Origin of the sequence: Neobacillus niacini, assembly GCF_036961885.1 — a bacterium.
Taxonomy (GTDB): domain Bacteria; phylum Bacillota; class Bacilli; order Bacillales; family Cytobacillaceae; genus Neobacillus; species Neobacillus niacini_H.
Window position 1 is genome coordinate 66,053 of record NZ_JBALNQ010000014.1, and the last position, 43,801, is coordinate 109,853.

The 43,801-nt window shown below is 39.6% G+C and carries 41 protein-coding genes, 2 pseudogenes and 1 riboswitch (1 of these 44 only partly in view); all 43 genes and pseudogenes read right to left on the minus strand.

The annotated features are described in order from the left end of the window. On the minus strand, positions 1-640 hold the 5' portion of the coding sequence (locus tag V7124_RS08040; RefSeq protein WP_335412111.1) for a carbohydrate ABC transporter permease. Its footprint begins 281 nt before the window's first position; only the first 640 of its 921 coding nucleotides appear in the window; its start codon is at positions 638-640; its stop codon lies off the left edge, out of view. Between the two features lie 85 nt (positions 641-725). Then, positions 726-2,021 (minus strand): ABC transporter substrate-binding protein, encoded by a 1,296-nt coding sequence (locus tag V7124_RS08045; RefSeq protein WP_335487832.1) that lies wholly within the window; start codon positions 2,019-2,021, stop codon positions 726-728. A 41-nt stretch (positions 2,022-2,062) separates the two neighbouring features. Next, positions 2,063-3,637, minus strand: a complete 1,575-nt coding sequence (gene gcvPB / locus V7124_RS08050) for an aminomethyl-transferring glycine dehydrogenase subunit GcvPB (protein WP_335487837.1) — start codon at positions 3,635-3,637, stop codon at positions 2,063-2,065. 29 nt (positions 3,638-3,666) lie between these two features. Next, entirely contained in the window at positions 3,667-5,052 is a 1,386-nt protein-coding gene (gene gcvPA, locus V7124_RS08055; RefSeq protein ID WP_335487840.1) for an aminomethyl-transferring glycine dehydrogenase subunit GcvPA, read from the minus strand. 60 nt (positions 5,053-5,112) lie between these two features. After that, a complete protein-coding gene (locus V7124_RS08060) occupies positions 5,113-5,892 on the minus strand; it encodes an SDR family NAD(P)-dependent oxidoreductase (RefSeq protein WP_335487844.1) in 780 nt (259 codons plus the stop codon). Between the two features lie 60 nt (positions 5,893-5,952). After that, positions 5,953-7,218 (minus strand): sugar ABC transporter substrate-binding protein, encoded by a 1,266-nt coding sequence (locus V7124_RS08065; protein ID WP_335487922.1) that lies wholly within the window; start codon positions 7,216-7,218, stop codon positions 5,953-5,955. A 144-nt stretch (positions 7,219-7,362) separates the two neighbouring features. Further along, on the minus strand, positions 7,363-8,505 hold the full coding sequence (locus V7124_RS08070) for a response regulator transcription factor (protein ID WP_335487846.1): 1,143 nt from the start codon (positions 8,503-8,505) through the stop codon (positions 7,363-7,365). Between the two features lie 5 nt (positions 8,506-8,510). Beyond that, on the minus strand, positions 8,511-10,205 hold the full coding sequence (locus tag V7124_RS08075) for a sensor histidine kinase (protein WP_335487850.1): 1,695 nt from the start codon (positions 10,203-10,205) through the stop codon (positions 8,511-8,513). A gap of 71 nt (positions 10,206-10,276) precedes the next feature. Further along, positions 10,277-11,275 (minus strand): LacI family DNA-binding transcriptional regulator, encoded by a 999-nt coding sequence (locus V7124_RS08080; RefSeq protein WP_335487853.1) that lies wholly within the window; start codon positions 11,273-11,275, stop codon positions 10,277-10,279. A 9-nt stretch (positions 11,276-11,284) separates the two neighbouring features. Further along, entirely contained in the window at positions 11,285-12,172 is an 888-nt protein-coding gene (locus V7124_RS08085) for a DMT family transporter (RefSeq protein ID WP_335412137.1), read from the minus strand. After that, positions 12,173-13,858, minus strand: coding sequence for an amylo-alpha-1,6-glucosidase (locus tag V7124_RS08090; protein WP_335487856.1), 1,686 nt, complete (start codon positions 13,856-13,858; stop codon positions 12,173-12,175). It abuts the gene before it with no gap. Positions 13,859-13,936: 78 nt separating this feature from the next. Beyond that, entirely contained in the window at positions 13,937-16,999 is a 3,063-nt protein-coding gene (locus V7124_RS08095; RefSeq protein WP_335487859.1) for a glycoside hydrolase family 2 TIM barrel-domain containing protein, read from the minus strand. Between the two features lie 21 nt (positions 17,000-17,020). Further along, complete coding sequence (locus tag V7124_RS08100; RefSeq protein ID WP_335487861.1) at positions 17,021-17,842, minus strand: carbohydrate ABC transporter permease; 822 nt, start codon at positions 17,840-17,842, stop codon at positions 17,021-17,023. After that, the gene (locus V7124_RS08105; RefSeq protein ID WP_335412150.1) at positions 17,839-18,777 is read right to left on the minus strand and encodes a carbohydrate ABC transporter permease; all 939 of its coding nucleotides are present in this window, start codon (positions 18,775-18,777) and stop codon (positions 17,839-17,841) included. The genes V7124_RS08100 and V7124_RS08105 overlap by 4 nt, the downstream gene beginning before the upstream one ends. A 280-nt stretch (positions 18,778-19,057) precedes the next feature. Beyond that, the gene (locus tag V7124_RS08110; protein ID WP_335487864.1) at positions 19,058-20,299 is read right to left on the minus strand and encodes an ABC transporter substrate-binding protein; all 1,242 of its coding nucleotides are present in this window, start codon (positions 20,297-20,299) and stop codon (positions 19,058-19,060) included. Between the two features lie 528 nt (positions 20,300-20,827). Further along, positions 20,828-21,535, minus strand: a complete 708-nt coding sequence (locus tag V7124_RS08115; RefSeq protein ID WP_335487866.1) for a sigma-70 family RNA polymerase sigma factor — start codon at positions 21,533-21,535, stop codon at positions 20,828-20,830. 22 nt (positions 21,536-21,557) lie between these two features. Beyond that, positions 21,558-22,427, minus strand: coding sequence for a MinD/ParA family protein (locus V7124_RS08120; RefSeq protein ID WP_335487869.1), 870 nt, complete (start codon positions 22,425-22,427; stop codon positions 21,558-21,560). Then, positions 22,387-23,514, minus strand: coding sequence for a flagellar biosynthesis protein FlhF (gene flhF, locus V7124_RS08125; protein WP_335487872.1), 1,128 nt, complete (start codon positions 23,512-23,514; stop codon positions 22,387-22,389). Before flhF ends, V7124_RS08120 begins: the two co-directional genes overlap by 41 nt. Further along, the gene (flhA, locus tag V7124_RS08130; protein WP_335412165.1) at positions 23,511-25,541 is read right to left on the minus strand and encodes a flagellar biosynthesis protein FlhA; all 2,031 of its coding nucleotides are present in this window, start codon (positions 25,539-25,541) and stop codon (positions 23,511-23,513) included. The genes flhF and flhA overlap by 4 nt, the downstream gene beginning before the upstream one ends. Before the next feature lie 13 nt (positions 25,542-25,554). Continuing rightward, a complete protein-coding gene (flhB, locus tag V7124_RS08135) occupies positions 25,555-26,637 on the minus strand; it encodes a flagellar biosynthesis protein FlhB (protein ID WP_335487875.1) in 1,083 nt (360 codons plus the stop codon). Positions 26,638-26,640: 3 nt separating this feature from the next. Further along, positions 26,641-27,414 (minus strand): flagellar biosynthetic protein FliR, encoded by a 774-nt coding sequence (fliR, locus tag V7124_RS08140; RefSeq protein ID WP_335487878.1) that lies wholly within the window; start codon positions 27,412-27,414, stop codon positions 26,641-26,643. Positions 27,415-27,418: 4 nt separating this feature from the next. Then, entirely contained in the window at positions 27,419-27,688 is a 270-nt protein-coding gene (gene fliQ, locus V7124_RS08145) for a flagellar biosynthesis protein FliQ (RefSeq protein ID WP_335412172.1), read from the minus strand. A 200-nt stretch (positions 27,689-27,888) separates the two neighbouring features. After that, positions 27,889-28,641 (minus strand): flagellar type III secretion system pore protein FliP, encoded by a 753-nt coding sequence (fliP, locus tag V7124_RS08150; RefSeq protein ID WP_335487881.1) that lies wholly within the window; start codon positions 28,639-28,641, stop codon positions 27,889-27,891. Continuing rightward, on the minus strand, positions 28,638-29,222 hold the full coding sequence (locus V7124_RS08155) for a flagellar biosynthetic protein FliO (RefSeq protein ID WP_335487884.1): 585 nt from the start codon (positions 29,220-29,222) through the stop codon (positions 28,638-28,640). Before V7124_RS08155 ends, fliP begins: the two co-directional genes overlap by 4 nt. A 13-nt stretch (positions 29,223-29,235) precedes the next feature. After that, positions 29,236-29,583, minus strand: a complete 348-nt coding sequence (gene fliN, locus V7124_RS08160) for a flagellar motor switch protein FliN (RefSeq protein ID WP_090762196.1) — start codon at positions 29,581-29,583, stop codon at positions 29,236-29,238. A 28-nt stretch (positions 29,584-29,611) separates the two neighbouring features. Then, positions 29,612-30,058, minus strand: a complete 447-nt coding sequence (gene fliJ, locus V7124_RS08165; RefSeq protein WP_335487887.1) for a flagellar export protein FliJ — start codon at positions 30,056-30,058, stop codon at positions 29,612-29,614. Next, complete coding sequence (gene fliI / locus V7124_RS08170; protein ID WP_335487925.1) at positions 30,055-31,350, minus strand: flagellar protein export ATPase FliI; 1,296 nt, start codon at positions 31,348-31,350, stop codon at positions 30,055-30,057. The genes fliJ and fliI overlap by 4 nt, the downstream gene beginning before the upstream one ends. 25 nt (positions 31,351-31,375) lie before the next feature. Continuing rightward, positions 31,376-32,122, minus strand: a complete 747-nt coding sequence (locus V7124_RS08175; RefSeq protein ID WP_335412186.1) for a FliH/SctL family protein — start codon at positions 32,120-32,122, stop codon at positions 31,376-31,378. After that, a complete protein-coding gene (gene fliG / locus V7124_RS08180) occupies positions 32,112-33,113 on the minus strand; it encodes a flagellar motor switch protein FliG (protein WP_335412190.1) in 1,002 nt (333 codons plus the stop codon). The genes V7124_RS08175 and fliG overlap by 11 nt, the downstream gene beginning before the upstream one ends. Positions 33,114-33,131: 18 nt before the next feature. Continuing rightward, positions 33,132-34,718 (minus strand): flagellar basal-body MS-ring/collar protein FliF, encoded by a 1,587-nt coding sequence (gene fliF, locus V7124_RS08185; RefSeq protein WP_335487891.1) that lies wholly within the window; start codon positions 34,716-34,718, stop codon positions 33,132-33,134. Between the two features lie 31 nt (positions 34,719-34,749). Beyond that, positions 34,750-35,046, minus strand: a complete 297-nt coding sequence (fliE, locus tag V7124_RS08190) for a flagellar hook-basal body complex protein FliE (protein ID WP_335487894.1) — start codon at positions 35,044-35,046, stop codon at positions 34,750-34,752. A gap of 15 nt (positions 35,047-35,061) precedes the next feature. Next, complete coding sequence (flgC, locus tag V7124_RS08195; RefSeq protein ID WP_335412198.1) at positions 35,062-35,496, minus strand: flagellar basal body rod protein FlgC; 435 nt, start codon at positions 35,494-35,496, stop codon at positions 35,062-35,064. 7 nt (positions 35,497-35,503) lie between these two features. Further along, complete coding sequence (gene flgB, locus V7124_RS08200; protein ID WP_335487897.1) at positions 35,504-35,887, minus strand: flagellar basal body rod protein FlgB; 384 nt, start codon at positions 35,885-35,887, stop codon at positions 35,504-35,506. A 30-nt stretch (positions 35,888-35,917) separates the two neighbouring features. After that, positions 35,918-36,280 carry a flagellar export chaperone FliS gene (fliS, locus tag V7124_RS08205; protein WP_335412203.1) on the minus strand — a complete coding sequence of 121 codons (363 nt, stop codon included), beginning with the start codon at positions 36,278-36,280 and terminating at the stop codon, positions 35,918-35,920. A 15-nt stretch (positions 36,281-36,295) separates the two neighbouring features. Continuing rightward, positions 36,296-36,655, minus strand: a complete 360-nt coding sequence (locus V7124_RS08210; protein WP_335412206.1) for a hypothetical protein — start codon at positions 36,653-36,655, stop codon at positions 36,296-36,298. Between the two features lie 22 nt (positions 36,656-36,677). Next, positions 36,678-36,977, minus strand: a pseudogene (gene fliN / locus V7124_RS08215) (flagellar motor switch protein FliN); the annotation flags it as partial. A 67-nt stretch (positions 36,978-37,044) separates the two neighbouring features. Continuing rightward, positions 37,045-37,983, minus strand: a complete 939-nt coding sequence (fliM, locus tag V7124_RS08220; protein ID WP_335487901.1) for a flagellar motor switch protein FliM — start codon at positions 37,981-37,983, stop codon at positions 37,045-37,047. 120 nt (positions 37,984-38,103) lie between these two features. After that, a riboswitch (cyclic di-GMP riboswitch) is annotated at positions 38,104-38,190 on the minus strand. A gap of 183 nt (positions 38,191-38,373) precedes the next feature. Further along, on the minus strand, positions 38,374-39,204 hold the full coding sequence (locus tag V7124_RS08225) for a flagellar hook-basal body complex protein (protein WP_335412211.1): 831 nt from the start codon (positions 39,202-39,204) through the stop codon (positions 38,374-38,376). Between the two features lie 16 nt (positions 39,205-39,220). After that, positions 39,221-39,634: a flagellar hook capping FlgD N-terminal domain-containing protein gene (locus V7124_RS08230; RefSeq protein ID WP_335487904.1), complete on the minus strand. Its 414-nt coding sequence runs from the start codon at positions 39,632-39,634 to the stop codon at positions 39,221-39,223. A gap of 14 nt (positions 39,635-39,648) precedes the next feature. Further along, entirely contained in the window at positions 39,649-40,740 is a 1,092-nt protein-coding gene (locus tag V7124_RS08235) for a flagellar hook-length control protein FliK (protein ID WP_335487907.1), read from the minus strand. A gap of 40 nt (positions 40,741-40,780) precedes the next feature. Next, on the minus strand, positions 40,781-41,461 hold the full coding sequence (locus tag V7124_RS08240; RefSeq protein ID WP_335487910.1) for a glucosaminidase domain-containing protein: 681 nt from the start codon (positions 41,459-41,461) through the stop codon (positions 40,781-40,783). Positions 41,462-41,464: 3 nt separating this feature from the next. Continuing rightward, entirely contained in the window at positions 41,465-42,988 is a 1,524-nt protein-coding gene (gene fliD / locus V7124_RS08245) for a flagellar filament capping protein FliD (RefSeq protein ID WP_335487913.1), read from the minus strand. Between the two features lie 155 nt (positions 42,989-43,143). After that, a pseudogene (locus V7124_RS08250) lies at positions 43,144-43,801 on the minus strand (OmpL47-type beta-barrel domain-containing protein); the annotation flags it as partial.

Here is a 43,801-nt window from a genome sequence, read left to right on the forward strand (position 1 = left end):
TACTTGCTCCATCCATACTTGCCGCTTCATATAAATCAGATGGGATATTCTGCAAACCAGCTAAGAATATCACCATATTATATCCGGTCCATCTCCAGGTCATAACAAGGATGACAGAAACCTTCGCCCAAAATGGGGTTGTTAACCAAGGTATGGCTTCAATACCGACAAAGGACAATAAATAGTTTACAAGACCAAAATGCTCATCTAATAGAATCATGAAAACAATCGATGCAGCAACGAGTGCTGTGATGGCAGGCATAAAGTAAGAGATTCGAAAAAACGCCTTCCCTTTTAACATAGAAGAGTGGAGTCCCACTGCAATCAGTAAAGAGAGAAAGAGCATGATGGGAACCTGGACAATCAAAATTTGAAAAGTATTTAAAAGCGATTTATAGAAAACGGGATCTTGAAATAGTCGAGAATAATTGGCAAAACCCACAAATGATTTCTCTACACCACGTACCTCTTGAAAGCTTAAGATAAACGAAGAAATGACGGGATAAACAGTAAAAATCATAATGAGCAAAAATGCTGGTGCAATAAAAACATATGGGACATTTTTAGGAGTTACTAAACTTTTTCTCTTTTTGACTCGAAAGTTTGTTTTGGTATTTAAAACCTTTTCTGTTTGCTCCAACCGAGCCACCATCCTAACTTCATAGGATTCTAGAATTAGAGAGCTGAGAAAAATTAAAACTCTCAGCCCTTTGTACTCTAAAAATCTATTTTTTTATTTCATTCTCTAATTGTTTCTGCACATCCTTTAAGCCAGATTCGACCGATTTATTTTCAAGTAAAATCGCTGCTTGTGCATGACTCGTAAGACTGGTTGCTTTTGCAAAATTTTCGTTTACGTTAATTTGTGGCACTTGGTCAACAATATCAGCAAATTTTTTGAAAATAGGACTATTATTAAAGTACTCGTTATTAGCCGTAAATGTTGGATCGCTATACGTTTCCTTCAAGGATGGGAAAAGCCCATATTTTTCAAAACCTAACAATTGGGATTCTTGGTCCGTTGTAAAATATTCTACAAAAGCATAGGCTGCAGATTGATTTTTGCTGGATGAAGGAATCAACACAGATGAACCTCCTACGTTCGCGTATCTGGTGCCGCCTTCTTCAAAACTTGGCAGATAGAATACATCCCATTTCCCTTTTAAATCTGGTGCTTGGTCCATGATGGTACCAGCATACCAGACACCATAAGGAACGGTAGCAACACTTCCATTTACCGTTGCGGTTACAATTCCATCCCACCCTTTATTATTTAAGACTAAATCCTCGTCATGAAGTTTTTTGATTACTTCCATGGCTTGGATTGCTTCCTTCGATTGCAAGGTGATTTTGTCGTCCTTATCAAAATAAGAAAGTCCTTGCTGCTGCATCATCATTTGGAAGACACCATCATAGTTTGGTATATCAATCGGTAATAACTGTGCACCTGTAGCCTCTTTAATCTTCTTCCCTGCTGCAATATAGTCTTCCCATGTTTGAATGGAGTTTGGATCAACATTTGCTTTTTCAAATAAATCTACTCGGTAGAACATCCCTGCAGGTCCAATATCCCATGGGGCAGCAATGAAGTTTCCGTCTTTATTCTGAACAGCGGCGACCTTAGCTGGATTGAATGAATCTTTATATTGGTCATAACCAAGTTCGTCCAAATTTACAAATCCTTCCGGAAATTGGTGCAAGTATCCAGGAATTCGTTCATCCTCCATTAATACAACATCTGGTAATCCTGAACCTCGCGCTGCTAAACCAACTGTTACCTTATCGTATAAATCAGAGCTATTAAAATCCTCAACTGTAACGACTACATCTGGATACTTTTTTTGAAATCCCTCAACAGCCGCTTCCATCGTTGCTGCTGCAACGTCCCAGCCCCATACAGTGATCGTACCTGCTGGATTTTTTGAATCTCCCGTTTTCGCTTCATCCCCCGCTGTTTTATTGGAACAGGCAGATAGCAGAAGCAAAAACAACACTAACATAATCGGCATGTACTTTTTCATTTTATTGACCCCCTCTTTTTTTAAAGAAATTGTTTTATTGACTACTTAACTGGAGCATATTCTTCTGTTTTCTTTAAATAAGTTCTCCAGGTAATACACCACTTTTCTGGATGATCCAAATAATCTTGCTCGTCAATTTTATGAATGGTGCTATTATGTGGGGCACTTTTGATGATTTCTGGATTTTCATACGCTTCGTTGGATATTTCCTCTAGTGCATTGATATATTCATCTAAATCCTCTTTCGAATAAGACTCTGTTGGCTCAAGGGTAAATGGTTGTTTCACGATATAAGGATGGTGGCTAGTCCAGTAATGAAGACCGAAATCCGTCATTCTTAACTGAATATCCTCTGTTGTTACCCCGGTTTCCTTTGTTAACTGCTCCCAGCTGTAACGGACCTGCTCAAGTCTGTGTCCTTTGATATACGGTGCACTTGCGCCGCGAATCGCTAAAACCTTGTGGTACATATAGTTATTATTTAAAACGGCAGTTTTTGCTACTTCTTTAAGTCCGCTCGCACCCAGGGCGCGAATCCAAGCATAGGCACGCAATACCGTTTGAGCTACGCCATGGAAAGAGCGAACCTTGCCTATTGAATGCTCTAAATCATATTGGAGTGAATATTTCCCGTCCTGATATTCAACAATCGGGGCTGGCAAGAACTCTTTTAATGCTGCCGTCACACCAAGTGCACCCGTTGCAGGTCCGCCGCACATATGCGGGGCAGCAAAGGTTTTGTGAAGATTAAAGAAACACATATCAAAGCCTGCTTCCTTTGCTCTTGTGATTCCTAAAAGGCCATTCGCATTTGCCTGATCGTAGAAGCAAAGACCGCCTGCCTGGTGAACAATATCTGTAAACTCTTTTATTTTTGGATTAAAAATGCCTGTATCCTCAGGGTTTGCCACAACAAAGCCGGCTGTTCTCTCCGACACCGCGGCTTTTAACTTTTCGATATCAGGGTAGCCATTCTCATCCGGATGCAAGGTAATAATTTTATAGCCTTTGACTGCTGCCGTTGCTGCCTGCGAAGGGTGGGAGAAAATCGTTGTAATGATCTCATTCCGCTGATCTCCTTCGCCCTTTTGTTCATGGTATTTTCTTACGATCGATGCCATCGCAAACAGTGCTTGCGTCCCACTGCTTGGCTGGAAGGAGAAATAATCCATTCCCGAAATTTCTCTCATACATAAGTCCAGCTTGTAGAAAATCTCAAGCATTCCTTGAACGGTATCTTCGCTTTGTAATGGATGAAGCTCCATCATTTTCGGATCACGAACTAATAATTCGTTTATTTTTGGAATGTACTTCATCGTACAGGTTCCTTGGCCGATTTCCACATTAAAATCCGAACCAAGTGTTTCTTGGGAAAGCCTCAAGTAATGTCTTAATACCCTTGCTTGACCTATTTCAGGGAGATTGGGCTTGCTTTTTCTCTGCATGGCTGCTGGAATGGCTGAAATTCCATCACCTACAGCCAATGTGATTTGTTCGTTTACAGGCGGTAGCTCCACACCCTTTTCCCCTGGCTGATGGAGTTCAAAAATTATCGGTTCATTCCATTTTGCTTGGTGAAAATCCCGGGTCATGCTTGTTCGTTGAATCCTTTTCATGTCTGAGTGCTCCTCTCTTTTTACGATTATTATGCTAAAATATCCTTAATAGCTTGAACCAATTGGTCAATATCCTCTTTTGTATGAACCTCGGTTACACAAAATAATGCGGATTGACCAAACTCTGGGAACTCGTGCGAGAGGTCCTTTCCAGCAAAAATCTTCTTTTCTAGCAGTCTTTGATTCATTTGTTCAACGGAATAGCCAGTTTCATTAAAATCGACGATAAACTCTTTAAAAAAGGATGAATGTAAACGCGATCCTGTTACATTGGCTATTTTGTTCAACTCGTAGACAGCATACTGGCTATTTTGCATAATCGTTTGCCCTACTTCCTGCATACCATTGGGACCAAGCAAGGCTAAATAGACTCCGGCTGTGATACCCCATAATGCGGTCTGCGTTCCAACGGATTCTTTTCCTTTTTCCCTTTGTGCAAACGAGGTCCGTTCATATGCCACATCTCCAAAGCCGTATTCTCCTTCTTTCACTGTAGGGACAATCCCAAACAATCGAGATGGATACTCATTGACCACTTTTACATCATTATGTGAGGCTATGAAGCCTGCCTGGCCACCGCTATAATTCATATGCATGCCAAGTGGCTGCAGGTCTCCACAAACAATATCAGCTCCATAATGACTTGGTGGTGCTAGTACACCCAGCGAAATCGGATCTACTCCAACTACCATCAAGGTTTCGTTTTCTTTTAATAGATTCGAAATCTCTATTCCTTGCTCCTCAATAAAACCAAGGTAGGATGGATTTTCAAAATAGAGAGCAGCAACATCTTTTGTTAATTTTTTTCGTAAGTCTTCTAAGTCCATTACCCCTGATTTCGTATCAAATTGCACAAATTCAAATTCTAATTCCGGTGTTCCGTAGTTGATAATTATTTTGCTTCGTTCGGGTGCTACGGTTTTGGCTAATAAGACTTTTTTCCTCCCGGTAATACGGGCTGCCATTCGAATGGATGTAGCTGCAGCCTGCCCCCAATCAAAGGTTGGAACATTTACCACATCCATATCTACTAATTCAGCTAGTAAACTTTGATACTCATAAAGCGCCTGAAAACGTCCATGGTCCTCGTACGGTTCCCCCGCATAGGCCGTTAAAAATTCTGAGCGCTGATTAATTTCATCACAAACTGCTGGGATAAAGTGCTGCCAACAGCCCGCTCCTAGGAAATTCAAATATTCCTTCATACTTGTATTTTTATTTAGAATTCCTTCAATATGGCGTCTGAGCTCATACTCCGTTAATGCCGGCGGCAGTTGTAGGTCTTCTTTCAACTGCAGCTCCTCCGGGATCCCAGCGTATAGTTCCATAATGGATTCAGCGCCAATCACCTTTAGCATTTCCGCTTGAACTTCGGGCACCATATTTGGAATATAAGGGTGTACCTTTTGTGACATAAAAATGACCTCCTTGTAGGGTGAAATAGTAAGTGTTTAAATTCCCAATTTTACAAAAAATTAAGCTAAACCGCCGCCATCAACAATTAAATCTGTACCTGTTACCCATTCTGACAAGTCACTGGCAAGGAATAAGACTCCTTTGGCAATATCCCTTGGTGTTCCAAGTCTTTCTAATGGCCGGCCTTTTGCAGAGGATACTAAAAAATCATCCTCCTTCAGCTGTAATTGCTTCGCTTCATCCCGTAATAATGGGGTATCAGTATCGCCCGGACAAATACAGTTCACTCGAATATTTTGTGGACCATGATCGATGGCCATTGCCTTTGTTAAATTTACAACTCCGGCTTTAGCGGCACAATAAGCAGCTGCCTGGTCTCCACCTTTTATTCCCCATCCAGAGCCGGTATTAATGATACTTCCACCGCCACTGCCAGCCATAAGCGGAATTAAATATTTGGAAAGGAGATAAATTCCTTTTAAGGAAACATCAATGACTAAATCCCAATCAGACTCCTCCAAATCAACAACTGTTTTTCTTCTGATCACACCAGCATTGTTAAAAAGGACATCGATGCTTCCGTAATTTTTTTCGATATAATCTCTCACAGTGATGCAATCGCTTCCATTACTTACATCACATTGTAAGAATTCCACCCGATAATCTTTCCTCTGTAACTCAGCCGCGGCCTTTTGACCGTTTTCTTGATTAATATCCACCAATATCACCTTAGCGCCAACTTCAGCTAAAATAGATACAGTAGCTAGTCCAATCCCTGATGCTCCTCCTGTTACGACACACACCTTATCCACTAAACCAAAATAATCTTGAGTGATCATCTTAAAACCTCCTGAAAATAAATTGATTTGATCTATAGTAGAAAATCTTTAACCCCTTTTTTATTTCCCCATATATTTCTCTGAGTCGATAACCGCCTTGTTCAATAATTCTTTTGCATCCTCTTCCTGCATGATGGCATTTATGGCAGATGATAAATTTTGATTAATTTCATCCCAATTCTTAGTCAGCAGATATCCTGGTGTAGCGTTCGATCGCTCTAGCATTTTGTAGAATGGTCCAAATAATGGGTCTTGATCTGTTTTCATGTCTTTCACCATACTGATTCGAACGGGTAAATCAGCTGTTCTCAATTTAATGGCTTCTGGGGAGGAGAAATATTTTACAAATTCCCATGCAAGATCTTTATTTTTTGAGTCCTTTGCAATCGAAATGGCCGAAGAAGAAATAACACCTTTAACTGTTTTTCCTTTAAATGCGGGCATTTCAACTGTTCCAAAGTTCACCTTAGCTTTTTTAAACTCTTCCAATGGCCAAATTCCGCTTTCCCACATGGCAATCTTGCCTTCCATAAAAACCTCTTCACCACTTTGTTGATTTTTACCGCCAACAAATACTGCGCTTTTTTCCTTGACCATTTCTGCAAATAGCTCGATCGATTCGATGGTTTCTGGGCTATTCATATAGCTGTCGATTTTCTTTCCATCCTCACTAATGAAGCTTGAGCCATTGCTCCATACAATGCCTTGGAGGTCATACGTATCTGGTTCTGGTCTTACCCCGAATCCATACTGCCCTAAAACAGGATTAGATAATTTTTTTGCAACACTTTTAAAGTCATCCCATGTCCACCCATCCTTTGGGTAAGGGACACCCGCGGCGTCAAATAAATCCTTGTTATAATAGACCACCCTTGTTGTAAAGCCTGCTGGCATTCCATACAGTTTCCGATACATAGTTGAATAGTTAAAGAGCCCTTGGTAAAAATCATTCAAGTCGATCGTCGGATCTCTTTTAATAAAATTTTCAAGTGGTTCAAGTGATTGAAAATAAACAGGATAATTCCACATATACATGACATCTGGAGGATTTTTTGCGCCAAATGCGGTAGCTAACTTTTGATCAAATTCATCACCATATGCCTCCATCTGCACCTTTATAAATGGATGTTTTTCTTCAAATTCTTTAGCAATCTTTTCTTGAATTTTTAGTGCTTCTCCAGAATCCCAGGTTGCAAAACGAAGGACTATTGTTTCGTTATTTTCCTTTACTGTTTGATCAGCCCTGCTGCTAGATTGGTGGTCTGAACAGGCAGCTATAACAAATACTAAAATGAGTGCCAGAAAAGTCGTCCTGAATTTCTTCATCACTAGTTCCTCTTTTTCTTTCAAGATATCAGAAACCGCTTTCATTATAACTTGAATGAAAGCGGCCTAGAACGTTAAATCATCTTCCTCTTTTTGCACTATTGTTTGAATTTTCGTTAAGTGATACATGATAGGGAAATTTTGTTAGCTCACATTCTGCTTTTTGTTCTGTCGATATTCCGAAGGTGTTTTTCCCATACATTTTTTAAACCATTTGCTAAAATATTTTCCATCCTGAATGCCTATTTTTTCACCAATATCTTGTAAAGGAAGCGAAGTATTTTCAAGAAGTTCACACGCAGCTTTGATTTTCAGCTTTTCTATAAAGGTAATAAAGCTTTCTCCAACTGTTTTTTTAAACATGGTGCTAAAATGACTTCGGCTTAACCCCACTTCATTGGCAATATAGCTGGATGAAAAAGATTTATCTAAATCTTGGATCATGATTTGAACAGCCTTATGAATGGGGAGTGGCCAATCCTCCATCGAAACCTTAAATTGTTTTTCAAATTTGAACCTTTTGAAAAGTTTTGTCACTCCATTCATCCATTCATTCATTCCTCGATTTGGCCCATGCTCCATCCAACGAATGGTGGAATTATTACTTCTAGCTTCAACTAGAAGATGTTCAAAATTTGCTTTTGACTTTTCCTGGATAAAAATAAAGGCTTGTTCATGCCCACAAGGAATCAAAACAAATTGCATTCCCCCACCAGATAGATTCTCCTGAAAAAACTCGCTGCTATTTAGTCCGTTAATTAAATAGATAACATATGGATTCTCCATCCAATTCCACTCATAAGTAAATAGTTCCCCAACGAGCTTGGGAAACGAATTTTCAAAGCCACATAACCATTCATAGAACTCCTTTGCGAGATAGGATGTGTCATAGGAATTCTGAACATTAGCATGATTAATTTCATGTTCAATGCGTCCAAGGTATTCTTCGAATTGATTGTCTTCAAAAGCTGTTTTTACTATGTAACCTGAAGCACCAATATTCATCCCTTCCTGTGCAAAAGTGAAGTCTCGATGGCAGCTCAGCAATAATATTTTAGTAGCTGGAGAATTCTGTTTTATGTTTCTAGCAAGCTCAATTCCATTCATTTCAGGCATGACAATATCGGTTACGACGACTTCAGGGCAATGCTGCTGAAAGAGCTCCCAAGCTTTTTGACCGTTAGGCGCCTCAGCAATTACCTCCATTCCAAATTTCTTCCAATCTACCGTTGCGATTAATCCTTTCCTAACAATGAATTCATCATCTGCAATCAATACCTTTATCATCAACGTTATCTCCTTTTCGGCCATTTAATGTGAAAGATTGTTTTCAACCCCACAACGGAGTCGATAGATAAGCCATACTCATTTCCAAAGTGAAGCCTTACACGTTGATGGACATTAAAAACACCTATTCCTTTCCCATTTACACCCTGATGTTTTGGATGGAGAAGCTTTTCAATGGTTTCTTCATTCATTCCTTTGCCGTTATCGGTTAAGGTAAGTTCTAGATACTCAGGTTGAGCGATAATCTCTAGTTCAATCCTTCCTTTTCCATCCTCAAACGCATGGAAAAAGGTATTTTCAAACAACGGCTGGAGGGTCATCCTTGGAATTAAATAGTCCAAACAGTCCGAATGAATAGTTTCTATATATTCAAATGTTTGGCCATAACGTATTTCTTGAACCTTTAAGTAATGTTTGATCGTCTGGAGTTCCTTTTTTAACGGAATTAACTCATCAGCAAAATTTAAATTTTCATGTAGAACCTCCGTTAAATGGTAGATCATCTCTTGAACTTCCTTTGCACCTAAGAGTCTTGCCTTCCATTGAATTGAGTTTAAGGTATTAAACAATAAATGAGGGTTAATTTGATAATGAAAAGCCTTTAATTCTGCTTGCCTTTTTAAACGTTCTGTCGTACTGATTTTCTCAATTAATCCCTTAATTTGATTGACCATATTATTAAAGCTTTGAGATAAAACTCCTAATTCATCATTAGAGGTAATGGTGATCTGTGTATCTAAGTTTCCTTCACTGACTCGCTTCATCGAGGAATTAAGACTTTTAATACCCTTCGTAAGCGGAACAGAAAATACGACAGCAAGCACCGATAAAAGTATGATTGAAAATAAAATAGCCACTAATGTATAACGTAAAATCACATTGGATGATTGATAATAATATTCTTGAGGTATGCGAACATGGATATCCCATCCATAGGCATCAAAGTGGTTGTTCCAGATAATATCTGATGTCAATTCCTTCGGAGCATTTTTTGTTTGATAGACTACCTGGTTCTTACCATTTTTAAGAGTGACAGAAGAGTGAAGCTCATTTTCTAAAAAACCAATATAAGAGAACAGCTCCTCCGCATTTGTTTCAACTAACAGTTTGCTTCCTTTCAATACCCCAAAATCACTTTGAATTGGAAAAACAAGCCCGATGATTTTTTCATCTTTTTTACCCGTGTAATAATGGTCAGAATTATAAAACCCTATCCAGAGATCTCCTTCTTTCAAGCGATTAATTTCTTTCCAAAACGGCTTTTGGAAAAGCTTATGTATATCCAAACGGTTATTTCCATAATAATAGCCTGTATTGGTAATTAAGTAGATTCCCTTTGTGTCATAGGTTTTATGTGCTTCTAAATATCTTTCAAAATTTTTGATTTCTATAAACCCTGTATAGGTTCTTGGGATTTCTTCCTGTAAGATGACCAAGGTTGGATCCGATAAATACTGATTAATATCTTTCGAAACGACATACATTTGCTCAAATATATTTTCAATTTGTTTATCTAGTTGAGAAACAGCAAATTGTTCATATTCATTAAATTGTTTATTCACAATTTCAGAAGACTTTCCATAGGATAGGAATCCAAATAACAGTAATGGAAGCAGGGCAACGATGAGAAAAAACAGTACCATTTTTGTACGAATGCTTTGAAAAGAAAAGCTTTTTATTTTCACTCCAAGTTTTTTCAACGTTTTTGCCACCTTGTAGAACAAATTGTGTGGACATAAAAAAGAAGAGTGTCCAGCACCCCCAGATAAGATTATTTCTTTTGAGGTGCTGAAGCACTTTCTCTTACAATCAACTTCGTATTTATCGTGATTTTCTTACTAACTTCTCTCTTTGATACTAGTCGCTCGAGCAGTAAATCCACAGAGGTTTCACCCATAATCTCTGTATATAATTTAACAGTCGTTAACGGGGGAACCATATATTGCGCAGTTGCGACATCATTAAATCCAACTATGCTCAAATCATCCGGGATTTTTATTCCTAGCTCAGAGGCAGCTTTATAGCATCCGACCGCAATCGTATCATTCGCAACAAAAACAGCTGTCGGCTTTGGATCGGCTGATAGCATTTCTCTTAGATTGGTATATCCATCCTTTGGATCATAGCCGCCAATTTTGACTAATTCCTCTTTGAAAATACCCTTTTCCTTTAGATAATTTTCAAACACATCCTGCCGTAAATCTTTAAAACGATTGCCGTACATATCGGTTTCAACCCCGCCTATAAAACCGATATTTTCATGACCTAATTGTGTTAAATAATTAAGAGCATTTTTGGTGGCAGAATTGAAATCAATCACAACCGAATCAAAATAATAATCGTCTGGGTTAGAATCAACAAAGACACATGGTTTTTTAAAACTCTTAATTTTTTCAATATCCTTTTTCTTAAAAGTCCCTAGGGCCAAGATTCCATCGATTTTCCGGAAATTGTCCCCGTTACCTTCCTTGTCAATCCTAACAAAATCAATGCTATTAGATTTCAGCTTTTTCTCTAAGGCAACCCTTATCGATAAGTAATAGGTATCTACTAGCTCTTCCTCGAGTGAGAAGGAATCGTAGAGCCCTATTTTCCACTTACTCTTAGGCTTTTTCTTCGGAGTTACTACATAGGCTAACTCCTCCGCCGCTTCAAAAATTCGCTTCCTAGTTTCTGGTGAGACATTTAATGTTTCATCGTAATTTAGTACTCTTGATACGGTAGTGATTGAAACATTAGCTAAATGGGCTATATCTTTTATCGTGGCCATTATTTCCCCCTACCTGCTAGTTATTTCTTTAAGTTTATTCTTTTTTAAAAAAGGTAATTTTGTTTCTGAAATGATGATGGCAACAAGAATGAGGATAGCACCAAGCACCATTTTTATCGTTATCGCTTCATCTAAAATCGCAACCGAAAACACCATTCCCCAAAACGATTCTGTTGAAAGAATAATCGCAGCCTTTGTTTCTGTTATCATTTTCTGAGCAACCGTTTGTAAGAGATAGCAAATCGTTGTTGAAAAAACACCAAGATAAAGGAGGGATAGTATACCTTCCTTTTGAACAACAAAGGATGTTTCTCCTTTGAATAAGACAACGATGACTCCGATGATTGCAGCCGTCATCATTTGCACAAGCGTTAATGAAACAGGATCTGTATCTTTTACATATTTAGCCGTATAAAAGATATGAAAAGCAAATCCAAAGGCACAGCCTAGTGTCAGCAAATCCCCAATATTAATCTCGGCAGAAAGTTTAAGTGATAATACCGCGATACCTATCATCGCTAACACAGCGCCCATAAGCTCATACATATCGATTTTTCGCTTATACATAAAAAATGCAATAAACGGTACAATCACAACATTAACAGCCGTTAAAAAGGCATTTTTTGAAGGGGTTGTAAATTGAAGTCCTACCGTTTGAAGCGCAAAGGCAAGATATAAAAAGATCCCCAATACTGCCCCTTTTATCATAGTACTTTTATCAATACTTTTCAGCCTTTTATGGAAAATAACGGTTAAAATGAGGGTACCAATCAAAAATCTCCCTGCTAAAATCTGGTAGGGCGTGAAGTGTTCCAGTGAGATCGCGCTGGCAACAAATCCACTTCCCCAAATAATCGCTGTAATCGTAAGGGCTATTTCTCCCATATACTTTTGCATTTAATCACCCCTAAGATTGTCTTCTAATAGAACGAGAAATACACTCGAAGTCCACGTAAAGGAGGTGTCCACTAACCCTGTTCCCGTATGGGGATCAAAGTTTTCCGCCATTCCTCCCACAAGGGTGAGGTCAAGAAACTTATCCCTTAATCGATTGCCCGTTTCTTCGTATCCATACCTTTTTAAAGAATCAATGAAGAGGTAGGTAACTGGAGCCCAAATTGGCCCAAGCCAATAACCATCTTCTTTATAATAGCTGCTATAAATACTTTCTGTTGCTAATCCATATCTAGTCTCGAAGTTTGCTTCCAAGTCAGCCACTAAGCGGTCCATCATACTTTTATCCAACCGATACCCAATGATAACTGGCAGCCTAAGAATTAAACTTGACCGTACCGTAATTTTCTCCGCATTTTTACCCACACGACCGTAAAAACCGACATCATCATAAAGTCTCTCCAGCAAAAGGGTAAACAAAGCGTCTGCTTTCGACACGAATCCTTCCGATTCTTCATTCTCACCCAAACGATTTGCAAAGGAAGAGAGGATATCGTACGTACGAATTAAAAAGCTGGCAAGGTCTGGTGCTTCAACAACCATCCCTTCATGAAATAAGGAAGCATTGTCCCAGCCAGAATCATTTCCATGTTTATAGTGGGGAAGCCGTCCTGGATAGATGCGATAGCTTTCAAAATAATTCATTACTTTTTTTGTCGATTCATAAACTGCTCTTAACCGCTGCTCATCCTTAAAGTAATCATTTCTTTCCATTAACTGTTCATAGATATAAGCAAATACCGGCGGCTTAATACAATTGTAGGAGATGAATTTATCATTGACAAAATCAGGATAAGCACCTGAAGCATCTTGATTGTCCATAAAAATCTTTAATTGGGCATAGGCGAGTTCAGGGTACTTTTCGCCTAAATTTAATGCATTAAAGCAGTTGTCCCACGACCAAATATTATACATCCACAGCTTTGACATGTACATCGCATAATCTTTTAATAGTCCATCCGGATGGACGACACTCGACCACGTAATGTAAGAAGCCCGTTCTACAGAAGGGAGATAGTTTGATTGAGTGTATCCCCTTTTCATCGTGTTAAACCATTCCTCATAGAGCCTTTCAACCTGAGCTTTTCCTTGGCTAAAAGTGAGGTATTCCTTCTTTTCATAAACAGTTCGATAGCTTTCAAGAACGAAATGACCATTTTTTAAGCGCATATCAATAAAATCATTGCCAATGATATTCCACGGGGCCTCAACAGACCATTCGCCTGTGAGGTTGATTATCATCAATTTTAATTCCTTCGGATAGATGTGGTATTCGTACATCCCATCTTCTATCTCCATGATAGAATCATATTTTACCTTTGTAGCTCTAAGCCGTAGTTCTACATCCCGCACGTCTATATGGAGTTCATCTTCTTCCGAAATGATGATTTCCGCAGCAATCTGTTCCGGCTGTTCCTTTAAAAAGAAGATTACACTGACCTCGGAAGCTCGGATCCCATATTCTTTTTCAACTCCATCTTTTACAAAATCTAGTTGAAAAAGTTTTGATGGCGCATCATCACCGCCATGCACATCTCTTATATAAACACTCTGGGAATCCTTTTCTTGAGAGACGCAAAAATAGGATCCAAATCTGGAAAATGGTATTTCTTTAATATCTAAATTCATCCTATTTCTCCTCGTTATTTAATGAGTAGCAGCTTTATCATTTCAAATAAGCAGGGTTGCCCCTGCTATCTGAAATTTTTATCGTACTCTGAAGTATTTGCTTTCTCCTACCAGCTGATCTTTGTGAACTCCTCTGATTTCCAACTGGATTTCAAAGTCTTCGACGCCAACGCGATAGGCTGGAAGTTGTTCCTCGCCACAGCTGTTGCTTCCAAGTCCGCTTTGTCGATAATCGATTGTTAACACATTGAATGGTGATTTTTTAATTTTCCCACGATGTGATGCTTCTTCTAATGCACTTGTTTCATAATCGTGGATCGTAAAATCCCTAATTTCCTTAAAATTAAATAAAATCGACTGTTCGCCCTTCGTTAGAGCTAAGAAAGAGGTATCACATCTTGAGCCATTTTCCTGTGGATAGACATAATCCGTGTGCATTTCCTCGATCGTTTTATGATAAAGACCAATACTTTGGCTTCTTTTACTATCTTGGTAGCTTTCCGAATCTCCTCTGCCATACCATGTCACACCATTGAACTCTTGGTTTACATGCATCGTCATTCCAATTCTCGGCAACAGTTCAGGAATGTCTTTTCCTCTAATCACTTTTCTGCCAGTAAGCTGAAGATTTAATGCACCATTTTGTGTAAGTTGATAGTGGTACTTCAGTTCAAAGCCCCACGCTTGATTCACACTGGAAAGATATTTTTTTATTTCAACATCTACATAGTCATCATGAACTTGATATCCGAAGGAAACCAATTGTTCCTTCGCATTTTTAAGAAAGTACTTATTGATCCAGTCGTCTTTCTTATACATATCATTATCAATAACAGCTCTCCAAAGCGTCAACTCAGGGCCCTTATTAATAATTTCTTCCCCATTCAGTTGATAGGAGACCAGCACACCATGAACCTTTGAAAAAACGGTTTTAACGAGATCGTTCTCAAGAATAAGCAGTGTTTGGTTTTCGTGAACGTTGATACTTTCATGATTGGTTTGTTTTTCTTTTACAACTACTTTTGTAACCTTTGTTGCTTCGAGCAAGAAGCTTTCACTGGTGATCAGATGACCTTCATTCGCATACAGCGTATTCTTTGGTTCTAAATACCGTAACCGGATGTGTGTCTCATCGTGTTTCAAGGCCTCTTCTAGATGAATAGGAAGAATGATTTCTATTTCCTCTTGTGCCCCTATGCTAGGAAGAGTCATCGTCTTTTCCTCTATTAGCTGATTAAAAGATTCCACCTGAATGTACAGTTGAATTCCCGCTAGGTTTCTAAAATCATATCTGTTTTTAATCTTAACCTTAAGCTCGGTTAGGTCCACAGCCTCTGTTACAATTGGTTCAATTACCTTTTTGTATTCGATCAATCCAGGTGATGGCGTCCGGTCCGGGAATACAAGGCCATCAATACAGAAGTTCCCGTTTGTTGGGAAATCGCCATAATTGCCGCCATACAGATAATAAGTATTTCCTTCCTCATCTATTCGTTCAATGCCATGATCATACCATTCCCAGACAAATCCACCCTGTAAACGCGGATATTTTCTCATTACTTCTTGGTATTCAGTGAGCCCGCCAGGACCATTTCCCATCGCATGGCCATATTCACATAGGATATGCGGCTTTTTCCCTTCCGCATCCTGACCGATTTCTTCAAGCGCCTTTAATCGAGTGTACATGGTCGTGTACATATCACTATAAGCCGCATGGCGATCCCCTTCATAATGCACAAGTCGAGTAGGATCGATTTCCTTGATTGCTTGATACATCGCTGTAAAGTTTCTGCCTTGACCAGATTCATTGCCTAACGACCAAATGATCACACTTGGATGATTTCGATCTCTTTTTACCATTCGTACAGCCCGGTCTACATACTGATTTTCCCATAATTCATTGTCACTAATCCAGTTATAATTCCCTGTATTTTCAAAACCATGGCATTCAAGATCAGTTTCATCAATCACGTAGAGACCATATTCATCACAAAGATCATAAAACACATCATTATTCGGATAATGCGCCGTTCTGACCGCATTGATATTATGCTTTTTCATTAAAAGTACATCCTGAAGCATATCCTCATAGGTAACGGTCCTGCCCATTTTCGGATTAAAATCATGACGGTTTACACCGTTAAAAAAGATCCTTTTCCCGTTCACCCTGATTTCATTGTCGGTAATAGCAATCGAACGGACGCCAAATCGTATAGGAACAAGCTCACGTTCGCCATTCGCTAATGAATACTCAAGGACCGCCATATAAAGATTAGGTTCCTCGGCATTCCAAAGGTTTGGATTTACCAGTTCTCTTTCCACTTGGAATTCGCCATTGATGACCTCTGCAGCAAATTGATCGATTTCCGTCCCTTGATATAAGAGCTTCACGGTCAGTCCTGAAACGTGACTCGAAGCAAACTTCCCAGCAACTTTTAGCGTAAAATCTTTAAACTCTTGATCTGGCAATGTATCGACGGTGACATCAAGAAGCGTATCTTGATGAACTCGATATAATTCGACGCTTCTAAAAATACCAGATAGCCACCACATATCTTGATCTTCTAAATAGGTTCCATCTGAAAATTGGTAAACCCTAACGGTTAAGCGATTGGAACCATTCCGAAGATAAGCAGTTACGTCAAACTCCGATGGCAATCTAGAGACTTTGCTAAAGCCGGCATGCTGACCGTTCACATAGAAATCATAAGCAGAATCGACACCGTTAAACTTGATGATGATTTTTTCATTTTCCTGTATCTCTTCTATTTGAATATCTTTGAAATAGATTCCTGTTGGATTTTCCTGCGGTACAAATGGCGGATTAATTGGAAATGGATATAAGACATCTGTGTAATGCATATTTCCATAACCCTTTAACTGCCAACAAGAAGGTACTTCGATTTCATCTAAACGATCAATATCGAATTCTTCTGTTTCAAAGCCTTCTGGTGAAAATTCAGGAGCTTCTAAGAATAGAAACTTCCAATCTCCATCTAGTGAAGTATATCCCTTACTATTTTCTTTTTTATATTGTAACGCTTCATTAAATGCACGGTATCTGTAAAAATCAGTGTGTGCCGGAAGCCTGTTTAGTGCTGTTAGATGGATATTTTCCCATCTTTTCATTTCACGTTGCATGTCATCTTCCTCCGAACTTTATTACTTGATCGAACCGCTGATACCCTCGACAATATATTTCTGTGCAAAGGCAAAAACGATTACTGGCGGAATAATCATCACGAGTGTCATCGCCATAATAGGAATAATTTGAAGCTCATGTACACCTTGGAAAGAAGCAAGGCCAAGTGCCATCGTATATTTGGATTGGTCATTTAAATAAATCAACGGTCCTAGGTAGTCATTCCAAACCAAAATGATATTTAGGACAGCGATCAAGGTTAATGGTGCCTTCATAATAGGAAGGAAAATTTTATAAAAAATTTGAAACTCATTTGCTCCATCAATTCTCGCTGCATTTTCTAAATCTTTAGGAATGTTCATTAAAAACTGTCTGAGCAAAAAGATATTGTACGCTGACCCAAAGAAGGCCGGGACAATTAATGGTTTTAATGTATTGATCCAGCCAAACATGTTGAATTCCATATAAAGTGGAATCATCGTAACGTCCCATGGAATCATCATGGTTGATAAAAGTAACATAAAGAGAATATTCTTATACTTAAAGTCGTACCTTGCAAAGCCATATGCCACTAAGGAACAAGAGATCAGTTGCCCGATGGTCGTTAACACCGTCACAATCATTGAGTTCTTAAAATACGTTCCAAACGGCTGGCTGTTCCAAGCATCCATAAAGTTACTAAATAGTGGTACGTCCGGGATAAACGTTGGTGGAAAGCTAAATACTTCCGTTTCCGATTTAAGTGCAGTAATCAATGCCCAGATAAAAGGAAAAAGGAAATAAAGAGAAAAGAGGACAAGAATGCTATACATAATGATTTTGTATTTTCGCGTCATCTTCATTTCTTTTTACCTCTCTTTTTTTCCGTTTTGACCTCAGCCTCATAGAATACCCATGCAGATGATGATTTGAAAATTAACATCGTCAATAGAAGAATAATGATAAACATAAACCAAGCATTTGCACTGGCATAGCCGAGTTCATGATGTTTAAATGCGTTGTTATAGACAAATAGTCCATAAAAATAGGTTGATTTCAACGGACCGCCGCCTGTTAATAACAGCACTAACGTTAATTGCTGTAATGCAGCAATGACAGAAGTGATGACATTGAATAGGATTGTTGGGGTAATCGTCGGTATGGTAATACTAATGAATTGTCTGATTGGACCTGCGCCATCAATCGCAGCAGCTTCGTACATTTCTTGTGGAATTCCTTTAATATCCGTATAGAAGATCAACATCATCGTACCGACTCCCCAAGCACTTGCAATCACAATCGTTACGATTGCCCACTTAGGATCAATCAGCCAGTTCGGTCCCTCTATACCAAGTAAAGATAATATATAATTTAAAACTCCATACTCAGAGTTAAACATCCAACCCCATATAATAGACACCGCTACACCGGAAACAACTGCCGGGAGATAGAAGATTGTCCTGAATATCTTAATTCCTTTAATAGGCTGAGTGATAAGTAGTGCCAGCACTAAAGCAACCAAGAGGTTTAGTGGAACAAATATTAACGCAAACTTCAACGTGATCCAGAGAGAATCATAGAACTGGGGGTCGGCCGTAAACATCTTAGTAAAGTTATCAAATCCAACAAATTTTGCTTCCCCTGCAATTGGCCAATCAAACAAACTCATGATTAATGAAAAAACTAAAGGTCCTAATGTAAAAACGATAAAACCGATAATCCACGGTAAAATAAACAAAAAGGGCACTCTTTTACGAACTAATGTAAATTTCTTTTGTTTGTTCTTTTTAGTAAACATATATTTCCCTCTTAATGGTTTGACCTCTTTCAAAAATATGGCTGTGTTAAACATGGCTGTTGATTTGCGCTACAGTCGCTACGCTTTCCGCGGGCTCGCCGTGAGCCTCCTCGGTCGTTCCGACCTGTGGGGTCTCACTCTACTCGTACATCCCGCAGGAGTCGAGCGCCTTTCGCTCCAATCAACAGGTTCTAAAATCAACAGTATCCATTAACACAGCCAAAAATATAAAAATGTGAGTATATCACGTTGCCATGATATACTCATTTTTCAAATCAACCTACTTAACAACACTGTTTAAGGCTTTTTCAGGGTCGACACGTGTACTTGGATTAAATATTTGTTCAAATACTAAACTTAAATCATCAGACAACTTGCTCCAGTCTTCGGTCACAAATGATGTTGGGTTATAGCCTTCACTTTGCTCAAGCATTGAATAAAAGACACTCTTAATTGGATCTTCTTGAAGCTTTTCAGATTCAACTACACTTTTTAACACTGGAAGTTCAAAGGAAAGTCTTTCTTTATTTGCCTGTTCTCCTGTCCAAAACTCCATAAATTTAAATGCTGCTTCTTTATGCTTAGAATCCTTTGACATCGCAATCCCTGAAGAACTTACGATACTTGCACTTGGGTTATCACCAAACGACGGGATTTCAACTACACCATAGTTGATACCAGCCTCTTTGAATGCTTCAAGATACCACGCACCGTTAATAAACATTCCTACTCGGCCGGATTTCATTTCGGTATCGCCCCAGCCTTCTGTGGTAATAGCAATTTCCTCTTTTAACATGTTTTGGAACATATTGAAGGTTTCAATTGATTTTTTCGAATTCAAACTGCCATCTATGTTGCCTTTGCTATCTACATATGAAGCACCATTGCCCCATAAATACATTTCAAAATCATAGGGATCAGGTTTACCTGGGAAAGCAAAACCAGTAATTTTCTTTTCTTTATTTGTTAGCTTCTTAGCTGTTTCCTGTAAATCTTCCCATGTCCAGCCAGCTTGAGGATACTCAATTCCTGCTGCATCAAATAAATCTTTATTATAGTAAACAACATGCGTCGTATAACCTACAGGGAGCCCGTAAGTATCACCATCAACCGCATTATAATTCCATAACGCTTCATAGAAATTGCCTTTATACTCTTCCCCTTTATCTTCTATATAAGAGTCAAGCGGTTCTAAGGCATCCTTGTATTGAGGGTAATTCCACATATACATAATATCTGGAGCATCTTTCGCGCCAATACCAGCAGTAATTTTTGTATCATATTCACCGCCGTACGCTTCCAAAACTACTTCAATATCACTATTTTCTTTATTAAATTGATCAATTAATCCTTGTTGCAGGTCGACATCATCGCCTACGTCCCAAGTCGCAAACCTTAACTTAACTTTGCCATCTGCAGCTTCCTTTCCGGCCTTATCGGTTGAGCTGCTGCAAGCGGATAAAAGCAGTGTTGCTATAATAGTAAAAAGGAAAAACAATTTCATTTTCTTTGAAACTTTCATTCTATCCCTCCTAGCTGTTTATAGGATTATTATAATAGCGATTTTACTAAAAGTAAAGGCTTTCATATATTATTTTACTAAAAATATATTAGTGTTTTGGTAATTATTAGATTTCTATCTTTTGGTAAAATTCCCCTCTATAAATAGCGTAAAATAATGGTGTTTAATTGGAATAATATTGGGTTCTGAACAGGTTAATAGGTTTTACACTTAAAAGCGATCGAATATGAATCTAATAGTTTATGAGATTCTTTGTCTGTATTTTAGTAAAATCTGAGAATAATCTAATAAAAAGGCTGTGTTAAAGGATACTGTTGATTTTAGAATCTGTTGATTGGAGCGAAAGGGGCTCGACTCCTGCGGGATGCACGAGCTGAGTGAGACCCCGCAGACGCGAAGCGGCGAGGAGGCTCACGGGTGAGCCCGCGGAAAGCGTAGCCCCTGTAGCGTAAATCAACAGCCTAGTTTAACACAGCCAATAAAAAAAAGACGATTCGCGGGAGACGATTCATCTTTTTTAAGAGCAATTTACCATTCTACACCCTGTGTCTCGAGTGTTTTACGTAATCGTTTGATGGCCTGATTATGAAGCTGTGAGATGCGGGATTTATGTAATCCAAAAACTTTACTTACGTCTGTGAAGCTTAAATTTTCGAAGTATATGAGTGCCAAAATGAGCTTTTCCCTTTCTGGGAGGGTGTCAATCAAGTCCGCTAAGGCTTTTTTTCGTTCCTTTGCCTCGAGCCATTCATCCTGCTTAATCGATTTGTTGTCCTCAATTTGTTGAACTGCTGCATTTTCTTCCAAGCTTTTCGGTTCGTCTAATGAGTCTTGATGTATAAAGGATAGCTGTAATTGTGTTTGTTCATATTCTTTCATACTTATTCCCATATGCTCGCTGACCTCCTTCGGGGTGGGACGGCGCATGTAGGACTGTTCTAAGGTGTCCAAGGCATTCCGGAAGGTCTTCTCTTTTTTTCTTAATGTACGGGATACATGGTCATTTTGTCGTATTCCATCAAGAATTTCGCCACGAATCCGCTGAGCCGCATAGGTTTCAAATTTAATTCCTTGTGTAGGATCAAATTTTTTGCCTGCATCCCATAAACCTGTCATTCCATAAGAAATGAGGTCATTTTCATCCGCTGCGTCCGATAGGCTTCTTTTCATATGTCTAACAACTCTATGAACCAATGGAATATATTGATCCATTGCCTCTTCTGCATTCCAATTCACTCTATATTCCCCTTCCCAAACATTATGACCTTAGCATTCTTGAAAAATTTCGAATAAACCCCTTTATACCTTTGTGTTCTTGTGGCACCGTGTTACCTGACACAAATCTTTCAGCTAAATTTCTTAGCGTCAACGAAGCAGCAGCTCGTGGAAAGGCGATATAAAAAGGAACTTGTTTCAGTACAGATTGCATAACAGCGGCGTCATCCGGAATCGCTCCGAAGATCTTTATTTCTTTCTTTAAGAAAGATTGGACCGCTAACTTGAATTTACTTGCAACCTCAATTCCTTCTTTTTCGCGTGCTACACGATTAACAACCAGATGAAATGTTAATTCAGGATTTTGACTATGCAATATTTTCACAACGGAATAAGCGTCGGCGATTGCAGTCGGTTCTGGCGTGGTAAGAAGGATAATGTCATCCGCTGATAGATGACATTGCTGTGATTCCATCGTTAAACCAGCACCCGTATCAATCAGAATAATATCAGCATAGCCATGAAGTTTTTCTAACTCTTGGAAAAAAAACTGTCTTTCATCATCCTGTAATTGAAGAAGTTGTTGAAATCCAGAACCCCCAGCAAGGTATTCCAATCCATTCGGTCCTTTTTCTAATACACTCCAAATGCTATTCCGTTCCCTGATCATGTCCCACAAGTGATGCTTTGGAGTCGTCCCCATTAAAATATCTAAGTTTGCCATGCCAATATCGAGATCGATCACAACTACTTTCTTTCCCAGCTCCATTAAACTAAGCGCGAAACTTAAGGTGAAGTTTGATTTCCCCACGCCGCCCTTACCGGAGGCAATCGTGACAACACGGGAAGTCCGTCCTTGGCTAACTAGTGAGTTAGATAATTGTCTTAATTGGTGTGCCTGATCCTGCTTCATTCTCATCTACTCCTAGTATCTTTTTTGCCATAAAAAGGGGGTCTGTCTGCATAATATCCTGAGGTACTCCTTGTCCTAAACTCACATAGGTCAAAGGATACGGATAGTGATAGACCATATTAAGAGCCACACCGTAGCAGCTCGTTTCATCCCACTTTGTTAAAATAAGCTTATCAATCGGGACAGATTTCATATGTTCAACGATCTTCCGCATATCTCTCCACCGGGTTGTCATACTTAGAACTAAATAATTTTCTTGTGGGGCGTCGAAACGCAAATATTGATTGATTTCTTCAATATATTCTTCCTCTAGATAATTTCGGCCGGCACTATCCATAAAAATCATATGGCAGTCTTTCAAGGCCGCCATCGCTTTTTGCAAATCGTTTGGATTGGAAACGACTTCTAACGGGATATTCAAAATCCCAGCGTACGTTTTCAACTGCTCCACTGCGGCAATTCGATAGGTATCGGTCGTCAACAATCCAACCTTCTGCCTTTGTTGAAAAACACGCGCCGCCGCTAACTTGGCAATGGTGGTTGTTTTACCTACACCAGTAGGTCCTACTAAGGTAATCAGAAACGAACGAGATTCTGTATCTTTTGCTTTTCCTTCTTCAAAAAGCTGTTCAATAATCGCTAAGAAGCATTGCTCAATTTCTTTAGCAGATAGGTTTTGAATCTGCTTCATTTTCACTTTTTTTACGATATATTGAATCACTTCTTCGTCGACTTCTTGCTCCCGAAGGCGAAGCACCCACTTTTCCACCGCCGTCGGTATCGTTTTCTGTTCTTCCTTTACGATGGCACTTATTAATCCCTTTACTTCGGACAGCTCTTTCAATACTTCTATCTGGGAGTCATTTGCCGGTTTTTCGACTTGGACAGCCATTTCCTGGCGAGCCGGCTTTTCTGCATAGTGGTCGGCTGCGGCAACTACTTCTATCTGTTTTTTACGGAAAAGCCCGAAAAAGCCTCCTGTCCTTATGGTCTTCGTATTTAGGATGAACGCCTCTTTTCCTAAATCCTGAAAGATGATTGGGTATGCTTCTGCTACGTTTTTGACTACATACGTTTTAATGATCATAGATTTACCACTCCAACACTCTGCACCTCGACATTTGGTTCCAACTCGTTATACGATAGGATTGGGATGTCAGCTAAGGTCCGTTCCATCATTTGCCGTACATACATCCGAATCCCCGCTGAAGTTAAGATAATGGGTCGGATTCCTAGTTGAGACATTTGCTCAATTTTTTGCGAAAAGGAATGAATCATTTGGTTCGAAGATTCCGGGTCAATGGTAAGAACATCTCCTTGCTCTGTCCGTTGGATCGAATCAGCTAATTTCTTTTCAATTCCTGCTCCGACCTGAATTGCGTGAACCACGCCATTCCGTACATATTGGGACGTTAATTGTCGAGCTAAGGCTTGTCTTACGTATTCCGTTAGGATGTCAGGATTTTTTGTATAGACCGAATAATCTGCAAGTGCTTCAAATATGGAGGTAAGGCTTCTGATCGAAACATTCTCCTTTAATAGCTTTTGTAGCACTTTCTGAACATCACCAACAGAAAGGATATTCGGAATTAACTCCTCAACTAAGGATGGCTGGTTTTCTTTCACATGATTAATTAATTGTGTCGTTTCTTCACGTCCTAAAATTTCATGAGCAAATTTGCGAATCGTTTCTGAAAGATGGGTGCTGACAATTGAAGAAGGGTCGATGACGGTATAGCCAAATAGCTCTGCATCATCTCGCTTGTCCTCTGTAATCCATAACGCAGGCAGTCCAAATGTCGGCTCTACCGTTTCAATTCCATCGATTCCATGTTCTTCATCATTAGGATTTAGCATCAAGAAATGGTCTAATAAAATCTCACCCTTAGCTACTTCATTTCCTTTTATTTTTATCACGTACTCATTATGGTGGAGCTGGATATTATCACGAATGCGAATGACAGGAACCACTAATCCTAAATCCAACGCAATTTGCCGGCGAATCGCAACAACCCGATCCAATAAATCTCCGCCTTGATTGACATCTGCGAGCATAATAAGACCAATCCCAAATTCGAACTCAATCGGATCCTCTCTCAGTAAGGCAAATACATTTTCTGGCTTGCGAACGGCTTCAATCTCTTGTTCCGTTTGTGTACTTTCAATCGCTTCCTCTTGTTTTGTGCGCTTCGTTTGAATAGAATACGCAGCAAAAGCGAGTAATCCAGCAATACCCCATGTAAGAAATATTCCAATTGGTGTTACGATACCGAGCAAGGCAATACATCCTGCTACAATATACAAAAGGCTTGGGTATGCGGACATTTGCTCCGTTAAATCATCACCAAGATTACCCTCAGAAGCTGCTCTCGTTACCATAATCCCTGTTGCCGTCGAAATTAACAGTGCGGGGATCTGACTCACCAGTCCATCACCAACAGATAATAGTGTAAATGTATTGATAGCTTGCGAAAAATCCATGCCGTGCATGGTCATTCCAATGATAAATCCACCTATAATATTAATAATTAGAATTATAATGCCTGCGATCGCATCGCCTTTTACAAATTTACTTGCACCATCCATCGAACCGTAAAAATCCGCTTCTCGTTCGACTTTGCTTCTTCTTAGACGCGCTTCCTGATCGTTAATCACTCCCGTATTTAAATCAGCATCAATGCTCATTTGTTTTCCGGGCATAGCATCTAACGTAAAGCGGGCCGCCACTTCCGCTACCCGTTCTGAACCCTTAGTAATTACAATGAATTGAACAATCACTAGGATTAAAAAGACAATAAATCCTACAACCATATTTCCGCCAATGACAAAGTCACCAAACGTTTCAATAACTGCTCCAGCCTTTGCTGTTGAAAGGATGATCCGTGTGCTGGATACATTCAAAGCAAGACGAAAGAGAGTTGTCAGCAATAGAAGGGCAGGAAAGATTGAGAAATCTAGCGGTTCTTTGGTGTTCATGGTAATTAATAGAATCATAATCGAGATCGATAGATTAATGATCAGTAATATATCTAAAAGAAACGTCGGTAATGGGATCACCATCATCGCAACGATCATGATGACGGCGAGCAATACTCCGAGATTTTTTAAACTCACAACACCACCTCCTCTACTTGCTTAAAGTCCCTTTAACTTTATAAACGTAAGCCAACACTTCCGCTACGGCTTTAAATAACTCTTCTGGAATTTCTTCTCCAATTTCAACATTTGCATATAATGTTCTGGCTAACGGTTTGTTCTCCATGATGACCACCCGATGCTCCTTCGCCACTTCCCTCATTTTAAGTGCTATATAATCAGCACCTTTTGCCACTACAATAGGCACCTTCGTTTTCCCCGCCTCATAAGCAATCGCAACCGCAAAATGCGTTGGGTTGGTGACCACTACCTGGGCTTTTGGAATTTCCTGCATCATCCGTGCACTTGAGATTTGACGTTGTTTTTCCTTGATTTTATGTTTAATTAACGGGTCACCTTCGGATTTTTTATGTTCATCTTTTATATCTTGCTTGGACATTCTTAGTTTTTTGGCATGATCAAATCGTTGATAAAAAAGATCCGCTACCGCAACCACGAGATAGACCGCAGAAATCGTCATTCCCAGTTTTACCGTAAGGGAACCGAGAAACGAAGCTACCCTTAACGGTTCCATTTGCGGCATTTTCAGCAGCACCGATTTTTGCTGCCAAAGAAATGTCCCCGTTACCGTTACAATGACCCCTAGTTTTAAAATCGATTTAATCAGCTCTACCAAGGTTCGTGCCGAAAAAAGACGTTTTGCACCTTCAACCGGATTGATTTTTTTTAGGTCCATTTTGATGGCTTCAGCGGAAAATAGAAATCCAACCTGCGCTAACGCAGAGATAAATGCACCCAGCCAGGCGGCTAAGATAATAGGACCCGCTATCATCACGCTATCCTTTAATAAAGTAAAGAATAATAATGAAGTCGATTGTTGTGTTACATCCAACACTAGCCAATCTGTGAATCCTATCCGATACATATGTAAAAAGCGTTCGGCCAGCTGCCCTCCATAAAATGATAAGAAAGAGAAAGAACATAACAGGACAATGGCATTCGATAAATCGGTACTTTTGGCTACCTGTCCTTTTTTCCTTGATTCTTTCTTTTTTTGCGGAGTAGCCTTTTCAGTTTTTTCAGCAAATAGCTGCAAATCTAATGTAACGTACATCGTTTAAGCCCCTAGTATCTTCAACATTTGTTCGAAAGAGTCAATCATTGTCTGAACCAGCTTTTCCAAAACCAGTAAAAAGACTGGAATGAAAACAAACAATACTATAAAATGAACGGCCATTTTAATCGGAATTCCGACTACAAAAAGATTCATTTGCGGTACCGTCTTGGCTAATATTCCTAACGCAATATCCACTAAAAAAATCGTGGCAACAATAGGTGAAGCAATTAATATCGCAATCCAAAACATGTCCTTCACAATCAATAGTGATAAGTGGACAAGATTTTCCGAAACGCCTGAAGGGAGCCAGGAATCAACTGGAATCCACTCATAACTCGCCAGCACCCCTTTAATTAGGATATGGTGACCGTCTATGGACAAAAAAAATAAAATGGCTACGATGTAGAAGAATCTTCCTGTAAGATTTTCCTGGATTCCGGTTTGAGGATTAAACATGGTCGCCATTGCAAAACCGCTCTGCAAGTCAATAAAACTGCCAGCCAGCTGAACAGCATACAAAATAAGATTTGTAAGAAATCCTAAGCATAGACCTACAAGGACTTCTTTTAAAACAAGCAGAATATAAGTAGAATCCATCTCTATCATCTGTTCTTGCCCAATCAAGCCAACCACTAGCAAACTGGTAAAAAAAGCACTCCCCCACTTGAATGGTGCAGGAATATTCCGCTCCATCCATAACGGTGCGGTAACAAAAAAACAAGTCAAGCGAACAAACACTAACAAAAATAATGGCAAAAGGTTAAGGATACTCATTCCATTACCCTATGTAACGTGTAAGATTTGATAGGATATTCCGTGTGAAATCTACGAGATGAGTGAGCATCCAAGGACCAAAAAACAACAAACTGACAAAAACAGCAATGATTTTTGGGGCAAACGCTAGTGTCTGTTCCTGGATCTGCGTAATCGCTTGGAAAATACTAATAATTAATCCGACCGCCAAAGCAACTCCTAAAACAGGGGCCAAAACGAGGATCGTTAAATAGATTGAGCTTTGCGCAAGCCCCATAATGCTGTCTGGTGTCATAACGTTACTCCTTATATAAGGCTCTTTTCTTAAACTTTGTTACTTTTTGGAACAATATTTAATGATTGTGGTAAGTTTCCGCAAAAAACGCATAAATATAATAAGAAAAGAGCCTGCAAACTTAGTTCTAAAGCTCAAAATAGCTATTTCCACGTTAAAATCGGCTTAAAGATTTTAACAAAATCTTTATGAACACAGCCTTAATTAAAGCTTACGAACAATGATTGTACAACCAAGTGCCATCCGTCTACCAAAATAAAGAGCAGGATTTTAAAGGGCAGAGAAATGAGCGAGGGCGGTACCATCATCATTCCCATTGCCATTAGCACACTCGCTACAATCATGTCGATAATAATAAACGGGATAAAGATTAAAAATCCCATTTGGAAAGCTGTTTTGAGCTCACTAATGGCAAAGGCAGGAACCAATGCTGTTAGTGGAATATCTTCAATTGATTGGATATTCTTCGTGTTTCTGTATTCTAAAAAAAGCTTTAAATCACTTTCACGGGTTTGTTTAGCCATAAACTCCTTCATAGGAGAAACCGCTTCATCTATAGCATCTTCTTGACTGAGCTTGCCTTCTAGAAATGGTTGAAGAGCCTGATTGTTCACTTCTTGAAAAGTAGGTCCCATGACAAAGAAGGTTAATATAATACTTAGTCCCATGATTACTTGCGTCGGCGGCATTTGCTGCGTGCCGAGTGCGGTCCGGACAAACGATAGAACAATTGCAATCCTCGTAAACGAGGTCATTAAAAGTAGGATACTTGGCGCAACCGACAGAACTGTAAGTAGGAGGAGTAATTTAATCGATAAAGCTGTACCTTCTAAATCTTCCGAGCCTCCCATATCAAAATGAATCCCTGGAATGGAAGCTGTGCCTACTTCAGCAAAAACCGGTTCTTGTCCTAAAAATAAGAGCAAAGGTGTAAGAAGGAGTAGTTTTTTCATTCATTCTCCCCCTTTTTTTGTAGATCAGCGTCGGATTTCACATCTTTTAATTGCTTCGAGAGAAGTTCATCCCACTTTTCTTGTGATGTTTTCTTAAGCCCAGCTCCCCATTTTGATACAGTATCGATCGGTCTTTCCGCCATTGCTTCTAAAAGTCTTTTTTGTTCTTCCCCAGGCGGTATCGTTCGAATGAGATTCACATTCTCTGCCACACCCAAAATATACAATGTATCCCCAATCATCAGCATTTGCATCGACCGATTGTTTCCGAGAGAATGTCCGCCAAGAGCATGGAACGGACCCCCTCCAGGGTACCTCTTCGTTTTCTTCGAAAGATATTTAAGTACGATAAAAAGAAGGAATAAGATTAATAGGAAAGAACCAATAAATTTTAACGCATACGGAACGACTGATTCCTTAGAGGGTTCAGGATTTTGTTTTGTTACCTTCTGTTCTGTCTGAGATTTATTTTCATATTGGTCATACACGGTTCCCTCATTAGCCTTGACAACCGAAAGTGGTAAACAGGATATGAGCAGGCTAACCGTTAGTATTCCAATCCATTTCTTCCATATTTGCACGAGACTTTCCCTCTTACTTAATTTTTTTTTCTTTCTCCTGGTCGGAGATCACGTCAGTAATCCGGATAGCAAATTTGTCATCCATGACCACTACCTCACCAACAGCAATTGAATGTTTATTCACCAGCACATCCACGTATTCACCTGCTAGTTTATTTAAGCCAATAACCGAACCCTTTTGCAGCTGAAGAATTTCGCGAACCGTTTTCTTGGTTCTTCCCAGCTCAAAAGAGACTTGAAGGGACACATCCGTTAATGACTGTATTTGTTGTTTTCCTTGAGCAACCGGTGCATGGTCTGGAAGTGGTGAAAACTGCACCGACTGAACTGCTCCAAAGAAACCGGTCTTCTGTTCCTTCACGTTTGTCCACTCCTTTCAAAAGAGAGTTTTAGATTGATAGACGTTGATGAAAATGGCGAATCGTAGCTATTTCATCCATCAAATCCTGCTCCATTTTCTTCTGTTTTTGGACATATTTCTCAAATGATTTTTCACGCAAATGATTCCATGTTTTTTCATCTTTTTGCTTATCTAAGAGATCTAGCTTCTTATTATCCATTTCTTTATCAATCAGATTGATCTGTTCTTCTAACTGAGACATTTGCTGGTTTATATAGGTCATATACTCATTTCGTTGTTGGATATCCGCAATGGAGGCCGACCCTTTTCTTGTTTCCGCCTGTTGTAAAAATAGATTTCTTTTCAGTTCCAAGGACCGATGTTCTTCCATAATCGCTTCCTTTTTCCTCCCAATTTCCCCCAACTCTAGTAAAGCCTGCTCTTTTTCCTTTTCTTTAAGGTTTAAAATGTGAATATATGGAAAATGAAACGTCACAGTTGTCCCTCCTCCCCAAATTTAGTTAGCAATTGTTCAATGGTAGATTCTATCGACGGGGATTCGTTTGTCCCTTGCTTTACAAATTGGTCAATCCATTCCTTTACATCCACAGCCCGGTCAATATTCCGGTCCGTTCCTCTTTTGTAAGCTCCAATATGAATTAAATCCTCTGCATTTTGGTAGACACTTTGATGCTGTTTTAGGATCTCCGCTGCTTGTAAATGTTCTCGCGTCACAATCTCACTCATGACACGGCTTACACTTGATAAAACATCTATTGCCGGATAAACCCCTTTTCGAGCAAGGTTTCGATCTAAGACAATATGTCCATCTAAAATACCGCGAACACTATCGGCTATCGGTTCATTCATATCGTCACCATCTACCAAAACCGTATAAAACGCCGTAATACTTCCTTTGGCGTTGGTTCCTGCCCTTTCCAATAATCGCGGCAGCAAAGCAAACACGGAGGGAGTATAGCCTTTTGTTGCTGGAGGTTCACCAATCGCCAAACCGATTTCTCTTTGTGCCATGGCATAACGGGTGACAGAATCCAGCATTAAATTAACATTCATCCCTTGGTCACGGAAAAACTCGGCAATGGCAGTAGCAATCATCGCTCCCTTGATTCGGATCAGCGCCGGTTGATCTGAAGTAGCTGCGACAACAACCGATTTTTTCAACCCTTCTTCACCTAAGTCGCGCTCAATGAAATCCAATACTTCACGGCCACGTTCACCTATTAATCCGATGACATTGACATCTGCTTCTGTATTTCTGGCAATCATGCCAAGGAGGGTACTTTTCCCAACACCGCTTCCTGCAAAGACCCCTACTCTTTGTCCTTTTCCAACAGTTAATAGCCCGTCAATCGTCCGAACACCTACACTCAAGGGTTCTTTGATCCTCGGTCTAGTTAAGGGATTCGGCGGGAGATTATCCGTCCCAGCCTCCAGAAGTCCAGCTGGAAGTGAGCTCCCATCCATTGGGTTGCCAATCCCATCCAACACCTTACCTAAAAGGTCCATTCCAACCTTAACGGTTAACGGTTTTCCCGTTGATACAACATCGCATCCAGGGGCAATTGACTGGAGTTCTCCAAGTGGCATCAATAAAACTTTATGATTACGAAATCCTACCACTTCAGCTTTGATTGGATTCTGTTGCTGCGGTGAAAAAATGTGACAGATATCTCCCAGTTTCACATCAGGACCTTGAGATTCAATGGTTAACCCAATCACCTGTGTTACTTTTCCGTTCATTTTGATTGGATTAATCGTTTCTAGCATATCGAGATAGGATTTACTATTCCATTTACCCACGGGAATCCTCCTGTTGATGTGCAAGTAACACTTTTTTGATTTCACTTAGCTGGACATCAATTCTTGCATCCACACTGCCGGATGAAGTTCGAATAATACATCCTCCCTGCTGGATTGAATAATCAGGGAAAACCTTTATCTCTACCTGTCCGTTGTCGATAGCGAGTAATTGTTCTCTTTGCTTTTGAACAAAAGAGAAATCTTCGGGAGCGACACCAATTGAAATCGAGTCGGTCTCATACACGGACGAAAGTGTTTGTTTAATAATATGAAGTAAAGCGTCAGGTTGAGTTTTCAATTCTTGTTGGATCACCTTTTTGGCAATTTCCATCGTCAATTCAATCACAAATGGGTCAGCCTCTTGGATTATAGCTGCTTTTTCTTGATAGGCTTGTTCTAATATATCGGCTGCTTTTTGCAAATAAATTTGATGTTGTTCCTTTGCATACTGATTGCCGTCTTCGATCCCAAGCTGATAGCCTTCTTCATACCCCTGCCTTTTTTCTTCTTCCAACTGTAAACGAAAACTTTCCTCTTCCTTTGTCCGCCACTCGTTTAATTCTTGTTGTGCACGTTCCTTTTGCCGAGTTAACTCCGATTGTAGTTCTTCTTTCTGCAGGTCAACAAATGGCTGCGGCGGCATATCTTCCGACACTATTTGCTCTCTTGCTGGTACACCGACAACTTTTTGTTCAGTTTTTGCTACGACATTAAATGCTTTTACAAGCCTAGATGACACGATTCTCTTCCCCATTTCGAGAAATGATGATGACGCCGTCTTCTTCTAATTTTCGAATAACCGTTACGATCCGACCTTGGGCGTCTTCCACATCTTTCACACGAACTTGGTCATTTGAATTTAACAGTTCTTCAAGTCCCTCTTCACGACGTTTTGAAATGTTTCGGTAAACCGCATCTTTTACACCCTGTGTTGTCATTCTTAATGCTAGATACAGGTCGTGATTTTGGACATCCATGAGAATCCGCTGAATCGAGCGATTGTCAAGATAGGCAATATCATCAAACACAAACATCCTCTGTTTGATTTCATTGGCTAGTTCTGGATCCTCATTTTCCAACGTTTCCAAAATATTTTTTTCTGTCCCACGGTCTACGCTGCTTAAAATACTGACAATGGAGTCAATTCCTTTTTGTGACTCGTGTTTTTGCGAACTTGTCATTGTAAGCTTTTCTTGTAAAACCTGTTCTACTTGATGAATAATTTCCGGCGAGGCCGTATCCATCATCGCAATCCGCTTCGCAATTTCTATTTGCCTTTCTGGTGGAAAGATAGAAAGCGTCGCTGCTGCCTTTTCTGCATCTAAGTAAGATAGAACCAAGGCAACAGTTTGAGCATTTTCATATTGAAGTAAATGAAAAATTTGTGTTTGCTCGACCTGCTGAATAAATTGAAACGGTCTATTATTGGTCCGGTTGCCCATCCGTTTCAATAAGCCTGCAGCTTTATCCGGGCCAAACGTGCGTTTTAATAACTCCGTAGCCGTATCAATTCCTCCATACGAAACGATATTTGAGTCAACGGCCAGTTGATGAAATTCCCTTATGATCTTCTCTTTTTCATCAGAGGTCACCCTGCGCAATTCGGTAATTTCCTTTGTGATACTCTCTATTTCTTTTTCTTCTAAATGTTTCATAATCCCCGCAGAAACATCAGGTCCGACGGAAAGCAATAATATTGCTGCTTTTTGTGTGTTTGTGTACTGTTCCATCTGATCACTCCCTTAACCCTATTCCCTTGAAAGCCAATTTCGCAGCAGTCCTACAAATTCTTCCGGTTGTTGCATTGCCATTTGTTCCACTTGCTTTTTAATAGCAACACGTTCATCTTCCCTCAACTCAACAGGATTAACCGGGGCTTCTTGATAAATAGGAAATGGGTCTTCTTCTTCCTCTTTTGATTTTCTCCGGCGTACGAAAGTGAAAAGGACGATTACTAACAGCAATCCGCCTGCACCTATAAGGGCATATTTCCACCAAGCCCATGCTGGGAGGATACTGGATTCTTCCTCTATTTTCGGCATTTCTGCTTTCCCGTTAAATTCCTGAGAGAACACGGTAATTCGTGATTGTATATCTTGATCGGTTAACGCTGGATTTGAACTTAATGCCGTTCGAACGACATTTGAAAGAATTTGTTGAATACTATCCCTCGTATTCCGAGTTAAGGATGCAGGATCCTCTGGATTAGGTGGTTCCACACCTACATTAATGGTTAAATCCTCAATTTTATATGGACTTTGAACAATCTCATTGGTAATTCGATTCACTTCATAGTTCACACGTTTTTCTAATTCTTCAGATGTATTTTCTTGAGATGGGTTCGTACCTGCATATCCAGCTATATCCGTTTCACCCGTGCCAACCACACCTGCTGCCATATCTTTCCCACTATATTTTTTTGAAATCTCCTCGACACTGACGGCAATTCCTTCATTTTCAACTATTGGTTCTACTAAATCCTCACGTGTCTTCACTTGGTCAAAATTTAACCGTACAAAGGCTTGAACAAGAACCTTATTTTGACCCATAATCGTTCCAAGCATCTGTTGCAGGTCTTTTTGAATATCTGCTTCAATGTCTTTCTGAATCTTCCGTTGCTGGTCATAGTTATCTAATGCGCCAGACATTTGTTCCGGCAGATCCAATCCTTGCCCGCCCTGGTCTGTCATCACAATATTTTCTTTAGGCAGGTTTGGCACACTTTTTGAGATTAAATGATACAAAACCTGAATTTCCTTTGGTTGTAATTCATATCCCGGTTCCAGTTCAATAACTGCGGAGGCTGAGGCTTTCTCCTTCTCATCCGGTTGGACAAACAAGCTTTCCTGAGGAGTTGTAATCACAACAGCTGCATTTTTTACCCCTTCTACGTGTCGAAGCAAATCAGCCACTTCTCCTTGAAGCGCCTCTTTTTCCATCGCATCCAACTGACGATCCGTTGCCCCAAACTGCAAATCCTTTGTCATATCAAAAAAACTGATGGTACCTGTTTTGGGAAGACCTTTTGAAGCCAATGAAACGAGTAAATTATCAACATCTTCCTGTTGCACCAGAATCGTTGTCCCGTTACGATCCAGCTTATAATCGGTGTAGCCTTCCTGATCCAGTTCCGCTTTGATATCGCCAATTTCCTTTTGACTCATCTCCGTAGTGAATAGTGGGACATAAGTAGCTCTTGATAGAAAAAAGATAGAGAGAGACAAAACTACGATGATGGCGATAAAAATACCAATAAATAGAAACCTTCTTTTTTTACTGACCGAATTCCAAAAATCCTTGTATTTTTCTTTAAAGTCACGTATTTGTTGTTTCATGCTCACTCCACTATTTCATCTGTATATTTTACTAGATTTGCATTCTCATCATTTCTTGATAGGCTTCAACCGCTTTGTCCCTTACTTGTGTCGTTAGGGAAACGGCGATACTTGCTTTTTGTGCCGCAATGGTGACATCGTGTAAATTAATAGCTTCCCCTTTTGCCAATGATAGGGACTTCGATTCAAAGTCTTTCACTGCACCATTTGCGTCCTGGATATACTGATTTAACATCGCTCCAAAAGAGGGAGATGAATCCGTCGTACTTTGAGGCTTATTAATCGTTGGTAAACTATTCGTAAACGCCTGAATAGCAGATATGTTCATTATCTATTTCCCACCTTATCTTCCAATTTCAAGGGCTTTCACTAGCATTGATTTGCCTGCATTAAACGCAGTTACATTGGCTTCGTAGGAACGTGTAGCAGCCATTAAATCGACCATTTCCTTTGTTACATCTACATTCGGCATCATCACATAGCCTTGCTCATTACTGTCAGGATTCGAGGGATCATAGACTGCCTGAAAGGGGCTTTTATCTTCCACAATTTTATTTACTTGGACTCCGGAGAGTTCTCTCTGGAGAAGATTTGTAAAGGATGTGCTTTGGTTTGCGGTCACTTCTACCATTTTTCTGCGATATGGGACCCATTCTCCATTAACCAATTGCCCTCTAGTCGTGTTCGCATTCGCAAGATTAGAGGAAACGACATCTAACTTTAGCCGATTGGCGGTTAAGGCCGATCCGCTAATGGAAAGAGATTGAAATATCGACATTGCCTAATCACCTCGCCCTAATCGCTGTTTTTAGTAAATTAAACTCTTCATTCAAGCCATATGCTAACGATTGGTACCAAATGGTATTTTCACTTAACTTCGTCATTTCATAATCTAAATCCACACCATTACCGCTGTTTTGAAAAACCGCGTTTCCCTGTTCAAGCTTAGGAGAAGGAATTTGATCTGTTTCTCCGATCAGGACATGCTTTGCATTTGAGCGGTGACCAATAAACTGGCTCTTTACTTCTTTCTGCAGCATTTCTTCGAAGGATACCTTCGTAGATTTAAAATTAGGAGTATTAACATTGGCGATATTATTTGAAATGGATTTTTGACGTAAAGATGAGGCATCTAAAGCTCTCGACATAATCCCGATCATCTGATTCATTTTTTCACCCACTTTTATTAATCTTCTAAACTACAATGATTTCATCGCTTGTGCCCAAGTTGTTTTTAACTCCTGAAACATCGCTTCTATTTCCTTTAGAATCTCGATGTCTTTCGTGATATTCGCTTCGATCAGTCTCTGTTTCATATAATCATAGAGAGAAAAAAGAGAGTTGGATGCTTCCATCTCCATGTTTAATGTCACCATGAGTTCTGTAATAATTTCTTGTGTTTTCATAATCAAAGTATGTGCCTTCGCTGGATCCTTTTTCTCAATCGCCAACTTTGCCTGATTCAGAAACTTCACGCCGCCATTATAGAGCATGAGTGTCAGCTCTTCTGGTTTTGCCATCATGATTTGATTTCTTTGGTAGATTTCATTTGGATTTATCATTTTTCGACTCCTCTTTTACTTCTTACTGTCATAAAAAACTCCCTTTGAAACCGTGACCCGATCTTCATATTGACTTCTAAGATATTGTTCATTGTTTACGGAACGAACATGATTGGACAGTCGTTTCATCGTTTGTTGCATTTGGTTTTGAATTTCCTTTTCAAAAGCTGTAAGTTCCGTGAGCAGCATCTGAATGGTTTCATTCATGAGGACCAGTCCAGCTTCCGTATCCAATTTATTAATAGAAGCGATACAGACTTCCCTCTTTTCAATTAAAACGGGTACCTTTTCCTCTTCCCCTTGATGTAAAGCAGTCAATATCGCATGCGAAAGCGCATAATATTGCTTCAATTGTGTTTCTTTTTCCTTTAACATCTTTTCCTCACCCTAATGACTGTCATAAAAGAGATTGGCAAATTTCCTTTATTCTTACTCCGAAGTGTTCTTCAATCACCACCACTTCACCTTTTGCAATCAACTTGCCGTTCACATACACATCCACGGGTTCTCCGGCCATCCTGTCCAATTCGACAATCGACCCACTCGTTAATTCAAGAACTTCGCTTATTTTCTTTTTCGTTCTTCCCAACTCCACCACAATCTCTAAGGGAATATCCAATAGGAGGTCCAAATTCATTTTTTCATTTAGGTTTTGCCCAAAATCATCCGAATCTAATTCAGAAAACTGAAACGGTTCATTGACTGCACTCTGTTTGCTGTTTCCAAGAAGTGCTTCCATTTCATCTTGTGTGAGATTCCCCTTTTCACTCATTTTTGCCTTCTCCTTCTATCAAGTGCTCAATTTTAACGGCAACTCTCGACTTCTTCGTTCCCGGGTGTGCTAAAAACTTCATTTCTTCATTTACCCTTATTTGCAAGGGCTCATCCACCAATTGGTCCAGTTGAATGACATCATTTACACTTAAGCCCAGTATTTCTTCCATCGTAATCGTCGCTCGCCCTAACTCCGTAATAACAGGGACAATTAAATGCTCGATCCGATCTTGTAAATATTCACTTTCTTCCCTGTTTTTCACCCATTTTCCATGACCGTACCAATTATGGGAGGATAGCTTTGGAATATAAGGCTCTAACAATATATATGGAATACAAAGATGCATCGTTTCTTCCACTTTTCCAACTGTTAGTTGAAAAGTGATGACGATGACCGTCTCCGTCGGGATTCCCAATTGCAAAAATTGGGGATTTGTTTCCATGTTTACATACTTGAGCGGGAGCACCATAATATCACTCCAGGCCTTCTGCAGAATTTGAACGACTCCCTCCAATAGACGCTTAAATACGTTTGCTTCAATAGGAGTTAAGGCAGACCGTCCCCATCCCTCTGCCGTTCCTTTGCCTCCTAAAAGTCGATCAATCATCACAAAAGCCATTTCAGGATTTAATTCCATCGCCATTCGAATTCCTTGTTCACCTGATTCGAATACACTTAAAATTGTGGAGTCCGGCAGCTTGTTAATAAATTCTTCATACAGCATTTGTTCAACAGTAGTAACTTCCACTTGGACAAACGAGCGTAACTCAGATGAAATTAAGGAGGCAAGCTGATAAGCAAAGTTTTCATGGATTCTCGTCAGCACCCGTACCTGCTCCATCGATAACCGCAATGCTTTTTTAAAATCATATACTTTCAAATTGGTAGAGGTACCACCAACTTGGGAATTTGAAACACGATAGTCCATTCAATCACACCTCTTATTCCAAAATGAATGCTAAAAAAACCAACAAAAAAAGACGAGACTACTCCGAAGAAATAGTCTCGTCCATAAATAAATAAACTAATAGATTAGGACAATCTAAATTTCGGTAACTGGCTGGCATATTGTTTTCACAATTTAGCCCCTATAGCTTTGCGTCTCTGAGTTTCCTCAGATTTGCCTTTTTCGATTTTGTTAAATTTTAGTACAAAAAAAGCATAACATTACAATTATTAATTTTCAAATATATTTTGTAGAATACCCCCACAAAATGGAGAATTCAACCGAATATTTACGAAATTTTAACATTTTGTCTTTATATATTGAAAAATATGTAAAAAAAGAGAGAATATCGCGATTGATATTCTCCTTTTTTTATCTTTTTAGATTTACTAATTCTTCTAATATCGAGTCGGAAACAGTAATGATTTTTGCATTTGCTTGAAACCCTCTTTGGGCAGTAATCATCTCAGTTAGTTCTTCGGATAAATCGACATTGGACATCTCAAGTGCCCCTGAAATAATTTGTGCATTGCTTCCTTCAGTAAAGAGTGCTGCAATGTCACCCGCATCCGCATCTGCATTAGGTGTTAACGTATACAGCGACCCACCAGCTTTCAACAATCCCTTTGGATTGTCAACGGCTATGGTTCCAATTTTAAAACCGGAATCTTCACTGGTCCCATCTGGGTTTACACCAATAATACGGCCATTTGTATCAATGGAGAACGTAATGTATTTGTCAGGGACATTAATGGGTTCCCCATCTTGACCGACTACAAACATACCATTTTGATTGACTAAATTATTATTGCTGTCTAATGTGAAATTCCCAGCTCTTGTTAAAAACTGCTTCTGGGCAGCATCTTCAACCACAAAAAATCCGTCACCATCAAGATAGAGGTCTGTGCCGATATTAGTTGTTGTTGGACTTCCCGGTGTATGCAGCGTATCAATGCTTCCAATTCTTGTTCCTAAGCCTACCTGAATCGGATTCGTCCCACCCGATAATGGAAGTGGATTCGGACCTGGTGTTTGTGTTGGACCTGTTGCTCCTTTAACTGTCTGACTAAAAATATCTTCAAATACAACCCGGCCTTTTTTAAAACCTACTGTATTAACGTTTGCGATATTGTTCCCAATGACATCTAATTTTGTTTGAAAACCTTTTAATCCGGATACCCCTGAATTTAATGAACGAAGCATGTGTTTGTTCCTCCTCTTATTGATTCATTTCCATTGAATGGATAGAACTTGATAAAATTTCTTGGTCACCGATTTTATAGTAAACTTGATTATTCTTGTAATTAATCCCTGTAACCGTTCCGCTCTCTTCCCCATTGGTTTCTGGATTTTTCCAGGATACCTTATTCCCAAGAACATATGAATATTGACTTAAATTATTGCTTGATTCCAAGTAGGACGTCAGCGAGTGATTCAAGTTTGAAAGCTGTTCTAATACGCTTAACTGTGCCATTTGCGCAACGAATTCCCCGTCTTTTTGCGGTTGTGTTGGGTCTTGTTGCTGAAGCTGTGTAACCAATATTTTTAAAAATGCTTCTTTTCCAAGCTCCTGCTTTGGCTGGGTGCTCGTTGTTTTTGCTGAGTAGGAATGAATCGTATTGATGGATGTCATCGTTTCTTCTCTCCTTACACGGTTGTATTGATTTGTGAAACCCATCCAGTATCCGTTATGTAATCGCGGTACTCATCTTGTGTTTGCAGGTGTACTGGTTCACTGCGCTTTCGTGAATCCTGCTGACCCTGCCTTGCTTGGGAATCACCCTTTTGCGAGAAAGTCCCCATAAAGTTCGTGTTAGTGATTTGCTGTGATATATCTAATTTTCCAACTTGCAGACCCTGTGTTTCTAAAGCAGAGCGTAATGCCTGAACATGGGTTTCAAGCAACTCCTTCCCCATAGGGGTACTGGTGAGGAACTCGGCTGCAACTTGTCCATCCTGTATCGTTACTTTTACATCGATTTTACCTAAATGCTTTGGCATCAGGGTAAATGTAGCCTCTAGTCCATCTTCTAATCCTGTTACATTTATCGATGTTTGTAAAAACTTTGTTATTTCTTGATCAAATTGGTCGGCATGTATGGTTTGAGTAGTAGGTATTACCTTCTCACTTGAAATAATCGGCTGATTCGTCGGAGCAGAATGGGCCATGGTGAAAGATTCTGCTAGTGAATTTTTAACAGGCTGATTCAAGTCAGGCAATTCTTTTTGTTTGAATTCCTCACTAGTTATCACCTTTTGCGTCACGATATCCGTTTCATTAACCATCTCACCTGCAACTGGTTCAAGAATCAATGTTGCCTCTACCGGTGGCATTTTTCCTGCTTGTCTGTCAACCGTCACCAGGTTTTTTACCGTCGATTGGAACAATGGATTATCTGCTGTTTGTTTCACCATCATCTCTATGTTGGGCTCAACTTTTGTCTGCTCAACCTGTGTCTGCTGAACCTGTGTCTGCACCAATAGGGACAATTTTTCTATTCCTTCAGGTTCGAGAACAGAACCGGGTATTACATTTTGCACGAGAATGGAGGGTTGGACAAATGGGTTCATGATTCCAAAAGGCTCCGTCTCTTGTTCCTCTTGTACCTCTTGCTGCCCTTGGACTTGGCCCATAAGCTGTAGCAACGCCTCAAAACCAGCTGCCTGTTCTCCATCTTTCACTATCATTTTGCCTGATTGATTCATGCTATTAATTTGTATTCCTGATAGCTGGATCACGTTCTGCCACCTACTCTTTCCTTTATATAAAAGGTACCCATTAAGCGAAATTACTCCCTGTTGTTAAGGTATCAAAGTAGCGCTGAACACCTGTTACCCAGTGATTATTAAGTTGAGTTGGGTCATTAGCCGCTCCGATTGGTGCATACTTGGCACCGATTTGAGCGATCGTTAATTTCCCTTTATCTAAATAGTTTTGACGGAGGTTACGGGCCATATCAAAAATGCTTTCTTCAATGGATGAATAAGATCTTAAACCGTTTTTCCCCATCATCCCTGCCACATTCAATTTAAAACGAGCCGCGTTAGACATTCCGTTACCTGTTTCATGGATAGAGATGGCCGCCAGAAGAGCGGGGGCAATGTTATACTTTTTACCCGCTTCTTCAAAAAGGCGGCCTGTATTCTGCAAAACCCCTTTTAGATGGGCATCAAGATTGTCGCTGCCCATCGTTTTTGAAGTAAGGGTTGCACTTTGTGAAACCCCAGCTCCAGTCTGAGGGACAACCGAGTTCAAACTAGTCAAAAGCAGGGATGAAATATCTAGATTACCGCTAGACTTCTGATTCAATTCAGTTTGCAACAATACTTGTTCTAGCAATTGCTCAAAGGAACTGCTAGTTAGACTTGAAAGATTCGAAAGTTTACCATCCCCGAGGCGCGAAGTATCCATAATGGTTTTTTGAAGCAGCCAATTACTAGATAATCCTCCAATATTCATAGCCTACATACCTCCGCCCATTTGCTGAGATAGCCAAGAGCTTTGTGAACTAAGACGTGACATCGCTTGCTCCATTGCCGCAAATTGGCGATAATATTGTTCTTCTTTCCGTTGCAACTTCACGGTTTGGCGGGAAATATCTGTTTGTGTATTTGACAATAACTTCCCTATAATACTTTGATCATACTGGTTATTCCCGGTATAACCCGCTTTATTGGTCAATTCTTTAATTCCGTCCTGTAAAGTCTCAGAAATCCGATTAATAATCCCACTTGTTCCTTTACTAGGATCTCCAAGTTGTGAAAACAGTTTTTCAACTGCGTCAGGGTCAGCTTGAATGGCCTCTCTTAATTTTGTTTCATCTACATATAGTTTACCTTTGTCCTGATAGCTTCTAGATGATATCCCGATGGACGAAAGGGAATGGTAGGAACTGCCATTATCGACAATAGAAGTCATCGCACTGCGCATTTTCGTAACTACCCCAGAGAGGATACTGTCACTGCGAACAAGGCCGCTTTTCGCTTTCTCTTCCCATATTTCAATTTGTTTCTCAGACATCTCACTTTTCTGTTCTTCCAAAAGTGGTTGGAAGTCCCTATAAACAGGATCACTTACCACCTTGTTAATTTTCTCTAGCAGACCATTATATTGATCCACAAAATCTTTAATATTTTTAACGACTCCATCCGTGTTTTGGGAAACCGTTACCGTGGTTGCACCAATGGTTGGACTTTTAAAGGAAAAATTTATTCCCATGATGGTCGCTTGATTTGATGTTAAGGTTGTTATTTCATTTCCATTAAAAATGACATTGGCATTTTGTCCTGTAGCGACTAAATTTGTTGTATCTAGGCCCAATGTATTTTTTAAAAATGCCTGACTTTCAGGACTTGTATTCATACTTAGGTCAATTTTGCTACTGACCCCAGTTTCCTTTGTTTTTAATATAAATTGCTGTAGCGTTGGATCATAAAAGGCTTGCAGCCCTAAGCTTTTCCCCGTACTATCCTTGGCACTGTTTATTTTTGTGACGACATCCTTGATTGTATCGGTTGTTTTAATATCAAGCGTTACCGTTTCATTGTTTACTTTCATTACAATCGAAGTATCCGCTGTTAATTGACCTGCACCTTGAACAGAATTTCCAAGCGACTTCGTTGGGTCCAGACCTACTTTATCCCCAGCAAAAGTGGCTGAACTTGCCAATTGTTTTACTTCCACAGAATAAGTACCTGCTAAGGAAGTTCCTGAAGCTGTGGCTGAAACGGAATTCTCTTGGCTTGAAGTAACATCAAACGTATTATACGTTTTTGATAGACTCATATTTAAAACTGTATTCGACCGAAACGCTAACAAATCCGCATTCCACTGTCGGTATGTATCACTTAACCATGTTTGCTTTTGTTGGTTTTGTTTCAGTTTATTAAGCGAGATACTCTCCGCATTCATCAGCTTTTTAACAATAGAGTCTGTATCCATTCCTGAAGCAAACCCTGTTAACCTAGTAATAGAGGAATAATTCACAGCTAATCACCTCACATAATTTTAATCTCTGTAATAGTATCGGCAGGTTATTTTTAAAAATAGAGGGTGAATTTTTAATTTAAGGAGATTTTTACTGATTTATTTGCAATTTTTATTAAAATAAAATGGCCCTAGGGATTCCTAGGGCCATCATGTTATTTTACTTCTACCGTTTTCTGGGCAACAACTAAATAACCATTGTCTAAATAACCACGTAATTCAAGGGTTACCTCGCCTTTTTTCCAATCAAAATCTTCTCGTTCGAATTTGAAATGTCCTTTTTCCGCTTGCTTTTGCAATCCATTATTCTTTGGATTAGCTGCTACGCCATTTAACGTGAAGCTTGAAACATCAAAGCTTAAAGCTTCAAGACCTTCTGGTAAAATTGCTTTCACCGTGAAGACTCCCTTGTTCCCCTTAATCACTTTCGGTAAAACTTCAAGTGTTACGGGAATATAGACTAGGAATTCTTTTTCTACTTGAGTTGTCCAGCCAGCTGCATCCGTTACCGTAACAACAAGCTTGTATGCACCTGGTTCACTAAGCTTAACTTGGTCGCCTTTTTGATAAGATTTACCGTTTACTGTAACCTCTTCAATTGCTATCCCTGAAAGGTTATCTGCAGCAAGATAATCCAATGTAAAAGTTGAACCAAGCTCCTGTTGCCCAGCGATTTCAAAAGAAACCGTTGGTGCCGTTTTATCTATCTTTACTTGAGTTATTTTCACTTCTTCTACATTACCTGCGTTATCCACGCTGTAGAAAGATACCTCATTTACGCCTTCTTGTGTAACGGTAAATGCTGTTCCTTCT

Excerpts from the sequence above, each read along its gene's own strand:
- V7124_RS08045 (WP_335487832.1), bottom strand. The coding sequence starts at position 2,021 with ATGAAAAAGTACATGCCGATTATGTTAGTGTTGTTTTTGCTTCTGCTA.
- gcvPB (WP_335487837.1), bottom strand. The coding sequence starts at position 3,637 with ATGAAAAGGATTCAACGAACAAGCATGACCCGGGATTTTCACCAAGCA.
- gcvPA (WP_335487840.1), bottom strand. The coding sequence starts at position 5,052 with ATGTCACAAAAGGTACACCCTTATATTCCAAATATGGTGCCCGAAGTT.
- V7124_RS08060 (WP_335487844.1), bottom strand. The coding sequence starts at position 5,892 with ATGATCACTCAAGATTATTTTGGTTTAGTGGATAAGGTGTGTGTCGTA.
- V7124_RS08065 (WP_335487922.1), bottom strand. The coding sequence starts at position 7,218 with ATGAAGAAATTCAGGACGACTTTTCTGGCACTCATTTTAGTATTTGTT.
- V7124_RS08070 (WP_335487846.1), bottom strand. The coding sequence starts at position 8,505 with ATGATAAAGGTATTGATTGCAGATGATGAATTCATTGTTAGGAAAGGA.
- V7124_RS08080 (WP_335487853.1), bottom strand. The coding sequence starts at position 11,275 with ATGGCCACGATAAAAGATATAGCCCATTTAGCTAATGTTTCAATCACT.
- V7124_RS08085 (WP_335412137.1), bottom strand. The coding sequence starts at position 12,172 with ATGCAAAAGTATATGGGAGAAATAGCCCTTACGATTACAGCGATTATT.
- V7124_RS08090 (WP_335487856.1), bottom strand. The coding sequence starts at position 13,858 with ATGAATTTAGATATTAAAGAAATACCATTTTCCAGATTTGGATCCTAT.
- V7124_RS08095 (WP_335487859.1), bottom strand. The coding sequence starts at position 16,999 with ATGCAACGTGAAATGAAAAGATGGGAAAATATCCATCTAACAGCACTA.
- V7124_RS08100 (WP_335487861.1), bottom strand. The coding sequence starts at position 17,842 with ATGAAGATGACGCGAAAATACAAAATCATTATGTATAGCATTCTTGTC.
- V7124_RS08105 (WP_335412150.1), bottom strand. The coding sequence starts at position 18,777 with ATGTTTACTAAAAAGAACAAACAAAAGAAATTTACATTAGTTCGTAAA.
- V7124_RS08110 (WP_335487864.1), bottom strand. The coding sequence starts at position 20,299 with ATGAAAGTTTCAAAGAAAATGAAATTGTTTTTCCTTTTTACTATTATA.
- V7124_RS08120 (WP_335487869.1), bottom strand. The coding sequence starts at position 22,427 with ATGAAGCAGGATCAGGCACACCAATTAAGACAATTATCTAACTCACTA.
- flhF (WP_335487872.1), bottom strand. The coding sequence starts at position 23,514 with ATGATCATTAAAACGTATGTAGTCAAAAACGTAGCAGAAGCATACCCA.
- flhB (WP_335487875.1), bottom strand. The coding sequence starts at position 26,637 with ATGTACGTTACATTAGATTTGCAGCTATTTGCTGAAAAAACTGAAAAG.
- fliR (WP_335487878.1), bottom strand. The coding sequence starts at position 27,414 with ATGAGTATCCTTAACCTTTTGCCATTATTTTTGTTAGTGTTTGTTCGC.
- fliQ (WP_335412172.1), bottom strand. The coding sequence starts at position 27,688 with ATGACACCAGACAGCATTATGGGGCTTGCGCAAAGCTCAATCTATTTA.
- fliP (WP_335487881.1), bottom strand. The coding sequence starts at position 28,641 with ATGAAAAAACTACTCCTTCTTACACCTTTGCTCTTATTTTTAGGACAA.
- fliI (WP_335487925.1), bottom strand. The coding sequence starts at position 31,350 with ATGCTAGAAACGATTAATCCAATCAAAATGAACGGAAAAGTAACACAG.
- fliG (WP_335412190.1), bottom strand. The coding sequence starts at position 33,113 with ATGGAACAGTACACAAACACACAAAAAGCAGCAATATTATTGCTTTCC.
- fliF (WP_335487891.1), bottom strand. The coding sequence starts at position 34,718 with ATGAAACAACAAATACGTGACTTTAAAGAAAAATACAAGGATTTTTGG.
- fliE (WP_335487894.1), bottom strand. The coding sequence starts at position 35,046 with ATGAACATATCTGCTATTCAGGCGTTTACGAATAGTTTACCAACGATT.
- flgC (WP_335412198.1), bottom strand. The coding sequence starts at position 35,496 with ATGTCGATATTTCAATCTCTTTCCATTAGCGGATCGGCCTTAACCGCC.
- flgB (WP_335487897.1), bottom strand. The coding sequence starts at position 35,887 with ATGAATCAGATGATCGGGATTATGTCGAGAGCTTTAGATGCCTCATCT.
- fliS (WP_335412203.1), bottom strand. The coding sequence starts at position 36,280 with ATGATAAATCCAAATGAAATCTACCAAAGAAATCAAATCATGATGGCA.
- V7124_RS08210 (WP_335412206.1), bottom strand. The coding sequence starts at position 36,655 with ATGTTAAAGGAAAAAGAAACACAATTGAAGCAATATTATGCGCTTTCG.
- fliM (WP_335487901.1), bottom strand. The coding sequence starts at position 37,983 with ATGGACTATCGTGTTTCAAATTCCCAAGTTGGTGGTACCTCTACCAAT.
- V7124_RS08225 (WP_335412211.1), bottom strand. The coding sequence starts at position 39,204 with ATGCTTCGTTCATTAAATTCAGGGGTATCCGGATTAAAAGGTTTTCAA.
- V7124_RS08230 (WP_335487904.1), bottom strand. The coding sequence starts at position 39,634 with ATGACATCCATCAATACGATTCATTCCTACTCAGCAAAAACAACGAGC.
- V7124_RS08240 (WP_335487910.1), bottom strand. The coding sequence starts at position 41,461 with ATGAATATTGGAGGATTATCTAGTAATTGGCTGCTTCAAAAAACCATT.